The organism is Streptomyces tibetensis, from assembly GCF_040647715.1.
GTDB classification, from domain to species: Bacteria; Actinomycetota; Actinomycetes; order Streptomycetales; family Streptomycetaceae; genus Streptomyces; species Streptomyces tibetensis_A.
The window spans coordinates 170369-226750 of sequence record NZ_JBEZCR010000013.1 but is presented as its reverse complement, the minus strand read 5'-3'; the positions used below and the strand labels follow the sequence as shown (position 1 = coordinate 226750).

Below are 56382 nucleotides of genomic sequence, written 5' to 3'. Positions count from 1 at the left end.
AGGGACGGCTTCATGCAGCCTGACGATCAAGGAAAGGCTGGATTCCCTGGATGGGCTGCTGTACACATGAACTTCCGCATGCCTTGCTCCGCGCCGCCCCCAGTAGTGGATGTTTGCATCCTTACCGGCCAGAGCAGCCAGCTCCTCGGCCAACTCAATGGAAGGTACAGTTCGCCCACTTTCAGGTGTCCATGAAACGAACAGTTCCGCCAGTCCGAAAGTATCGAAAGTAAGGAATTCGCCGGACGTCAGGATGACCGTTCCCTGATCTCGGGACTGAGAACATGGGTCGACTTCGATTCGCTCAACATACGCCACCGTGGAATGATGACACGAACAGCTACATCCTGTGGAAGATTTTTCACACAGGTCGGCGGAGCGGCTTTGGGCTGGAGCTGCTTTGGGGCGAGTGATCATGGCCCCGTAAGCTTCCGGCGCGTCGGGCAGTCTGTGGACCTGCCCGTGAAAGCACGACGTTGGGGCCATGATCTTCGAGGCTCGCGCCAAAGTGGCTGCGTAAAGCCGTGGAGCCGACCGGCCTCAGCCACAGAGGGTTTCCCTGCCTCCGCCCGCATGCACGCAGCGCGCCGCCGGGCGCGGCCAGCCGGGGCGCAGACAGGAGGCAGGCCGCGCCGCAGAGGCGGCGAGCGCCCGCGCCATGCGCGGGCCTTGATGAATGTAGGGAAAGTCTTACCGCACTGCGATCAGTTCTGCATGATCACGCAGCTCGGCTCTCCGGCCTTTGGCCATGCTCCAAGTAGACCGGGGCAGACTCGGACTTGGCCTCGGCCGCCGCAAGGATGCGTCGGGCCAGTCGCGGGATGGTGCGCTCCGCGATCCGCTCCGAGGACAGAAAGTCGAAGCTCTTCAGCTCGTCGGCCTGCAGAACGATCGCCGCCAGGTGCTCCTGGCTCAGCTGGCCGCCGTCGAACAGGTACACCACCTTGTCGCCCTCGGCCTCGTTCGGGGCCCAGTCGACCGCGAGCAGACGCCGGATAGGCGGCCTGATCCCCAGCTCTTCCTGAACCTCTCGGACGGCCGCGTGCAGCGGAGATTCGCCGGTCTCGACGTACCCGCCGGGGATCTCCCAATAGTCCTTGTACGTAGGTTCCACCATGAGGACTCGCCCTGCGGCATCAAAGAAGAGCGCACCCGCTGCCATGCGCGGACGCGCCATCCTCGCTTCCTGTGCGTTCAGTGCCACGCAGCCGAGAGTACCCAGCTCAGATGACATGCAGCCTCTTGGCCAGGTCCGCCAGGCTGCGGCTCGGCCGGCCCTTTTGGTTCCGGACCCAGGTGAGCACGAATTCTCGCGCAAGGTAGTGGTTCCGCACCTTCTCAGGCGCCCAGCTATCCGCTTCAAGGATCTTCGCCATGGCGTCGTCCATACGGTTGTGGGCGCTGAGGGCTCGAGCCACTTCGAGGTTGTGACGTGTGCGGCGCTCGGTCGGCAGCGAGCTGGTGTCGATCTGCGGGCACAAATCCACCGCCACCTGCATGTCCCCCAGCACCACGACTCAGGCCTTCCTCGCCGAGGCTGACCAGGCAGCCCGGCGTCAGGGAGTCGATGCCAACCACGTGTGGACTGCTTTCGGCCCGACCAATGTGTCCATCCACCGCGTAGCCACCGCCGCAGACGACGGGTAAGTCAGCTTTCGCCAGGTGCCGGTGTCGATGCCTTCAGCTCGACTCATGCGGCGCGGCATACTCATGCATGTGAAGCCAAGGGCCCGACGGAACCAAGTGTTCCGGCCAGACACCCAGGGCACGCGCGAGCAATGACGTCCTTCTACACGGCATCGGCATCGGTACAGCTGGCGGAGAAGTGGCAAGGCCCCCCGTGGTTCAAGTGGGCCTTTCTCGGCGTGTGGGCGCTCTGCGGCGTGTTCGTCCTGTTCAAGCTGCGACAGAACGGCTGGAAGTTCCCCCGGCGGCGCTGAACCGAGCCGCCGCAGGGACGCCCTACTCGCCCGTGTGCTCCAGTCGGTCCTTGAGCAGTTGCTCGTTGCGCGGGAGTTCCTTGCGGACTTGGGGGCGCACGACGAGGGGGACCAGGACCTTGCCCATGCCGTGGCCCTCGAAGTCGATGTCGATCGTGACGTGTGAGCGGCGGCCCTCGTCGTAGGGCTCGACCTCGCCGTGCACCTGGGCCCGGACAGGGCCGTCGACACCGCGCATGCCCCAGCTGTGCGGCGGGTCGTACTCGGTGACCTCCATGGTCATCGGCATGACGCGACGGCCGACGTGCCGGGTCACCCGGACCTTGGTGCCGATACCGACGGGCCCCTCGTCCAGGCGCTCCGCGGAGACGGCGCTCAGCTGCCACTCCGGCATGCGCCCGGTGTCCATGACGTAGTCGTAGACCTCCTCGGGGCGGCGCTCGACGTCGACGCTCTCTCGGATGATGGCCATGATGACCCCCTTTGGGAGATACATCTGAATCGTCCCACTTCAGGCCCCCGGACGTCTCCCCGAGACGTCAGCGAGCCCCCGACCGGGAGGTCGGGGGCTCGCTGACGGAAGTAGCCTCAGCCGGACCCGACGAACAGCACGAGCAGCAGCCACACCACCGGAGCCGTGGGCAGCAGCGAGTCGAGCCGGTCCATGATGCCGCCGTGCCCCGGCAGCAGCGTGCCCATGTCCTTGATGCCGAGGTCCCGCTTGATCATGGACTCGCCGAGGTCGCCCAGTGTGGCGGTGACCGCGACCGCGAGGCCCAGCACCAGCCCTTGCCACCAGGCACCGTCGTCGATGAGGAACTGCATGCACAGGGCCCCCGCGACCATGGCGAAGGAGACCGCACCGAGCAGACCCTCCCGGGTCTTGCCGGGGCTGATGCGCGGGGCGAGCTTGTGCCGGCCGAACCGCCAGCCGACGGCGTACGCCCCGGTGTCGCTGACGACCGTCAGCAGCAGGAAGGTGAGCACCCGCTGCGGCCCGTCGTCCGCGGTCAGCATCATGGCGACGAACGTCGCCAGGAAGGGCACGTAGAACGCCGCGAAGACACCCGCGGTGACGTCCCTCAGATAGCCCTCGGGCGGTTCCGTCATGCGCCAGACCAGGACGGCCAGTGCGGTGAGCGCCATCGCCACCCACGCGCCCTCGGCACCCCGGACGTACCCGGCGACGACCATAGCGGCACCACCGAGCGCGAGCGGCACGAGCGGCGCCCGGATGCCCTTGCGCTCCTCCAGCCGCTTGGTCAGCTCCCACAGGCCCACCACCACGGCCACCGCGACGACACCGACGAACACGGCCTTGACGACGAACAGCGAGGCGACGATCACCACACCGAGCCCGACACCGACCCCTATCGCGGCACTCAGGTCGCGACCCGCGCTCTTCTTGGGCGGCTTGGGCGCCGACTGCGAGGCGTCGGACATGGGCTCCGGATTCGTGTCGTTTCGGACCGGGGTGCCGCTCAGCCGAGCAGTTCCCCGGTCGTCATCCTGGTTTCCGCCGAATTCGGGTACGTCGGGCACGATGGGCATGGGGCGAGTCTGAGGCGCTTCATACGCATCGTATGCGGGACCCGCCGGGGCGGCCCCTCGGACGTGCCCCTGGCCCGGGCCCTGGACGTGCCCGCGACCATGCCCTTGGTCGGTGGGCCCCCAGTACCCGGCCTGTGGCGGCGCCCCCCAGGAAGAGTCGTTCATCAGACCTCGAGCAGCTCCGCTTCCTTGTGCTTCAGGAGCTCGTCCACCTGCGCGACGTACTTCGCGGTGGTGTCGTCCAGCTCCTTCTCCGCACGGCGGCCCTCGTCCTCGCCGACCTCGCCGTCCTTGATCAGCTTGTCGATGGCTTCCTTGGCCTTGCGGCGCACGGAGCGGATCGAGATCTTCGCGTCCTCGCCCTTGCCCTTGGCGACCTTGATGTACTCGCGGCGGCGCTCCTCGGTGAGCTCGGGGAACACCACCCGGATGATGTTGCCGTCGTTGCTCGGGTTGACGCCCAGGTCGGAGTCGCGGATCGCCTGCTCGATGTTGCGCAGGGCCGTCTTGTCGAACGGGGTCACCACGGCCATGCGCGGCTCGGGCACCGAGAACGAGGCCAGCTGGTTGATCGGCGTCGGCGCGCCGTAGTACTCCGCCACGATCTTGTTGAACATCGCCGGGTGCGCACGGCCGGTGCGGATCGCGGCGAAGTCCTCCTTGGCGACCACGACGGCCTTCTCCATCTTCTCCTCGGCCTCGAGGAGGGTCTCTTCGATCACCACTTGCTCCTGCGTGTCTTGAGTAGGCCCGGCTGCGGTTCCATGTGGGCGGCGGCCGGCTGCGTCGCGTCTTCTTCCTGCACGGTTCCCGACCGGCGGGACATTGTCCATCCCCCGGCCCGGCTCCGTCCCGTCCGTCCCCCGGACGGGGTTGTACCCGGGGTGTCAGTCCCGGCTGCCGGGGTCCCCCACCAGCGTGCCGATCTTCTCACCCTTGACGGCACGTCCGATGTTGCCCTCCGCCAGCAGCTCGAAGACCACGATCGGGAGCTTGTTGTCGCGGCACAGGGTCACGGCCGTGGCGTCGGCGACCTTCAGATCGCGCGTGATGACCTCGCCGTAGCCGAGGTGATCGAACTTCACCGCGTCCGGGTTGGTCTTGGGGTCGGAGTCGTAGACCCCGTCCACGCCGTTCTTGCCCATCAGCAGCGCCTCGGCGTCGATCTCCAGGGCGCGCTGGGCGGCGGTGGTGTCGGTGGAGAAGTACGGCATGCCCATTCCGGCGCCGAAGATGACCACGCGGCCCTTCTCCAGGTGCCGTACGGCGCGCAGCGGGATGTACGGCTCGGCGACCTGGCCCATGGTGATGGCGGTCTGCACCCGGCAGTCGACGCCGACCTTCTCCAGGAAGTCCTGGAGGGCGAGGCAGTTCATGACCGTGCCGAGCATGCCCATGTAGTCGGAGCGGGCCCGGTCCATGCCGCGCTGCTGGAGTTCGGCACCGCGGAAGAAGTTGCCGCCGCCGATGACGACCGCGATCTGGGCGCCGTCGCGCACGACGGCCGCGATCTCGCGGGCGATCTTGTGCACCACGTCGGGGTCGACGCCCAGGCCGCCGCCACCGGAGAAGGCCTCTCCGGACAGCTTCAGCAGAAACCGGCCGCTCACTTTGCCGTCGTCGCTCTTCTGGGCCTTGGTGGTCATGGGGGATCCCGCCTCTTTCACGTGTTGCACATACCAAGAAGGCCATTGCCGGTGGGGCGTGTTTCGCATCCCATACGGCAATGGCCTCCTCGTCAGATCTGCTGTCGTCCGCCACTTATGTGACGGCGTACGCGGACGACTGCTGTCGACCCTATCGGGGCCGGGCGTCGAGCGCGGTACGGACTCAGATGCCGACCTTGATGCGCGTGAAGCGCTTCAGGGTGACACCGGCCTCGTCCAGGATCTTCTGGACGGACTTCTTGTTGTCGAGCGCGTACGGCTGGCCGAGCAGCGTGGCGTCCTTGAAGAAGCCGTTGAGGCGACCCTCGACGATCTTCGGCAGGGCGGCCTCGGGCTTGCCCTCGGCGCGGGTGGTCTCCTCGGCGACGCGGCGCTCGGACTCGACGACCTCGGCCGGCACGTCCTCCTTGGAGAGGTACTTCGGCGCGAACGCGGCGATGTGCTGGGCGACGCCCTTGGCGATCTCGGCGTTCGGCTTGTCCAGCTCGACGAGGACACCGATCTGCGGGGGCAGGTCGGGCATCGTGCGGTGCATGTACGCCGTCACGTAACCGTCGGCGAACTGCGCGAAGCGGTCCAGGACGATCTTCTCGCCCAGGTTGGCGTTGGCCTCGTCGACGAACGCCTGGACGGTCTTGCCGGCCTCGATCTCGGAGGCGAGCAGGGCGTCGAGGTCGGCCGGGGACGTCTTGGCGACGTGCTGCGCGATCTGGTTGGCGACGGCCTGGAACTTCTCGCCCTTGGCGACGAAGTCCGTCTCGCACTTCAGCTCGACGATGACGCCGGAGGAGTTGTCGTCGGCGATGATCGAGACCACGGCGCCGTTCTCGGCGGAGCGGCCCTCGCGCTTGGCGACGCCCTTCTGGCCCTTGATGCGGAGCGCCTCGACGGCCTTCTCGACGTTGCCCTCGGCCTCGTCCAGCGCCTTCTTGCAGTCCATCATGCCGGCGCCCGTGAGCTCACGGAGCTTCTTGACGTCGGCGGCGGTGTAGTTCGCCATGAGTCTGTGAATCTCTCTCGAAGTCTGGAAGATCGAAGATCTGCGGATGCGCTCCATGGAGCCGGAGCACGCTGTCCCTCCGCTGACCTACGGGTGAACGGCGGGAGCGGACTTCACCGCGCCGAGGGCGCTGGTGTACGCAGTACCGCTCCCGCCGTCACCACGGGACTGACGGGTCAGGCCTGCTCGGCCTCGGCCGGCTTGTCGCCCTCGGCCGGCTTCTCGGCCTCGGCGGCGGGGGCCTCAGCCGGAGTCGCCTCGGCGGCGGGGGCCTCGGCCGGAGTGGCCTCGGCGGCGGGGGCGGCCTCGTCGGCCTTCTTCTCGCCCTCGAGCAGGTCGCGCTCCCACTCGGCCAGCGGCTCGCCCGCGGCCTTCTCGCCCTTGCCCTCGGTGGCGACACCGCTGCGGGCGATGAGGCCCTCGGCGACGGCGTCGGCGATGACGCGGGTGAGCAGGGTGACGGAGCGGATCGCGTCGTCGTTGCCCGGGATCTTGTAGTCGACCTCGTCGGGGTCGCAGTTGGTGTCGAGGATCGCGACGACCGGGATGTTCAGCTTCCGGGCCTCACCAACGGCGATGTGCTCCTTCTTGGTGTCCACGATCCAGACGGCGCTGGGCACCTTCTGCATCTCGCGGATACCGCCGAGGGTCTTCTCCAGCTTGGCCTTCTCGCGCGAGAGCACGAGAAGCTCCTTCTTGGTCAGACCGGACGCGGCGACGTCCTCGAAGTCGATCTGCTCGAGCTCCTTGAGGCGCTGCAGACGCTTGTAGACGGTCGAGAAGTTGGTGAGCATGCCGCCCAGCCAGCGCTGGTTGACGTAGGGCATGCCGACGCGGGTGGCCTGCTCGGCGATGGCCTCCTGCGCCTGCTTCTTCGTGCCGACGAACATGACCGTGCCGCCGTGGGCGACGGTCTCCTTGACGAACTCGTAGGCGCGGTCGATGTACGACAGCGACTGGAGCAGGTCGATGATGTAGATGCCGTTGCGCTCCGTGAAGATGAAGCGCTTCATCTTCGGGTTCCAACGACGGGTCTGGTGACCGAAGTGGACGCCGCTCTCCAGCAGCTCCCGCATCGTGACGACGGCCATGGCCGTATCTCCTTGATTTTCTCGGTTGTGCCGCGGATGCCGGACGGCCTCCGCGCCTGACGCCCACTGCGCGCCGTTCCACGAGGGACCGAGGGGCGCTGACACGGGCCCGTTGTCGGGGTTCGTGTCGGGGCGTGCGAAGTCGACCCGATGGCTCGGGTCGCCACCAGAAGTGTACGGGACCCGCGGGGTGCCGGGTGACGCCGTTGTCCACAACCGGCGGGTGATCCCCAGCCGGGGCCGCGAGCAGTGATGGTCCGGGACGCTTTGCCCATGCGAGTGAACCGGTGTGTCCGCGTGTGTACGCGTCTGATCCTGCTGCTGCTCCTCACGGCGTGGGCCCTGCTGGCCCCGCCGCCGCGGCTGCTCGCGGCGGGCTCTGCCCTCAAGGACCCCGCCGTGCCGGCGGTCGGCCGCGCATGGCCGGTGGGCCTGCGTCCTGCGGTCCTGCGCGGGTGGGAACCCCCGGCGACGGTCTACGGCCGCGGCCACCGGGGCGTGGATTTGGCGGCGGCACCGGGAACGCCGGTGCGGGCGGTGGCGGCGGGCCGGGTCTCCTTCGCGGGCAGGGTGGCCGGAAAGGGAGTGGTCTCGGTGGAGCTGGCAGGCACCGGCGACCCGCCTCTGCGCACGACCTACGAACCGGTGACGGCGTCGGTGGAGGCGGGCGACGGGGTGGAACCGGGCGAGGTGATCGGCACGGTGGATGCGACCGGGTCGCATTGCACGGCTGCGTGTGTGCACTGGGGCTTACGGCGCGGGGAGATTTACCTGAACCCCCTGTCTCTCCTGCCGCCGTGGTTGCTCAGCCGGGGCCCGTCCAGGCTGCTGCCGGTGTACTGACCCGGCTGCGGGCAGTCGTGCCGCCGGGGCGACGGGGCTCCCACCTGCTCGGTCGGAGCGGACAGCTCGGGGAGGGTGTGCGCGCCGCACCCCGCTCCGTCAAGCAGCGGACCCCGCCCGCCCCGGTCGGGGACGTGGCTCAGCCCCGCACACCCCGCAGTGCCATGGACACCGCCGCATCCGCGATGGTCGCCGGCTCCTCCGCCGCCCCCAGTTCGATCCTGCGCACGGCCGCGTCCACGACGCCCTGCAGCAACATCGCTGCCAGCCGGGGCTGCTCATGCCCCAGCTCCCCCAGCGCCTCGACGATCATCGTGACCAGCCCGCCGTGCGCCGCCCGGATCTTCTCCCGCGCTCCCGCGTCGAGTTCGCTCGCGGAGATCGCGACCACGGCCCGGTGCCGCCGGTCCCCGACCAGCTCCAACTGCTGCCGCACATAGGCCTCGACCTTGGCCTCGGCCGTCTCCGCCCGCTCCATCGCGGCCGACACGTCCGCCGCCCAGACCGGGAAGTCGACCTCGCACAGTTCCTCGACCACGGCCGCCCGGGACCGGAAGTACTCGTAGACGGACGAGCGCGCGAGGCCCGTCCGCTCGGCGAGGGCCGGGAAGGTCAGCGCCTCCGTACCGCCCTCGGACAACAAGGAACGAGCCGCGTCCAGCAGGGCGGCTCGCTGCATCGACCGGTGCTCGGCCACGGAGGCCGCTCGAATCCTTGGCACGTCAACACTCTACGGACGCACCCCGCCACGCGGGAGTGGTTGACGCCGACCCGAGGACATCCGGCCAGGTCAGCGGCCGAAGCTCGCCAGTTTCGCTCTCAGCTGCAGCACCGACTTCGTATGGATCTGGCTGACCCGGCTCTCGGTCACACCCAGCACGTTCCCGATCTCGGCCAGGGTGAGGCCCTCGTAGTAGTACAGCGTGACCACGGTCTTCTCCCGGTCGGGCAGCGTGTTGATCGCCCGTGCCAGGAACCTCCTCAGCTCCCGGTCCTCGGCGACCTCGACGGGGTTGTCGGCGGCGGTGTCCTCGAGTGTGTCCATGACGCTGAGCCCGTCGCCGCCCTCACCGCCCCCGTGCAGCAGCTCCTCCAGGGCGACCACGTTGGCCAGCGACAACTGACTGAACACCGCGTGGAGTTCCTCGACGGCGATGCCCATCTCGCCCGCCACCTCGCTCTCCGTCGGCGTCCGCCGCAACCGCGCCTCCAGCGTGGCGTACGCCCGCTCCACGTTGCGCGCCTTCTGCCGCACCGAGCGGGGGATCCAGTCCAGCGCCCGCAACTCGTCGATCATCGCGCCGCGGATCCGGGTGATCGCGTAGGTCTCGAACTTGATCTCCCGGTCGATGTCGAACTTCTCGATCGCGTCGATCAGCCCGAACACCCCGGACGAGACGAAGTCCGCCTGCTCCACGTTGGACGGCAGGCCCACGCTGACCCGTCCGGCGACGTACTTCACCAGCGGCGAGTAGTGCAGGATCAGCTGCTCCCGCAGCCGCTCGTCCCCCGTCGCCTTGTACGACCGCCACAACTCGTCGAGCGTCGAGGGAGCGGGCGGCCGCACGCTGCCACCGTCACGGGCGGCTGGGGGGATCGCCGCCCGGTCGGACCCGGAGGTGTGCTGGGGCATTCGTCGCCTTGTGCCGTTCTGCTGCGAAGTGGTGCTGCCGGGGTGAGCTGTCTGTCTGATGTCGAGTTGCCTGTCCGTGTCGGGATCCTCGCGAGCGTAGCGTGACTGTGGCGTCGCGGTGTGCGAAGGGCGGAGGCCAGGGCGGGCGCAGATACGTTCCTCGGGACGCCCCGTCGGGGTGACGCGCTCGCTCCCTGTGATCACCACAAGGCCCCAACTGGGCGCATTTCCAAGGGATGTCGGGGTTCCCCCGGACGGCCGAACACAGGCCGTCAGCACAGCCCGCGAGCGTCGCGGACCGACATCACCGCCTGGCGTGTCAACTTCCAGCCGTCGCCGTGTCGTTCGACGTAACCGAGTGCTCGGAGTTCGTACAGTCTCGCGATCGCGTCGTCCGGTGCGGTCTGTGCGGAGCGCGCGATCTCGTCCGGCCCGGCCGTGCCGCGTCCCGGCAGCGCGTCGAGCACCTGCCGGGCGGCCGGCTCCAGCAGGTCCCGGGGCAGGACGGGGCCTCGCCGGTCGGGGGCCAGTTCCCCCATGCCACCGATCAGTTCCACGACGTCTGCGGCATCGGTGACCAGGACGGCCTCCCCGCGCAGCAGATCGTGCACCCCGGCGGACAGGGCGCTGGTGGCCGGGCCCGGCACGCCCATCGTGTGCCGGCCGAGGCGTTGCGCCGCCCGCGCGGTGACCAGGGAGCCGCTGCGGTAGGCCGCCTCCACGACCACGGTGCCGCGGGTGAGCGCGGCGATCACTCTGTTGCGCAGGATGAAGCGGCTCGGCGTGGGGTGGTCCCCGGGTGGCAGCTCGCCGATCACCAGTCCCTGTTCGGCGATCCTGCCGATCAGCTGAGTGTGGCCGCGGGGGTAGGGCCGGTCGACGCCGCAGGCGAGGACGGCGACGGTGGCGCCGCCGGCTCCTAGGGCTCCGCGATGGGCGGCTCCGTCGACTCCGTAGGCACCGCCCGACACCACGACCCAGCCCCGCTCGGCGAGCCCCGCGGCGAGGGTGGCGGCCATGTGGGCCCCGTACTCGGTGCAGGCCCGGGCGCCGACCACGGCGACCGACTTCAGCGCCCACATCCGCAGACCGGCCCGCCCGCGCACCCACAGCCCGAGGGGCCGGGCATCCCCGAGATCGTCGAGCTGCCCCGGCCACTCCGCGTCCCCGGGGGAAACGAACCGCACACCGGCGTCCCGGGCGGCCGCAAGATCCCTGCGCGGCCGAGCAGCCTCGGCCCTGGCCACCAGCCCCTCCCAACGCTTCCCACTCGCGCCCGGGAGGACGGTGCCGCCCCCTTTCAGCCGCCGCACCACTTCCCCGACCCCGAACTGCCGGACCCATCGCCCGCCGACTTCGTCACCGGGCTCGATGACCCGGGTGAGCAGGACCCGGCAGAGCAGGTCTTCGTCCGTCATGTGCGGAGTCCTTCCAGGATCGCTCCCCGGCGGACGCCCGTGCGCAGTTCCAACGCCCAGTTCACGTCGTTCGACGAGGGCTTGTCGCGCCCTCCCAGGTCGGCCAGGGTCCAGGCGACGCGGAGGACCCGGTCCAGCCCCCGTGCGGTGAGCAGACCGCGGTCCAGGTCCTGCTCGGCTTTGGCGAGGGCCCCGGACTGAACATGCCAACGGGTGCGGAGTTCGTGTCCGGGCACCTCGCTGTTGGTCCGCCAGGGCGTTCCCTCATAGCGGTGTGCCGCACGTTCGCGCGCCACCTTGACGCGTTCCGCCACGGTCGCCGACGTCTCGGCACCGGTGTGGAGCTGCAGCAGCTCTGCCCTGGAAACCGGTTCCACCGTCACCCGCAGATCGACACGGTCCATCAGAGGGCCGGACAGGCGAGCACGGTAGCGCTTGATGGTGGAGGGCCGGCACTCGCAGATGTCATCGCCCCTGCCGTGCCTCCCACAGGGGCACGGATTGGCCGCGAGGACCATGAGGAACCTTGCGGGCATCCGCAGCATGCCGGCGGCACGAGCGATCACGACATGGCCCGATTCCAATGGCTGGCGCAGGGCGTCCAGCACACTGCTGTGGAACTCCGCGGCCTCGTCGAGAAACAACACGCCGTGGTGAGCCAGAGAGACCGCGCCCGGCCTGGGCAGCCCGTTTCCACCGCCGACGAGCGAGGCCATGGTGGCCGAGTGGTGGGGAGCGCAGTACGACGGCCTGTCGACCAAGGGGTGTCCTGGCGGCAGCACTCCGGCCACGGAGTGAACGGCCGTGACCTCCAGGGACTCCTGTCGGCTCAGCTCGGGCAACAGCCCTGGCAGCCGCTCGGCCAGCATGGTCTTGCCTGCGCCCGGAGGCCCCTTGAAGAAGACGTGATGCCGGCCTGCCGCTGCCACTTCCAGGGCAGCCCTGGCCATGTGCTGTCCGGCCACGTCCGCCAGATCGGGCGGGTGATCACTGGTCACGGCGCCCAGCCCGGTGCCCGGCAGGGCCAGGCCCGCCAGGAAGGGGTCGGGACGGACCTCCCCGGGCACGGCCTCTTCCTCGGGTACCGGCTCGTCGGTCAGAACGGCGATCAACTGCCGAAGGCTCCGCACCCCCAGCACCGAAACACCTGGTACCAGCGAAGCCTCCGGCACCGCGCACTCCGGTACCACCACCTGCTCGTACCCCGCCTCGGCCGCCGCCAGCACCGCCGGCAGAACACCGCGCACCGGCCGCACCCGCCCGTCCAGCCCCAGTTCGCCGATCATCACGATGTCGGCCAGGACCCTCGGGTCGATGCGCTCCGCCGCGCCGAGGACCGCCGCCGCGACGGCCAGGTCGAAGCCGCTGCCGGACTTCGGTACCGAGGCCGGGCTCAGACCGACGGTGAGTTTCTTCTGGGGCCAGGCCGAGCCCGAGTTGACGACCGCTGCGCGCACCCGGTCCCGGCTCTCCGTGAGGCTCTTGTCGGGCAGCCCCACCAGCGTGAAGGCCGCGACGCCCGGTTCGAGGTCGGCCTGGACCTCGACGACCACTCCCTCGACGCCGACCAGGGCCACCGAACACGTTCGGGCGAATGCCACTCAGGCCACCCCCCGCACATGCTCGACCACGGCGGCTCCGCGGGCCGGGAGCAGCACGCCGACCACGTCGATGCGGACCCCGCCGGGCGGTGCGCCCCCGTGTGTCTGGATCCACCGCTCGGCCAGGCCCCGCAACCGCTCCGCCTTCTGCGGGGTCACGGCTGCCATCGGATGCTGGAAGGGACCCTCCCTGCGGGTCTTCACCTCGCAGACGACCAGGACGTCCCCGTCCCTGGCCACGATGTCGATCTCGCCGGTCCGGCCGGAGCGCCAGTTGCGCTCCAAGACCGTCAGACCGGCCTCGGTCAGCCGCCGTGCGGCCAGCGTCTCCCCGTACTTGCCCATGGCACTGCGTGCCAGATGTGCGGTCATGTCGGCACCACCTCCGGCGCCAACGATCACGCACCCGCCCCCATGAAGTGGATCTTGGTGGACGGCTCAGCGACTGTGGACAACTCCGTCACCCGCGCGAGGACCCTCAGCCGCTGGGCATCTCCAGGTCGCTCTTGTTCAGCTCCTCAATGTTCACGTCCTTGAACGTGAGGACCCGCACCTGCTTCACGAACCGCGCCGGCCGGTACATGTCCCAGACCCAGGCATCCGCCATGGAGACCTCGAAGAACACCTCACCCTGGACCGAGTGCACCTGCATCTCGTAGTCGTTGGTCAGGTAGAAGCGTCGCTCGGTCTCGATCACGTATTTGAACAGACCGACGACATCGCGGTACTCCCGGTAGAGCTTCAGCTCCATCTCGGTCTCGTACTTCTCGAGGTCCTCGGCGCTCATGGCATGTTCCCCTTCAGCCGTGCGATCCCCCCATTGTGCGCCAGTCCGGTGAGCCCCTAGACGATTTCCGGGTCAAGGATCACTGGCCTGGCCGGGGGACCTTCGTCGAGCAGCGTGCGCAGCAGCCCGGCGAGTCTGGTCGGATACACCGTCTCATGTGCCCGGCTCAATTCCGGACACGTCCACCAGCGCGCTCCGGCGACGCTGCGCCGCTCCAGCTCGGTCAGCCCGGTGGCGGCCACCGTCGTGCGGTCCGTACGCGCCAGGTAGTACCACTCGTCCTGGTCCCAGCGGCGGCCCGCGAACGGGAAGGAGCACTTGCGCCGCCACAGCACCGGGCCGAGTTCGACCTCGGTGATGCCCGTCTCCTCGGCGAGTTCCCGCAGCGCGGCCTGTTCACGGGTCTCCTCGCCCTCCACACCGCCGCCGGGGGTGAACCACCAGTCGTCGCCCGGGTCGTCCGGCTCGTGCCCGTGCAGCAGCAGGATGCGGTCCTGCGGATCGAGCAGCACGACCCGGGCGACCCTGCGCAGCCCGCCCTCGTAGGTGTCCTGGCCCGTTCCCATGGCCTCAGCGGACACCTGCGGGCTCCGCGGCGCTCTCCCGCCGTGCCCGGGCGGCACCCGCGCGCTTGGCGATGGGCCCGTAGGCGCCTCCGCCCAGGACGAGCACGGCGCCGGCGATCACGAGCGAGGTGATCGTCCGCAGCGGCCCGGGCGAGGAGAGGGCGCCGAGCGGTTCGAAGCCGGTGGGGCGCTGCAGCATGCCCTTCATGGGCCACACGACGGTGTCGACGCGGGCGTCCACCGCGGAGCGTGCCACCGTGCCACTGGCGGCGTCGGTCAGGTGGGCCGTGGAGTCCACGGAATTGCCCCGCTCGTCGCCGAGCAGGAAGAGCCGGCCCTCGGGGACGGTCACGGTCGGGAAGTTGCTCATCTCGGCCGGTGTGCCCTTGGGCAGGTACGTTTCGTCGATCTCCTTGCCGTTCACCTTCAGCCTGCCGTCCTGGCAGCAGGAGACCGTGTCGCCGCCGACGGCGACCACGCGCTTGACCATCGGCGCGTTGGCCCAGGTCGCGTCCTTGAAGACGACGACGTCACCGCGGCGGACCTCACCGCCGTCGACTCGCTGCGCCAGGATCCGGTCGCCCGCGTCGATCGTCGGGGTCATCGAACTGGTGGGCACGGTGTAGGGCCGGTAGACCACCGCTCCCCAGGCGAATCCGCCGAGAAACAGCACGAGGCCCAGTGCGACGGCCAGCCCGGACAACCGCTGTCCGGTCCGGCTGCCCACCGGGCCCGTGCCCGAGCCGCCGCTGCGCGGGGCCGTGTGCGTCACGCTCTCGCCACCCATGGGTCCGCACCCTACCCGGCGGTACCGGCCGGGGTCAGCCCATGGTCGGGATCACTGCTTCCGGCGACGCCAGAGCACCACCGGCACCACGCCGAGGAGCGCGATCCCCTGCGGCGCGACCGTCAGGCCCGCGGCCGCCGGCTGGGCGTTCAGCCCGGGCTGGTCGAAGGTGTCCGGGACCGGCAGGGTGGCCCAGCGGTTGATGGGCCAGGCGACGACGACGGCGCGTCCGACGACGTCCTTCACCGGGACCATGCCGTGGTGCTTGTCGGACTGGTTGTAGCGGGAGTCCCTCGAGTTCTGCCGGTGGTCGCCCATGACCCAGATGTAGCCCTTGGGGACCTTGACCTTGAACTGGCCGCCCTGGTCGTCGACGCTGCACGGAGTGTTGCCCGCGTAGACGTAGTCCTGCTCGTTCAGCGCCTTGCCGTTGACCATGAGCGGGCCGGTGTTCTTGCACTCGATGGTGTCGCCGCCGACTCCGATGACGCGCTTGATGAGGTCCTTCTCCTCCGCGGACGGCATGAGGCCGATCCAGCTGAGGAAGGTCTGCAGCGCGTTCGGGTCCGTGGTCGGCTCGCCCGCCAGCCAGTTGTCCGGGTCGTGGAAGACGACGACCTCGCCACGCTCGGGCTCGGAGCCGAACCAGGGCGTGAGCTTGTCCACCAGGACGCGGTCACCCTGCTGGAGGGTGTTCTGCATCGAGTCGGAGGGGATGGAGAACGCCTGCACCAGGAAGGTCTTGATCAGCAGCGCCAGAACCAGCGCGATACCGATCAGGATGGGCAGCTCCTTCCAGAAGGAGCGCGGCTTCTTCGGTGTCCCGGCCGTACCGCCCGGTCCCTGGCCCTCGCCTGACCTCTGCTCGCCCGTCACCCTGCCGTCCTCGGCTGCCCCGGAGTCATTCCCGGAGGTCACGGCGCTGTCCGCGGCCGGGACGGTGGATTCCGCAGGGCGCCCGCGGTGCTCCTCGCCGTCGTGTCCGGACCGTGCGCCAACCGCCACATCCCCCACGCCAACTCCTCACTCTGTGCCGCCGCCTGCCCCATACGCGGCGCAGGCCCACCACTCCCATAACGAGCGGGAGTTCCGCAGGGGTCGGGAGCTGGATCGTTCCGTTCGGATCGTAGGAGGCAACCCTATGCGACAGTTCGGGAGCAGCGGTCGACCCGGTGGCCGAGTCGGACACGGTGGCGTAGGTATTCGGCTCCTCCAGCATGTTCCAGTGGCCGAAGGGCCAGGCGATGACCATGGCGCGGCCCACCACCTCGTCCAGGGAGACCGTGCCCCCGTAGTCGGTGTCCTGGTGGGCGCGGGAGTCCGCGGAGTTGTTCCGGTGGTCGCCCATCACCCACAGCCGTCCCTGAGGGACCGTGATGTCGAACGGGGTGTCGGAGGGGGCGGCGCCGGGGTACAGGTAGTCCTCGTTCAGCGGGACACCGTTGACGGTCACCCGCCCTTGTGTGTCGCAGCACTTGACGCGGTCGCCGCCGACGCCGACGACCCGCTTGATGAGGTCCTTCTCGTTCTCGGACGGCAGCAGGCCGATGAAGGTGAGCCCTTCCTTCACCTGCTTGACGACGACGGGGTCGGACTTCTGCGAGGCGGGCTGCTCGTCCTGGAGCCAGCCGCCGGGGTCCTTGAAGACGACGACGTCCCCGCGCTGCGGCTGCGAGCCGAACCACGGGGTGAGCTTGTCGACCAGGACGCGGTCACCGATCTGGATCGTCTGCTCCATGGAACCGGACGGGATGACGAAGGCCTGGACGAGGAACGTCTTCAGCACGAGCGCTATCAGGACCGCCACGCCGACGAGGAGTGGTATCTCCTTCACGGCTCCGCGCCTGCGGCGCCGCTTGACCTTCCGCTGGAGCTTACGGCGCTCGGCCCGCGTACGGCCGCTGCCGGACGGGCCAGCGGCGCGCCGGGCGCCGGTGGGCAGCAGGTTCTCCGCGGGGCCCGCAGGGACGCCGCGCGGTTTGCCGCGGTTACCCATGGGCGCCCGCCCCACCGGCGTCGGGCACGCGCGCGTAGGCGTCCGGCCGGTGCAGCCGGGTGGCGTGACCGAACGGCCAGACGATCCAGTCGGCGCGGCCGATCACGTCGTCGACGGGGATCATGCCGCCGCCCGGCGAGCCGAGGTGGTCGCGGGAGTCACTGGAGTCGCTGCGGTGGTCGCCGAGGACGAACAGGGTGCCATGGGGCACGACGACGTCGAAGGGCACCGCGGACGGGCTGTCGCCGGGATGCAGGAAGCCCGACTCGTCGACCGGCCGGCCGTTCACCTGGAGCCTCCCCTCCCTGTCGCAGCAGACCACGCGGTCTCCCCCCACACCGACAACGCGCTTGACGTAGTCCGCGTGCCCGAAGTACCCGGTCCCGTCGAACACGACGATGTCTCCCCGCTGCGGCACGGCACCGAAACGGTACGCCAACTTATTTACGAGAACCCTGTCCCCGATCCTCAATCCCGGCTCCATCGATCCGCTGGGGATCTGGAACGGCCGCGCCACGAACGCGCTGAGCAACAGCAGGAACACCAGGCAGACCAGCAGGATGAGGGTGATCCGGCCGCCCGGGACCCAGGAGCCGACACGCGCCGCCAACGCGAAACGCGACCGGTCCTCCGGCCCTGCGGATTCCGAGGTCGTCTCGGAGCCGGAAGGGCGGGAGGAGCGGTCGCGCTCCGTGGGCTGTGCTTCGGTGTCCATCGGGGCCAGATGCTATCCGGCCCCGACGCGAACCCCGGAGAGCGCTCAGTTCTCGCGCTTCTCCTTGATCTTCGCGGCCTTGCCGCGCAGCTCGCGCAGGTAGTACAGCTTGGCGCGGCGGACGTCACCCTTGGTGACGAGCTCGATCTTCTCCACGATCGGGGTGTGCACCGGGAACGTGCGCTCGACGCCGACGGAGAAGGAGACCTTGCGGACCGTGAAGGTCTCGCGCACGCCGGCGCCCTGGCGGCGGATCACGACGCCCTTGAACTGCTGCACACGGGAGCGGTTGCCCTCGATGACGCGGACGTGGACGTTGACGGTGTCGCCCGGGCGGAAGGCGGGGACATCGCTGCGCAGCGACGCGGAGTCGACGGTGTCGAGCAGGTGAGACATTTCGTCTGCTTTCCTCGCTGATGCCACAGGTCATCAACGGAAACTAGGTTTCGGGATCAGGTGTGTGCGGGTCGGGGCGGACGTCGTCTCCCCCTGTGGCAGGGGCGCACGCCGGACGGACGCACAACAGCTGGCTATTCTTCCACGTCGTCGGTCCTGCGCCAAAATCGGCCGTAGGGCTCTGCCGACGGGTCGGGTGTCCAGCCCAGGATGGAGAGCATCTCGCGGTCCTTCTTGTCGAAGGCCTTGGGGTCGCAGCGCTCGATGAGGTCGGGCCGGTGGGCGGTGGTGCGCTTGAGGGCCTCGTCGCGGCGCCAGCGGGCGATCTTGCCGTGGTGGCCGCTGAGCAGCACGTCGGGGATGTCCCGGCCGCGCCACTCGGGGGGCTTGGTGTAGACGGGCCCTTCGAGCAGGTTCGCCATGGCGCCGGGCGCGAAGGAGTCGTCCCGGTGGGACTCGGCATTGCCCAGGACGCCGGGCAGCAGCCGCGCCACGGCTTCCGTGACGACGAGGACGGCCGCCTCGCCGCCGGCCAGGACGTAGTCCCCGATGGACACCTCGTACACCGGCATCCGTGTCGCGTACTCGTCGATCACACGGCGGTCGATGCCCTCGTAGCGGGCCGGGGTGAAGATCAGCCAGGGGCGCTCGGAGAGGTGGACGGCGAGTTCCTGGGTGAAGGGCCGGCCGCTGGGCGTCGGCACGATGAGGGCGGGCTCCCCGGAGCCCGTCTCGTAGCCGTCGGCCAGGACGGAGTCCAGTGCGTCTCCCCAGGGCTCGGTCTTCATGACCATGCCGGGGCCGCCGCCGTAGGGGGTGTCGTCGACCGTGTTGTGACGGTCGTAGGTCCAGGACCGCAGGTCGTGGACGTGCACGTTCAGCTGTCCACGCGCGCGTGCCTTGCCGACGAGGGAGACGTTCAGCGGTTCCAGGTACTCGGGGAAGATCGTGACGACGTCGAGGCGCATTACGACTCTTCCCGGCCGGAGACGTCGTCCCGGCCGGACGCGACCTCGGCGCGGTCGTCGATCAGGCCCGGCGGGGGGGTGATGACGGCCTTCTGCTCCTCGAGGTCGATCTCGGCGACGATCTCCTCGACGAAGGGGATCATCACCTCGCTGCCGTCGGGCCGCTCCACGATGAACAGGTCCTGGGTGGGCAGGTGCGAGATCTCCGTGATGCGGCCGACCTCCGTGCCGTCCGCGGTGACCACGTCGAGATCGATGAGCTGATGGTCGTAGTACTCGTCCTCGCCCTCGGGCAGTTCCTCCGGGTCGATCTCGGCGATCAGGAGGGTGTTGCGCAGGGCCTCGGCGGCGGTGCGGTCGCTGACGCCCTCGAAGCGCAGCAGAAGACGGCCGCTGTGGACGCGGCCCGTCTCGATGGTGAGCGGTCCCGCGGAGGCGGGATCGGTGGTGAGTACGGCACCGGGGCCGAGCCTCAGCTCCGGCTCGTCGGTCCGCACCTCGACGGTGACCTCACCCTTGATGCCATGGGCACGGCCGATCCGTGCGACTACCAGCTGCACGTGTCCATTCTCCTGTCATACGACTGCGGGCCGGGGACGGCCCAGTGGCCCTCCCCGGCCCGAGCCGGTGCTGCTGCGAAAGCGTCAGCGGACGTGGTCCACGTCGACGAGGTCGACGCGGACGCCCCGGCCGCCGATGGCGCCCACGACGGTACGCAGGGCGCGCGCGGTGCGGCCGTTGCGACCGATCACCTTGCCGAGGTCGTCCGGGTGGACCCGGACCTCGAGCACGCGACCGCGACGCAGGTTGCGCGAGGCGACCTGCACATCGTCAGGGTTGTCGACGATGCCCTTCACGAGGTGCTCGAGAGCCTCCTCGAGCATGCTCAGGCCTCGGTCGAAGCGGACTCGGCGGCCTCGTCCTTCTTCTCGGCCTTCTTCTTCTGGGTGATCGCCTCACCCTTGCCCTCGTCGTCGCCGCCGATGGCCTCGAACGACGGGCGCGCGGCCTTCTCGGGCTGCGTCAGCAGCGGAGCCGGGGCGGGCTCGCCCTTGAACTTCTGCCAGTCGCCGGTCTTCTTGAGGATGGCCATCACGGGCTCGGTCGGCTGGGCGCCGACACCGAGCCAGTACGCCACACGCTCGGCGTCGACCTCGATCACCGACGGGTTGTACGTCGGGTGGTACTTGCCGATCTCCTCGATGGCCCGGCCGTCACGGCGGGTACGGGAGTCGGCGACGACGATGCGGTAGTGAGGCGAACGGATCTTGCCCAGACGCTTCAGCTTGATCTTGACTGCCACGGGAGTGGGTTCTCCTGGATTTGACGTGGTTGGGCACGGCGAGAAATGCCGCGTGGGGTTGCGGTACCCGAGTGCCCGATGGACGCGTCAGCCGGAGGCGAGAGGGTTCCTGTGCGGCTGTCGAGTACAGCTAGCCATTGTGCCACACGCGGCGGGTCGCTCCGGGCCGGGGGCCTGATCCGCCGTGCGGGCACGCCGATGGCGCACCCGGCGTGAGAGGTGAGGCACGTCGGGTGCGCCATCGGCCCGAGCCCTGCGCCGAAGACCGGCAGCCACGAGATGCCGGTGCGGGGCGTCAGCTCGCAACCGCTCCGACGATGTCCGGGATCCGGAACGGCTTGCCGCAGCCGCCGCAGACGATCGGGGCCTGGGCCAGGACGGACGGGACGACCCGGACGTTACGGCCGCAGTCACAGACCGCCTTGACGCGGACACCGCCGCCCGAGGATCCGTGCCGGGCGGCCGGACCCCGGAAGGTGCGGGACGTGTCGGAGGAGGTCGCCGCGGTGTGGGCCTTCAGAGCGCGCTGGAGACGCTCCACCGTCGGGCGGTAGCGGCGCTTCGCCTCGGGGGTGAGCGTGACCAGGGAGAAGCCGCTGCTGGGATGCGGCTCCTCGGGATGGTCCAGGCCCAGCTCCTCGGCGATCGCGAGGAATCTGCGGTTGTGGTAGCGGCCGGCCCGGGAGGTGTCGCGGACTCCGCGCGCGGCGGCGATGCCATGGACTGCCTCATGGAGCAGTCGCTCGAAGGAGAGCTCGTGACCGCACGCGGACGACGACTCCCCGATCAGGGACTCTGGCGCGGCAAGGTCGGGCAGCTCGGGGTGGTACCGCTGAATGTCGGCCCACGCCTGTGCCAGCTCTGCGGCGAGAACAGGTGGTGTCTGTGTCGTGCTCACGTAATGACAACGAGCCGGGGTGCCCCAGTGTTCCGATTCCGGGCCATCCCAAATAATTTGCACGTACCCGTCAGTTGCCTCTGATGCGTCCCGACGAGGGCGGGTGCGCAGATCTGTGGAGAAGCCTCACAGCTCACCACAAGGTGGTGCGTAGTCTCGCGTACGCCCGCCCGTCTCCCGCCACCACCCTCAACCGAGGCCCTTCGGGCCACCTTCTTGCCCGGCGCGTACGCTCAATCCGCACGCCGGGGTAGCAGAGGGCCACGGGTACGCAAGAGGCGTTTCGGCCGCCTTGGGCCTCGCTCAGTAAGCGCGTGCCACGACCGCGACGTTACCCGGAGCGTCGTCGGCGTCCGGCACCGACCCGTCCTCGGCGACCAGACACCGTACGGTCACCGCGTGATCGGCCAGTTCGGCCTCGCCCTGCGCGCCGAGCACCGCCCACGGGATGCGCACCCAGCCGCCGGACGTGGCGGCCTCGACGGCCTCGGCCAGGGTCGAGACCTCGGCCGTCCGGGACTCGCGGCGCTCGCGGGACTGCCGGAGCAGCAGTGCCTGGTCCTCCTCGAGGACCTTCGGGAGCAGTGCGGCGAGGTCGTCCAGCGGCACCGGCTCCTTGCCCCCGGGGATGCGGCGGGCCAGCATCGCGGTGCCGTTCTCCAGGTCGCGCGGGCCGATCTCGATCCGGACCGGCACGCCCTTGAGCTCCCAGTCGACCGCGCGACGGCCGAAGGGGGTGTCGGTGCGGTCGTCCACGTGGACGCGGACACCGACCGCCTCGAGCCGGTCGCCGAGCTCGTGGACCTTGGCCAGAACCGTCTCGTCGCCCTTGATCGCGAGCACGACGGCCTGGATCTGCGCCAGCCGGGGCGGGACGCGCAGGCCGTGGTCGTCGCCGTGCATCATCACCAGGGCACCGATCATGCGGGTGGTGGAGCCCCAGGAGGTCTGCCAGACCAGCTCCTGCCGGCCGTCCTTGGACAGGTACCGGGTGTTGAAGGCCTTCGCGAAGTTCTGGCCCAGTTCGTGGCTCGTGGCCATCTGCAGGGCCTTGCCGTCGCCCATCATGCCTTCGAGGGTGAGGGTGTTGATCGCGCCGGCGAACCGCTCCCTGACGGTCTTGCGGCCGGGGACGACGTCCATCGCGAGGACGTTCAGCATGAAGTCCTCGTAGACCGCCCGGTGGATGTGCGCGGCGAAATCGCGCGCCTCCTCGTGGGTGGCGTGCGCGGTGTGTCCTTCCTGCCAGAGGAACTCGGAGGTCCGCAGGAACAGGCGGGGGCGCAGTTCCCAGCGCACGACGTTCGCCCATTGGTTGATGAGCAGCGGCAGGTCGCGGTAGCTCTGCACCCACTTCGAGAAGTACTCGTTGATGATCATCTCGGAAGTGGGCCGGACCACGGCGGGCTCTTCGAGCTCCTTGCCGCCGCCGTGGGTGACGACGGCCAGCTCGGGCGCGAAGCCCTCGACGTGGTCGGCCTCCCGGGCGAGGTAGGACTCGGGGATCAGCAGGGGGAAGTACGCGTTCTGGGTGCCCGTCTCCTTGATGCGGGCGTCCATCTCCGCCTGCATCCGCTCCCACAGCCCGTATCCGTACGGTCGGATGACCATGGTGCCGCGCACCGGCCCGTTGTCGGCGAGCTCCGCCTTGGTGATCAAGTCCTGGTACCAGCGCGGGAAATCGTCCGCCCGGGGGGTGAGAACAGGTGCCTTCGCCATGGCGGGATGCTACGGGCCCGGATTGCCGGAATGTGAAATCTCGCCATAGGCACATGACAACTCACAGACCCTGCCGCATTCCACTGGACGGCGGGTCGAGGGGGGAGTTTCCTGGCATACGGGGGTAGTGCGAGCGCACTGTCACGGGGGCCATGGAATCGGGCAAGAGGCAACTCTCGGCGGATTGGGGCGCTTACTTATGACACCTACGCTCGTGCGGCAGCACCTGCCTCACGCGGGGGCAGCACCCCGCGTGGACCTGCGTGCACGCGCGCGTGACTGGTCCGAGATCCAGGAGCGGATGCTCGTACCGCTCTACGAGGCCGTCTACGAGCGACTGGACGTGGGTCCCGCGACGCGGCTGCTCGGCCTCGGCTGTGGTTCCGGGCTCTCCCTGCTGATGGCCGCCGCCCGGGGAGCGGCGGTCACCGGTGTCGACGCTTCCCCCGAAAGAATGGCCCTGGCACGGGAGCGGCTGCTCCCCGGGGCGTCGGACACGCGTGCGCGTCCGCACGCCCGGCTCGTCGACGGCTCGCCCCGGGACACCGCGGAGCCGGGCGCTCCCGGCTACAGCCTGGTGACCGCCTTCGAGCCGATCGGGTGCCTGGCGGGTGACTCCGAGGGGCTGGCCGGAGCGCTCACGGAGGCGACACCGCTCGCGCGGCGCGGTGCGGCCGTGGTGCTGGCGGGCTGGGGCCCGCCGGAGCGCTGCGCCACGGCGTCCGTGATGCGGGTGGCGACGAAGCTGGCCGAGCCGCTGCGCACCTCGGGCAGCTGGCGCCCCGCCCGCCGCGACGACCTGGAGGACGTCGCCCACCGGGCCGGGCTCCGGCCCGACGGGTCGGGGCGGGTGGCGTGCCCCTTCGGCTACGCCGACGTGGACAGCGCGGTACGCGGCCTGAAATCGACGGGTCTGTTCGACGCGGCGATGACGGCGACGGACCAGGTGCAGGTCGACAAGGAGCTGACCGAGGCCCTGCATCCGCACCAGCGCCAGGACGGGACGGTGTGGATGCCGAACGTGTTCCGGTACCTGATCGCCCGGACACCCTGACGCACAGCGCTCCCGATGCAGGTGTGAATGGTGTGAAGGAAACACCAAGGGAAGCTTTTGGTTCCACCAAGTGGATCATGAACGCTTAAAGTGATCCACCGCTCGGGGGACCTATACATCTGCATACAGGAGCTGCTGTGCCGCACCACCAGACCACGCTGCGCCTCGTCGCGCCCGTCGCCGTCCTCGCCCTGACGCTCACCGCCTGCGGGGGCGGCGACGACACCGCCGACGCGAAGAGCACCGGCACCGCCCAGGCCAAGGCCTCGCCGTCGCCGGAGCCGACCTCCGGCGGCGAGATGGAGGCCGGCGAAGGCGCCACGGGCAAGGTCGCCGAGGACCCGGGCGAGGTCACCTACGAGGTGCTGGCGCAGAAGGTCGAGGTGGGCACCGAGGCCGAGGCGGCGAAGGCCGTCTCCGAGCCGGACAAGGTCAAGGGCAAGGCGCTGGCCGTCGCGTACGTGAAGTACACGCACAAGAGCGGGCCTGCCCTCACCGAAGGCTCCGACGTGCACGACGGCACGACGGTCTTCGCCGACGGACAGCGCGGCTCGGTCCTCATCGGCGCGTCCGAGGACGCCGCCGGCTGCGAGGACCCGTACGACGTCGAGAGCTGGAAGCAGGGCGAGAGCCATGTCTTCTGCGAGACGTACGTGGTGCCCGCGGACGCCAAGAGCGTCGAGGTGCACTGGTCCGAGGAGGACGGCGAGCCCTACGTCTGGAAGTTCCCGAACGGCTGACCGCCGAGCCGCCGGCACACCGCTGAGGGCGCCCTCCTCCGGACAAGGGGGGCGCCCTCAGCGCGGTTCCGAAGGGTGTCAGCCCATGAACTTCTTGAACTCGTCGGGCAGTTCGAAGTCCTTGCCGCCCTGCTGCGGCAGCCCGAAGGCGCTGCCGCCCTCGGCCGCTGCGGCCCGGCGGGCGGCCTCCTCCTGCTCCTGCTGCTTGCGCTTCATCGGGTTGCCGGAGCGCTGCTTGCCCTTGGCCTGCTTCTGCTTCTTCTTGGTGCGGCCGGGGCCACCGCCCATGCCGGGCATCCCCGGCATCCCGGGCATGCCGCCGCCCTGGGCCATGCGGGACATCATCTTGCGGGCCTCGAAGAACCGCTCGACGAGGTTCTTGACCGCGCTGACCTCGACGCCGGAGCCCTTGGCGATACGGGCGCGGCGCGAGCCGTTGATGATGGTCGGCTCCTGGCGCTCGGCCGGGGTCATCGACTTGATGATGGCGGCCGTGCGGTCGACGTCCCGCTCGTCGAGGTTGTTGATCTGGTCCTTCATCTGGCCCATGCCCGGCAGCATGCCGAGCAGCTTGGAGATGGAGCCCATCTTGCGGACCTGCTCCATCTGGGCCAGGAAGTCGTCCAGGGTGAAGTCCTGGCCCTTCTTGGACGCCAGCTTGGAGGCCATCTTCTCGGCCTCTTCCTGGCTGAACGTCTTCTCCGCCTGCTCGATCAGGGTGAGCAGGTCACCCATGTCGAGAATGCGGGAGGCCATCCGGTCAGGGTGGAACGCGTCGAAGTCGTCGAGCTTCTCGCCGTTGGAGGCGAACATGATCGGCTTGCCGGTGATCTGCCGGATCGACAGGGCGGCACCACCGCGGGCGTCACCGTCGAGCTTGGAGAGCACCACGCCGTCGAAGCCGACGCCGTCGCGGAAGGCCTCGGCGGTGTTGACCGCGTCCTGGCCGATCATCGCGTCGACGACGAACAGGATCTCGTCCGGGGAGACCGCGTCGCGGATGTCCGCGGCCTGCTGCATCATCTCCTGGTCGATACCGAGACGGCCGGCGGTGTCCACGATCACGATGTCGTGGACCTTGGACTTGGCGTGCTCGATGGAGTCCTTGGCGACCTTGACCGGGTCACCGACGCCGTTGCCCGGCTCCGGCGCGTAGACGCTGACGCCCGCGCGGTCGGCGACGACGCTCAGCTGGTTCACGGCGTTGGGGCGCTGGAGGTCACAGGCGACCAGCAGCGGCGAGTGGCCCTGCTCCTTCAGCCAGCGGCCGAGCTTGCCCGCGAGGGTGGTCTTACCGGCACCCTGCAGACCCGCCAGCATGATCACGGTGGGCGGCTGCTTGGCGAAGCGCAGGCGCCGGGTCTCGCCGCCGAGGATGGTGACCAGTTCCTCGTTGACGATCTTGAGGACCTGCTGGGCGGGGTTCAGCGCCTTGCTGACCTCGGCGCCGAGGGCGCGCTCCTTGACGTTCTTGATGAACGTCCGGACGACGGGAAGCGCCACGTCCGCCTCGAGCAGCGCGATCCGGATCTCGCGCGCCGTGGCGTCGATGTCCGCCTCGGAGAGCCGTCCCTTGCCGCGCAGGTTCTTGAAGGTCGCTGAGAGGCGATCGGAAAGAGTATCGAACACGGCGCTCGCGGTCCTCGGGGTCGGTGGCTACAGGGAATCGCCCTCCAGGGTATCCCGGCGTGACAAGTCGCCGGGTCGGCCTCACCCCCGCAGTGTCTCCTCCAGCTTCCGCGCCACCGCCGCCGCCTCGTCGCCGGGCAGCGGCGCGCCTTCCGGGCCGGTCACGTAGAAGGCGTCGACGGCGTTGGCGCCGAGGGTCGAGGCATGGGCGCTGCGCACCCGCACGTTCGCGTCCTCCAGGGCCCGGCCGATGCGGAACAGCAGGCCCGGGGCGTCCTGGGAGCGGACCTCGATGACCGTGGCCAGCCGGGAGGCGGCCGGGTGGACCGACACCCGGGCCGCGGGGGCGATCACGCCCCTGCGGCGCGGATAGGCCGCGTCCCGTTCGGCGAGGCGGCCGGCGATGTCCAGGGAGCCGTCCAGGGCCCGGACCAGGTCCGAGCGCAGCCGGGCGGCCTGCGGCAGCGAGCCGTACTCGGCCGCGACGCGCCAGTCCAGCAGCAGGACGGACCCCTCCACACCGTCCGGCAGGTGCAGGGAGCGCAGCTCGGCGGTGCGTACGGTCAGCCGGTGCATGGCCAGGACACCGGCCACCGCGGGCAGCACTCCGGGCTGGTCGGGTACGGCGATCAGCAGCTCCACGCCGAGCGGCTCGGGGTCGCCGGACGGCTCCTGACCGGCGGGCGGCTCGGTCTGGGCCCGCAGTGAGAGCACCGGGCTGCCCGTGGCGGCCGCCTCCAGGGCGAGCCGCTCCTGCTCGGCGGTCGGCGCGGCCTCCTCGGGGTCGTCCGGGGCGTCGCCTGCGAGCACCGCCGAGACCCGTTTGACCAGGTCGGCGACGAGTGAGCCGCGCCAGGACGACCAGGCCGCCGGGCCGGTGGCGAGGGCGTCGGCCTCGGTGAGCGCGTGCAGCAGCTCCAGCGTGCCCTCGGAGCCGACGGCCTCGGCGACCGAGCGCACGGTGGCCGGGTCCTCCAGGTCGCGCCGGGTCGCGGTGTCGATGAGCGTGAGGTGGTGCCGTACGAGGGTGGCGACGACGGTCACGTCGTGGCGGTCGAAGCCGATGCGGGTGGCCACGTCCCTGGCGATGATCTCGCCCGCCACGGAGTGGTCGCCCGGCCAGCCCTTGCCGATGTCGTGCAGCAGCGCGGCGACCAGCAGCAGGTCGGGGCGGCTGACCCGGCGGGTGAACTCGGAGGCGCGTACCGCGGTCTCGATGAGGTGCCGGTCGACGGTCCACAGGTGCACGGCGTTGCGCTGCGGGCGGCAGCGGACCCGCTCCCAGTCGGGCAGCAGCCGGGTGATCAGCCCCTCGGCCTCCAGCGCCTCCCAGACGTCGATGGTGGGGCGGCCGGAGCCGAGCAGGGTGACGAGCTGTTCGCGGGCCTCGGCGGGCCAGGGCGTGGGCAGCGGGCGCACGGTGGCCGCCAGGCGCCGTACGGCGTGCAGCGAGAGCGGCAGGCCGGCCTGCGCGGCGGCGGCCGCGGCGCGCAGCGGCAGCACGGGGTCGCGTTCGGGGCGCGCGGCGCGGGCGAGCACCACCTCTCCGTCCTGCTCCACCACTCCCTCGGCCAGCGGAGAGCGCTCGGCGGTCGGTTTCCCGCTGCCGAGAGCTCGCCCGCCGCCCAGCATGGCGCGCAGCCGGGGCCGCACGGCGCGCGACCGCAGGACGCGCCCCACCTCGCGCCACGTGACATCGCTGGCGTACGAGATGAGCCGGGCCGCCTCGTACACCTGTCGCAGCAGGGTGTCCGCGTCGAGCAGGCCCAGCTCGGCGGCCACCTGGTCCTGCTCCTGGAGGGCGAGCCGGTCGGTGGCGCGCCCGGTGGCCAGGTGCAGGGCGTCCCGGACGTCGAGGAGCCGGCGCCGGGCGTCGGCCAGGCCCTCGCGTGGGGCGTCGGCGAGCCATGAGGCGGCGACGGCGCGCAGCGCGGTGGCGTCGCGCAGCCCGCCGCGAGCCTCCTTCAGGTCGGGTTCCAGCAGGTACTGCAGTTCACCCTGGCGCTCGGCGCGTTCGGCGCACAGTTCCTGGAGTTCGGGGAGGCGCTTGGGCGCCTGGTTGCGCCAGTCGGCCAGGACCGCCGTACGCAGCGAGGAGGTGAGACCGAGGTCGCCGGCGATGTGCCGGGCGTCCAGCAGTCCGAGCTGCACCTTGAGGTCCTCACCGGCGGTCTTGCGGGCCTCGGCCGGTGTGCGGACGGAGTGGTCGAGGTCCAGCCCCAGGTCCCAGACGGGGTACCAGAGCCGGTCGGCGAGGGCGGCGACGGCCTTGGTGTCGCTGCCGTCGTGCAGCAGGAGCAGGTCGAGGTCGCTGCGCGGGGACAGCTCGCCGCGTCCGTAACCGCCCACGGCGACGAGAGAGGCCCCGCGCAGACCCTCGGCGCCCGCCGCGAACAGCCCGGTGAGCCAGTCGTCCGTGAGTTCGGCCAGGGCCGCACGGCGCGGCGGCCCGGACCGCGCCTCCTCGGTGAGGAGACGCAGCCGGGCCGCCGCGTAGCCGCTGGGTCCCGAGTCCTCTGCTTCCTTCTGCACGTCCGTACCCGTCACCCAGCGACTCCTGTTCCGTTGCCTGCCTCGAGGGTCTTCAGAGCGCGTCGGGACCGCGCTCGCCGGTCCGGACCCGTACGGCCGTGTCGACCGGGATCGACCAGACCTTGCCGTCACCGATCTTGCCGGTGCGGGCCGCCTTGACCACGACGTCGATCAGCTGCTCGGCGTCGTCGTCCTCGACCAGGACCTCGATGCGGATCTTGGGGACCAGGTCGACGGTGTACTCGGCGCCCCGGTAGACCTCGGTGTGGCCCCGCTGACGACCGTAGCCGCTGGCCTCGGTGACCGTCAGGCCGTGTACGCCGAAGGCCTGGAGGGCCTCCTTGATCTCGTCGAGCCGGTGCGGCTTCACGACGGCGGTGATGAGCTTCATGCGTCCACCTTCTTGCTCGCGGCTGCGGCGACGGGGGCCGTGACGGCCGTCTTGGCGGCGCCGCCACCGGCGCCGCTGAAGTCGTATGCGGTCTCGGCGTGCTCGGCCTGGTCGATACCGGCCACCTCGTCGTCCTCGGTGACCCGCATGCCCATGGTCTTGTCCAGGATGAAGGCCAGGATCGCGGAGACGATCAGGGAGTAGGCGAGGACCGCGAAGACGCCGGCGCACTGCTTCCAGAACTGGGTGAGGCCGCCGCCGTAGAAGAGGCCCTCCGCGGTGGACTGGCCCTTGCCGCTGGCGAAGAAGCCGATCAGCAGGGAGCCGAGCACACCGCCGACCAGGTGGACGCCGACGACGTCGAGGGAGTCGTCGTAGCCGAACCGGTACTTCAGGCCGACGGCCATGGCGCACAGCACACCGGCGATGGCGCCGACGGCGATCGCGCCGAGCGGGGTGACCGCGCCACCGGACGGGGTGATGGCGACCAGGCCGGCGACCGCGCCGGAGGCGGCGCCCAGCGTGGTGAACGCGCCGTGGCGGATCTTCTCGTAGATGAGCCAGGCCAGCATGGCGGCGGCGGTGGCGATCTGCGTGTTGACGAACATCAGCGCGCCGACGCCGTCGTCGTTGCCGAGCCAGGAGCCGGCGTTGAATCCGAACCAGCCGAACCACAGCAGACCGGCGCCGAGCATGACCAGCGGCAGGCTGTGCGGGCGCATCGGGTCCCTCTTGAAGCCGACGCGCTTGCCGATGACGAGGATCACGCCGAGCGCCGCGGCACCGGCGTTGATGTGGACCGCCGTACCACCGGCGAAGTCGATGACGCCCAGCTCGAAGGCCCAGCCGCCGGCGCCCCAGACCCAGTGCGCGACCGGGAAGTAGACGACCGTGGCCCACAGGGTGATGAACAGCGCCCAGGCGCTGAACTTCACCCGGTCCGCGAGGGCACCGCTGATCAGGGCGGGGGTGATGATCGCGAACATCAGCTGGAAGACCATGAACACGAACACCGGGATGGTGTAGCCGGGCCACAGCTCCGTCAGGCCGATCTTGTCGAGGCCGAGCCAGTCCGAGTTCCAGCCGATGAGGCTGCCGGAGTCGGTGCCGAACGCCATGGAGAAGCCGTACAGCACCCACAGGATGGTGACGATCCCGAGGCTGATGAAGCTCATCATCAGCATGTTCAGGGTGCTCTTGACGCGGACCATGCCTCCGTAGAAGAAGGCCAGACCCGGCGTCATGAGCATCACCAGGGCGGAACAGATGAGCATGAACCCTGTGTTCGCGGCAGACAGCTTGGGCGCTTCTGCGGCAAGGGTGATGGCTGGTGCCATCGGCGTCTCCTCGTCATTGGTACGGCCCCGTGCGGGCGAAGCCTCGAGCGGAATGAGGGGTGGGCCGGTTATGCGCCACGAGATTGACGCAGCGCGGTTTCCGTCGAAGCCCCTCGTTGTTTCGCGACCGTGACGAAGGCACCTTCTGTGTTACGCGTCGATGAACTGCCCGCCGGCGGGCAAGCCGATCGTTATCGTGGCGCAACCTTCGGCTTTCAGGCAGCCGTGGGCGCACGGACCGGCCGCGGTCGGCCTTCCGATGACCTGGCATGGGGGAGCCGAGTCGGGCAGTTCGGGAGGGCCGGCCGCGGCCGGGGTTCGGGAGGCCGGGCGGCTTCTCAGACGGCCTCGGCGGTCTCGGGCAGCTCCGCCGCGAGCCGTTCGGTGAGGTCGACGACCTCGCCGAGGTCGCCGAATTCACGGGCGGCGGTGTCGACCGTCTTGCGGATCCGGGTGTTGACGCGCTCGGAGCGAACCTTCTTGGCGACCTGCATGGCCTCGGTGGCGAAGACCGTGCTCCGCTCGGGCTCGCGCTGGAGGAGGTGCACCGTGGCCATGCCGATCAGGTTCAGTGCGTACGACCGCTGGTGCTCGCCGTCCTCGGCGAAGAGCTTCACGGCCCGGTTCATCAGCGGCTCGGCCAGTGAGGCGTACGTGGGGCTGCGGCCCGCGACGTAGGCCAGGTCACGGTAGGAGTGGGAGTTCTCGCCGTGCAGCTCGGCCTCGGAGAAGAAGCGGATCCAGTCGGGGTCGGGCTCGTCCCACTCGTCGGCCTCGGAGAAGGTGTCCTCGGCCATCCGCACCGCCCGCTTGCACTTGCCGGGCTGCCCCATGTTGGCGTAGGCGCGAGCCTCCATCGCATACAGCATCGACTGGGTGCGCGGACTGGCGCAGTCGCGGCTGCCGTACTGCGCGAGGTGGATCAGCTCCAGCGCGTCGTCGGGCCGGCCGAGGTGGATCATCTGGCGGCTCATGCTGGACAGCACGTACGAGCCGAGCGGCCGGTCACCGGCCTCCTTGGCGGCGTGCAGCGCGAGGACGAAGTACTTCTGCGCGGTCGGCTGGAGCCCGATGTCGTAGGACATCCAGCCGGCCAGCTCGGCGAGTTCGGCGGCGACCTTGAACAGGCGGCGGGTGGTGGACTCCGGCTGGGGCTCCTGGAGGAGGTCCGTCACCTCGTGCAGCTGGCCGACGACCGCCTTGCGGCGCAGGCCTCCGCCGCACTGGGCGTCCCACTGCCGGAACATCACCGTCGTGGACTCCAGGAGGTCCAGCTCCGGCTTGGAGAGCCGGCCGCGGGCACGCCCGGAGCCGCCCGTATGACCGGGCTCGTCGCGTGGGGCCGGGGGCGAGGGGACGAGCCAGCGCTGCATGGGCTCGATGAGGGCCGGGCCCGCGGAGAGGGCCAGCGAGCTCCCGAGGAAGCCGCGCCGCGCCAGCATGAGGTCGCTGCGCGAGAACTCGCTGAGCAGGGCCACGGTCTGCGGGCCCGTCCAGGGCAGGTCGACGCCGGTCGCGGAGGGCGACTGGCGGGCGGTGCGCAGGCCCAGGTCCTCGACGGAGACGACGACGCCGAAGCGCTCGGAGAACAGCTCGGACAGGATCCTGGGGATCGGCTCGCGGGGGTTCTCGCCGTCGAGCCAGCGGCGCACCCGCGAGGTGTCCGTGGAGATGTGGTTGGCGCCCAACTGGCGTGCCCTGCGGTTGACCTGGCGGGCGAGCTCGCCCTTGGACCAGCCGCTGCGCACGAACCAGGAGGTGAGCAGCTCGTTGGGGCGCTTGTCAGCGTGCGTCGCGCTCGCAGCGTTCGTCCCGCTTCCGCCGTTGCCGCTCACTGGAACGCCCCCATCCCTGAGACCACTTGTCGCCGAGTGCGCCAAGCCCTATCAGCATGCCGGTTCGTACGGCCGTCCGTCCGCCCCTTGTCACCCTTCGAACGGAATGACGACTTGCCTCCGGCATACCCACGAGCGCATGTGCCCCCAGGGCTCGTGCACACAGAGTAATTCTACGATCACCCGTCCAGCCACGGCTCACACGGAAACGCCACCATTCGCCACCCCTTCGAATGAACTCACGTACGTCTGGGCGCGATTCACTTGACACAGCGCAACCAGGAGTGGGTGCAGCGATGCACTCGGGGGCGCGCGCCGCCGGACGCGCCACCTCGGGCACACCCGGGCGCCGAGTAGGCGCCTGGTCGCCGGGCAGGCGGAAACAGAGAGTCACGCACCGCGTCCGCTGCGTAACCGCCGGGCGCCGGACCCGTTGGAGGGGGCATGGGGTTCACGATCGGCATCAACCGCGGCATGCGCGACATCCGGTCCGGCTCACGCCGCCGCCGCGCGTCGGACGGCACGGCCGTGGCCGAGTACACCGGGCTGTGGGGCTGGGACGTGGTGCCGGGCGCCCGGGCCTCGGCGGGTGCCTGCTCCTGCGGTCGCGGCGACTGTCCCGCCCCGGGCGCGCACCCGCTCGATTTCGCGCCGGTGCTCGCGGCCGGCGCGACGCTGGACGCCGTGACCGGGACGTGGGGCGAGTTCCCCGGGGCCTCGGTGATGCTCCCGGTCGGCCGGGCGTTCGACGTCATCGAGGTGGCCGAGCCCGCCGGCTGCCGCGCGCTGGCCCGGCTGGAGCGCATGGGCCTGCCCGTCGGCCCGGTCGCCGCGACTCCGGACGGCCGGGCGCACTTCTTCGTCGCCCCCGGCGCCGCCGCCGATCTCCCCGGCCTGCTGTACCGCATGGGCTGGGACGACCCGGACTCCCTCGATCTGCGCGGCCTCGGCCCGGGTGCGTACATCACGGCGCCGCCCTCCGACCGCGGCGGCCTGGGCCCGGTGCGCTGGCTGCGCTCCCCCGCCCTGGACTCGGCGTGCCGGCCACCGGAGGCCCGTCTGGTGCTGGGCACGCTGGCCTACGTGGCACACCGGTCGCGGGCCTAGCCACGGCGCGGCCCGGCCACGACACGGGCTGCACACGGCTCATGGACACACACTGCTCATGGACACACACGGCGAAGCGCCCGGCCCCGACCGGATCCCGGGGGCGGGCGCTTCGCCGTGCACACACGCATGTTCGTAGGTGAATCCTCGGTGGGTGCCGAGCTCACTCTCCGATAAGGGCGTCAACGAACGCCTCCGGCTCGAACGGCGCCAGGTCGTCCGCGCCCTCGCCGAGCCCGACGAGCTTGACCGGGACACCCAGCTCACGCTGGACCGCGACCACGATGCCACCCTTGGCCGTGCCGTCGAGTTTGGTGAGCACGATGCCGGTGATGTCGACGACCTCGGAGAAGACCCGGGCCTGCACCAGGCCGTTCTGGCCGGTGGTGGCGTCCAGGACGAGCAGCACCTCGTCGACCGGGGCCTGCTTCTCCACGACCCGCTTGACCTTGCCGAGCTCGTCCATGAGGCCGGTCTTGGTGTGCAGGCGGCCGGCGGTGTCGATGAGCACGACGTTCGCACCCATCTCCTTGCCCTCCTTGACAGCGTCGAAGGCCACGGAGGCCGGGTCGCCGCCCTCCGGTCCGCGCACGGTGTGGGCACCGACGCGCTCGCCCCAGGTCTGCAGCTGATCGGCGGCGGCGGCACGGAAGGTGTCGGCGGCGCCGAGCACGACGCTCTGGCCGTCGGCCACCAGGACGCGGGCGAGCTTGCCGGTGGTGGTGGTCTTGCCGGTGCCGTTGACGCCGACGACCATCACGATGCCCGGCTTGCGGTCCTCCGGCTCGGTCCTGACCGCGCGGTCCAGGTCGCGGCCGACCAGCGTGACCAGTTCCTCGCGGAGCAGGGTGCGCAGTTCCTCGGGGGTGCGGGTGCCCAGCACCTTCACGCGCTCACGCAACCGCTCGACCAGTTCCTGGGTGGGCTGCACGCCGACGTCCGCGGTGAGCAGCGTGTCCTCGATCTCCTCCCAGGTGTCCTCGTCGAGGTGCTCGCGCGACAGCAGGGTGAGCAGCCCCTTGCCGAGGGCGTTCTGCGAGCGGGAGAGCCTGGTCCGCAGCCGGACCAGGCGGCCGGCGGTGGGTTCCGGGATCTCGATCTCGGGAGCTTCGGCGGGCGGCTCCTCGACTACGACCGGAGCCGAGCCGTCCGGGAGATCCACCTCCTCTATCGTTCGCCGCGGTTCCTCCCGCGGCGTCTCGGCCTCGTCGCCGACGTGCGGCTCGGCCGGTGGGGCGGTGATGTCGGGCGCTGCGGGCGGGGGCGGGGGCAGCTGCTTCTTGCGCCGGCTGCCGACGATGAGCCCGCCGAGCGCGCCGAGCACGACCACGGCGATGACTACAGCAAGGATGACGATGTCCATAACGGGTCCAGTATCAGTCATGGGCCCCCGGAGCACCCCGCTCGCACCGCCCCGCCGGGCCGGGCGCCGCCGGATCTCCACACCCCTGGATGTCTGACGCCTCGTCAGCTAACGTCCCCCGGACACCCGCCCGGTGGAGGGAGACGCCCCATGCCCGTCACGGTCGCACGCTTCAACCTCGTCGCCCCCGGGGCGACGCCCGCTGAGCTCGGTGCCCGCTACCGGGCGGCCCTGGAGATGGCCGCGTACGCCGACGACCGTGGCGTCACCACGGTGCAGACGGAGGAGCACCACGGAGCGGAGAACAACTGGCTGCCGTCACCGTTCGCCTTCGCGGGGGCCGTCTTCGGTGCGACCCGGCGTGTCGCGGTCACCGTCTCGGCGGTCATCGGCCCGCTCCACGACCCGCTGCGGCTGGCCGAGGAGATCGCCGTGCTGGATCTGCTGAGCGGTGGACGGCTGGTGACGGTCGCCGGGATCGGGTACCGGCCGGAGGAGTACGAGCAGTTCGGGGTGGACTTCGCCCGGCGCGGCAGACTCCAGGACGAGCTGCTGGAGACGCTCTTGGCGGCCTGGACGGGCGAGCCCTTCTCCTACCGCGGCCGCACGGTCCGCGTCACCCCGCGTCCCTTCACCGAACCCCACCCGCTGCTCCTGGTCGGCGGCTCGTCCCGGGCAGCGGCCCGCCGCGCCGCCCGGCTCGGACTGCCCTTCTTCCCCAGCGCCCACCTGCCGGAGCTGGAGACGTACTACAAGGAGCTGCTCGTCGAGTACGGCACCGAGGGCTGGGTGATGATGCCCGCAGCCGAGACGCCCCTGCTGCACGTGGCGGAGGACCCGGACCGGGCCTGGGCGCAGTACGGGCGGCACTTCCTGCACGAGGCGCGGACGTACGCCTCCTGGCAGCCGGGCGGGATGCGCTCGGCGGTGAAGTCGGCCGCGGCGACGGTCGAGGAGCTGCGCGCGGAGGGCGTGTACCGGATCCTCACCCCGCAGGCGTGCGTGGCACTGGGGCTGGACTCCTACGTGCTGCATCCGCTGGCGGGCGGGATGCCGGTGGAGGAGGGGTGGCGGAGCCTGCAGCTGTTCTGCGAGCGGGTGCTGCCGGGCCTGGACCGCTGACGCTGCCGGAGATGCAGGTCCGGTGCACGACAGACCGCCGCCCCGGCTCGGGCAGTGGCCGAACCGGGGCGGCGGCGGGTTACGGGGAGAGGGGCAGCGGGGATTTGGCCCTTCTCCCCGAGTCGTGGGGCGGGTCTAGCCCATCTCCTCCAGGGCCTTGCCCTTCGTCTCCTTGACGAACTTCAGGACGAACGGGATCGAGAGCGCGGCGAACGCGGTGTAGATCACGTAGGTCGCGGAGAGGTTCCAGTCGGCCAGCGACGGGAAGCTCGCGGTGATGGCCCAGTTGGCGATCCACTGCGCGGCGGCGGCCACACCCAGGGCGGCGGCGCGCAGCCGGTTCGGGAACATCTCGCCGAGCATGACCCAGACGACCACACCCCAGGACAGGGCGAAGAAGAGGACGAAGACGTGCGCGGCGATCAGGGCGATCCAGCCCTGCGCGGCCGGCAGCTTGCCGTCGACGAGGTGGTAGGAGAACGCCCAGGCCTCCAGCGCCAGGCCGACGACCATGCCGACCGAGCCGATGATCGCGAGCGGCCGGCGGCCGATACGGTCGACGAAGATCATCGCGATGACGGTGCCGAGGATGTTGATGATCGACGTGGTGAAGGAGTAGAAGAACGAGTCGGCGGGGTCGACGCCGACGGACTGCCACAGCGTCGCGGAGTAGTAGAACGCGACGTTGATGCCGACGAACTGCTGGAAGACGGACAGGCCGATGCCGATCCAGACGATCGGCTTGAAGAAGAAGCCGCCGCCGAGCAGGTCCTTGAAGCTCGACTTGTGCTCGCTCTTCATGGCGCCCTCGATCTCGGCGACACGGGCGTTCAGGTCGACGTCCTTGCCCTCGACCTCGGCGAGGATCTCGCGGGCGCGCTCGTGCTTGCCGACGGAGATGAGGAAGCGCGGGGACTCGGGGATGGCGAAGGAGAGCAGGCCGTAGAGGACGGCCGGGACGACCATGACGCCGAGCATGACCTGCCAGGCCTCCAGGCCCATCAGCTTGCCGCGTTGGTCACCGTCGGCGGCGTTCAGGAGGCCCCAGTTGACCAGCTGCGACACGGCAATGCCGATGACGATCGCGGCCTGCTGGAAGGAGCCGAGCCGGCCGCGGTAGGCGGGCGGGGCGACCTCGGCGATGTAGGCCGGGCCGATCACGGAGGCCATGCCGATGGCGAAGCCGCCGACGACCCGCCAGAAGGCGAGGTCCCACAGCGCGAAGGGCACCGCGGAGCCGACGGCGCTGACGGTGAAGAGGGCCGCCGCGATCTGCATGCACCGGATGCGGCCGATGCGGTCGGCTATGCGGCCGGCGGTCGCGGCGCCGATGGCGCAGCCTATGAGAGCGATGGCGATGACCTGGGCCAGGGCCGCGGAGCCTACGTCGTAGCGGTCACGGATGGCCTCGACGGCGCCGTTGATCACGGAGCTGTCGTAGCCGAAGAGGAAACCGCCCATCGCGGCCGCCGCCGCGATGAAGATGACGTGCCCGAGATGATCGGGGTGAGCCGTCCTGGCTCCGGACTTGGGTGCCTGCGCTGTGCTGGTCACGTGTACTCCTCGGGCCACCGGCAACGCTGCCGGAGGGGATCAGCCCTTCGAGGTGCCACCTGAAGGTACCTGAAGGTAAAAGGAACGTTGCCGAGACTATGCCTTCAAGTTTCGAAGTCAATAGGTCAGTGACTCGAATCTGAGGCAGGAGTGTGGGGGCAATGTGTTCAAGTATTGAAGCCATGAAGAGCCGCAGGTGAGGCTGGTGTACCACGCACGCATCTAGCGGAGGCGCTGGCTGATGACCTTCGACACACCGTCGCCCTGCATGGAGACGCCGTAGAGCGCGTCGGCGACCTCCATCGTGCGCTTCTGGTGGGTGATCACGATCAGCTGCGAGGCCTCCTGCAGCTCCTGCATGATCCGGATGAGCCGCTGGAGGTTGGTGTCGTCGAGGGCGGCCTCGACCTCGTCCATGACGTAGAACGGACTGGGCCGTGCCTTGAAGATCGACACCAGCATCGCCACCGCGGTCAGCGACCGCTCCCCGCCCGAGAGCAGCGACAGCCGCTTGACCTTCTTGCCCGGCGGACGCGCCTCGACGTCCACGCCCGTGGTGAGCATGTTGTCGGGGTCGGTCAGGATCAGCCGCCCCTCGCCACCGGGGAACAGCCGGCTGAAGACGCCCTCGAACTCCCGGGCCGTGTCCCGGTAGGCCTCCGTGAAGACCTGCTCGACGCGCTCGTCGACCTCCTTCACCACCTGCAGGAGATCGGCCCGTGTCTTCTTCAGGTCCTCGAGCTGCTCGCTGAGGAACTGGTGGCGTTCCTCCAGTGCCGCGAACTCCTCCAGGGCGAGCGGGTTCACCTTGCCGAGCTGCTGGTAGGCACGCTCGGCGGCCTTCAGTCGCTTCTCCTGCTCGGCCCGGTGATACGGCTTCGGCCGGTTGCGGGGGTGCTCCGGGTCCTCCGGCAGCTCCTCGCCCTCGGCGGGGGGCGAGGGCGGCACGAGTTGGTGCGGCCCGTACTCCGCCACCAGCCCGGCCGGTTCGACACCCAGCTCCTCCAGCGCCTTGGTCTCCAGCTGCTCGATGCGCAGCCGCTTCTCGGCGCCGAGTACCTCGCCACGGTGGACCGAATCCGTCAACTTGTCGAGCTCGCCCTTGAGATCACGCCCCTCGGTGCGGGCGCGGGCCAGTTCCTGCTCGCGGTGTGCCTTCGCGGCCTCGGCGACGGTGCGCTCCTCGTCGGCGCGGGCCAGGGAGACCTCGACGTGCGCGAGCAGCTGCCGGGCACCGGCGCCGACGGCCTCGGCGACGGCCGCCTCGTGCCGCAGCCGGGCCCGCCGCTGCTCGGCACGGGCGCGTGCCTCGCGTTCGGCGCGGGCGGCGCGGTCCAGGGAGTCGGCCCGCCCGGCCAGTCCCTTGACCCGTTCCTCGTGCGTGCGGGCCTGGAGCCGGGCCTCCATCTCGGTCTGGCGCGCGTTGGCACCGTCGGCGGCGAGCCGGTCCCGTACGGAGGTGTCGGGCTCCTCGTCGATCGGCATCTCCTCGGCGACGGCGAGCCGCTCGGCGAGTTCCTCGACCTCTTCGAGTGCCTTGTCGAGGGCTTCCTGTGCGCGGGCCGCGGCGGCGGTGGACCGCTCGGCCTCCCCTGCCGCGCCCCGTGCCTGCCCCGCGAGGCGGCCGAGCTGCTGGGCGACGGCGGACTTCTCCCGGTCGGCCGCCCGGCGCCGCTCCCCCAGCTCCTCGACCAGTGCGGCGGCTTCCTTGCGCCGCTCGACCGCCGCGTGCTGCGTCTCGGTCAGCGCCTCGCAGCGGACGGCGAGCTCTTCCAGCTCGGCGGCGGCCTCGTCGACGGAGGCCTGGACCTCGAGGAGGCTGGGGGCGCCGGCGGAGCCGCCGTGGGCGAAGTGGGCGCCCAAGAGGTCGCCTTCGGCGGTGACCGCGGTGAGGTGGGGGTGGCCGTATACGAGGTCTTCGGCGTCTTCGAGGGTGCCGACGACGACGATGCCGTGGAGCAGGCGGCGGACGGCCGGCATGAGGTCGGAGGGGCCGCGGACCAGGTCGACGGCCAGGGTGTGACCTGCGGCTGCGGGTGCGTCGGGGCTGGTCGCGCAGTTCCCCGCGCCCCTGGGGGCGTCATCTCCTGCCAGGAGCAAAGTGGCCCGGCCCCCGTCCTGTTTGCGCAGCAGCCGGATCGCGTCGGCCGCCGAGGCCGGGGACGTGACCGCGATGGCGTCCGCCGCCGCTCCGAACGCGGCGGCGATGGCGGCCTCGTGGCCGGGGGTCACCGTCAGGAGTTCCGCCGCGGGGCCCAGCAGGCCGGCGAGCCGGTCCTTCGCCGCGAGCAGTATCCCGGTGCCGTCCTTGCGGCGCAGCCCCAGAGCCAGGGCCTCGTGGCGGGCCTGGGTCGCGGCGCGTTTGCGCTCCGCCGCCGTGGCCTCCTCGCGGGCCGCCGTGAGGGCGGCCTCGGCCTCGGTCAGCTGCTGCTTCGCCGTCTCGTGCTGCTCGGAGAGTTCCGCGTCGCCGGCGTCGAGGCCGTCGACCTCGGCCTTGAGAGCCTCGTACTCGCCCTGGGCGGCGAGGGCACGTTCCTGCGCCTCGTCGCGGGCGGCGGCCAGGCGTTCGATCTCGGCCTGGGCGGAGGCCGCGCGAGAGCGGGCGGCGTTGACCTGGCCGTTGAGGCGGGCCAGGCCCTCACGCCGGTCGGCGATGGCGCGGGCGGCGTCCTTCAGGCGCCGTTCCTCCTCGGTGAGCGCGCGCTCCAGCTCGGCGCGGTGGGCGACCGTGTCCTCCAGGGCGCGTTCGGCCGCCTCCAGGGCCGCCTCCAGCTCGGCCTCCTGCTCACGGATGCGGGCGGCCTCGCGCTCCATGTCCTCCGGGTCGCGGCCGCGGCGCTCCTCGGGGGGCGCCGAGGTGGCGCTCTTCACCCGGGCGTCGGCCAGCGAGATCGTGCCGCGCACGCGCTCGGCGAGCTGGGAGAGCTCGTACCAGGTCTGCTGGGCGCGCTGGAGTCGCGGCGTGAGCCGACGGACCTCGTCCTCCAGGAGGGCCTCGCGCTGGAGCGCCTTGCGCAGCTCCTGCTCGGCGGACTCCTTGCGCTCCTTCAGTGCCGCCTCGTCGGCGACCTCGGCCTTGAGGGCCTCCCGGAGCCGCACGAGGTCGTCGGCCAGCAGGCGCAGGCGGGCGTCGCGCAGGTCGGCCTGGATGACGGCGGCCCTGCGGGCGACGGCGGCCTGGCGGCCGAGGGGCTTGAGCTGGCGCCGGAGCTCGTCGGTGAGGTCCTGCACGCGCGCGAGGTTGGCCTGCATCGCGTCCAGCTTGCGCAGCGCCTTCTCCTTGCGCTTGCGGTGCTTGAGGACGCCTGCGGCCTCCTCGATGAAGGCGCGCCGGCCCATGGGGTCAGCGTGCAGCACGGAGTCGAGCTGGCCCTGCCCGACGATCACGTGCATCTCGCGGCCGATGCCGGAGTCGGAGAGGAGGTCCTGGATGTCGAGGAGGCGGCAGGTGTCGCCGTTGATCTGGTACTCGCTGCCGCCGTTGCGGAACATGATCCGCGTGATGGTGACCTCGGCGTACTCGATGGGCAGGGCCCCGTCGGAGTTGTCGATGGTCAGGGACACCTCGGCGCGGCCCAGCGGGGGGCGGCCGGTGGTGCCGGCGAAGATGACGTCCTCCATCTTGCCGCCGCGCAGCGACTTGGCGCCCTGCTCGCCCATGACCCAGCTGAGTGCGTCGACGACGTTGGACTTGCCCGAGCCGTTCGGTCCGACCACGCACGTGATCCCCGGCTCGAACCGGAGGGTGGTCGCCGAGGCGAACGACTTGAACCCGCGGAGGGTCAGGGCCTTGAGGTGCACGCCGCCGGACTCTACCGCCCGGGTGTGTCTCACTCCATGAACCCGCGGTTTCGCCGCTGAACGCGCAGGGCACATCAGACGTTAAAGACGGTGAAAGGATGCGGGGGCAAGAAAGAAGGGACGCCGACAGGGCGTCCCTTGCACTTCTGACAACCAGGCGGTTGTGACGGGTGGCCCAACCACTGCCGTGCTGTTGTGGAGCGGTGCAGTGATCAGGTGAGCGCAGGCTCCGCCTGGTGTGCGTCAACGCTCTCCATGATCCTGTCGTGAGAAGCGGCAGCCGTCAGCGCCTCGTTCTCCGCCTGGATTCGTCCGAGCTCGGATTCCAGGTCCTGGACGCGCTGCTGGAGCCGTCGCATCTCGGCGAGGAGTCGCGGGTCGGAGCCGCCGACGTAACCGAGAAGCGCCTTTGCCATGATGGATGGTCCTCCACAATGCGTGACCGACCGCTGCGGTGTGGGTCGTGAGGGATTCGCACCCGCGGTTGTGGCACGGCCTGGAGTTGTACTGCCGTTCAGCCATGCCAAACAGCTAAGGTGCGCGGGGCTTTCAGCGTCTCACCAAAAAGTTTGACGGTCAACACGATCACACCCCGTATTGGGGGGCGGCCCGGGCACGCGCGACCTGGATCGGCCGTACTGCGGCTTCTGCGGGGCCCTCGGGGCGTGGCGATCATCCTTGCGTGCGGAGCGTGCCAAGGCAAGCGGTTCCGGCAATCACCAGCGAGTTTCCTCTTCGGGCGGCCGTCGGCACACCGCCCGGGGCCGCATCGGGAGCCGCCCGCCCGGCGTGATCAGCGGATGGCGAAGCCGTCGTAGCCGCCGCGCGGTGTGTCCCAGATCTCGGTGACGCCGTCCACGCGGCCGGGCGTGTCGTCACCCTGGAGCCACTCCAGCAGGCCCTCGCAGCCCTCGCGTCCGCCCTCGGCGACCACCTGGACGCGGCCGTCGCCCAAATTGAGAGCAAAGCCACTCAGGCCGCCGATCTCCAATGCCTTGGCCCGCGTGAACCAGCGGAAACCCACACCTTGGACGCGTCCACGCACCCAGGCGACCAGTCGCACATCCTCGCTCATGACTGCAACCTAACCGCCCGAACTCTCTCCGGGCACTTCCTCCACTTGCGCCATGCGGTACCGTCCCCCCTCAACGAATCTCATATGAAACTCACACGATCGAGTGAGTTTGGTGTTGATCTCGAGGACGAGTCGACCGCCAGGACGAGGAAGGCCAGGACATGGGACGCCACCGACGCTCCGACGCCGGCCGCGCCGCCACGGGCCGCGCCACGGGGCTCACCCACGCCGACGGCTTCGCGGAGGGCCACGACCCGCTGTACCCCGCCGCGGACGACGCCCCGACGATGGGCATCGCGCCCTATCTGAACCCGGAGGCGTACGCCGACACCTACGCGAAGAGCGAGGCGTACCTGTTCGCCGCCGAAGGGTCCGCCACGGGTGACCGCTACGGCGACACGGCCGTCTTCGCGAGTGACGGATTCGCGAGCGACGGGTTCACGCCCGACGGCGGCGTTCGGCGCGCCGGTTCGCACCGCCGCCGCAAGAAGGCCACCCGGCCGGTGCGCACCGGGCTGCTCGGGGTCTCCGCCGCCGTCGCGCTCGGCACGGTCGCGGTCGCCACGGGCGCGGTGCCCGGCCTCGACAACTACAAGCTCGGCGGGGGCGGCGGGGCCGACAAGGTCCAGGCCGGGGACACGCCGACGAACACCCCGATCGAGCAGGGCGGCACCGCCGGCAGCGCCGACAGCCGGGACGAGACGCCCACCAGCCGGGGCGCCGAGCGTCCGGGCACCCCCTCGCCGTCCGCCTCGAAGACCTCGGCCGCGCCGACGAAGACGCCGGAGAAGCCCGAGAAGACGCAGGAGAAGGCTCCGGAGAAGAAGAAGCCGGCGGCCACCCCGAGCGAGAAGCCTGAGGCCTCGCCCTCCCGTACGGCGACGAAGGCTCCGAGGACGCCCAGCGCCTCCGCCGCCCTGTCCGGAGAGTCGGCCGCCGCGGCCCAGGTGCTCAGCCTCGTGAACGAGGAGCGGGCCAAGGTGGGCTGCAGCCCGGTCGCCGCGAACAGCGCTCTCACGGACCTGGCTCAGAGCTACAGCGAGGACATGGCCGCGCGCGGCTTCTTCGACCACACCGACCCGGACGGCCGCACCCCCTGGGACCGGGCCGAGAAGGCCGGGATATCCAACCTCGGCGGCGAGAACATCGCCCGCGGCCAGGCTGACGCCGCGGCCGTGATGGACGCCTGGATGAACAGCCCCGGCCACCGCGCCAACATACTGAACTGCGACTTCAAGACGCTGGGCGTAGGGGTCGAGCTCGGCTCCGGCGGCCCCTGGTGGACGCAGGACTTCGGCTACTGAGGCGTCCGGCGGCGCTCAGGCGGCGGCCAGGCCCTTGAGGAACACCCTGGCCGTCTCCGCCACGCGGCGGCCCAGTTGTTCGGCCGTGGCGATGTCGGCCTTGTGGACGGCGTCCGGACCCTCGTCGGCGTTGGTCTGAGCAGCCGCGCCGGTGAAGACGCCCAGGCGGTTCAGGTCGTGCTCGGAGCCGGTGCTGCTGTTCCAGCCCGGGAGCAGACCGAGGTTCACCCCGTGCATGCCGCGCTGCGCGGCGAGGATCTGGAAGTACTGCAGGGTGTGCAGCTTGTCGCCGCCCGAAGGAATGCACTAACTTTTGGTTAGTGCAACCTGTCGGTTAGCGCTGCGCTGGCGTACGCTGGTTTTATGACCACCACCGAGGGGCTCACGGAGGGCCTCGAAGACCTCCCGTTCAACGTGTTCGCCAAGGCCTGCCCGTCGCGCGGCACGCTGGAGCACGTCACGGGCCGCTGGGGCGGGCTCGCGCTCGGCGCCCTGTACGAGGGGTCGCTGCGCTTCAACGAGCTGCGCCGCCGCGTCGACGGGGTGAGCGAGAAGATGCTGTCCCAGACGCTGCATGCCCTGGAGCGCGACGGACTGGTCCACCGCGAGGCCCAGCCGACCAACCCGCCCCGGGTGGACTACGAACTGACGCCGCTCGGGCGGGACGTCGCCGAGCGGCTGCTCGCCCTGATCCACGTCGTGGAGGGCAGCATGGAGCAGGTGCTGGCCGCGCGCGAGCGGTACGACTCCGCTAGGGCGTGATCCGGGGCGGCCGCTGGCACTTCGGGCAGTAGTAGCTCGACCGGTTCATCCAGGGCCGCCGCCGCATGGGAGTGCCGCAGCGCCGGCAGGGCAGGCCCTCGCGCCCGTACGCGTCGAGCGACCGGTCGAAGTAGCCCGACTCGCCGTTGACGTTGACGTACAGGCTGTCGAAGCTGGTGCCGCCCACCGCGAGGGCCGCGTTCATCACGTCCCTCACATGCCCCAGCAGCATCAGTGTGCGCGGGCGGGTGAAGGTCGCGGTCGGGCGTTCGTAGTGGATGCGGGCGCGCCACAGGGCCTCGTCCGCGTAGATGTTGCCGACCCCGCTGATCAGGGACTGATCGAGCAGGGCCCGCTTGATCGTGGACCGCTTGCGGCGCAGCGCCCGGTGGAAGGCCTCGTCGTCGAAGAGCTCGTCGAGCGGGTCGCGGGCGATGTGCGCGATGACGTCCGGCAGGCCGTCGGGGGCGTTGTCGTGCAGCGAGAGGCCGCCGAAGGTGCGCTGGTCGACGAAGCGGAGTTCGGTGTCCAGGGCGTCGGTGAAGCGGACGCGGATGCGCAGGTGCTTCTCGTCCGGGGCGGTGTGCGGCTGGACCAGGAGCTGGCCGCTCATGCCGAGGTGGGCCAGGATCGACTGGTCGGTGTCCTCCAGCGGCAGCCACAGGTACTTGCCGCGTCGGCTGGGAACGCCGATGCGGTGACCCTTCAGACGGTGCGCGAAGTCGTCGGCGCCCGCGAAGTGGCGGCGTACCGCGCGCGGGTGCAGCACCTCGGCCTCGGCGACGGTCCGGTGGGCGACCCACCGCTCGAGACCGCGCCGTACGACCTCGACCTCGGGCAACTCGGGCATGGGCTCCCCCGTCACGGACCTGTGGATGACGCGAGCGCCCGCCCCGGGCAGGGGCGGGCGCTCGGGTGCGCTGTGCTTGCCGCCCGGTGAGGGCGGCGGCGGTCAGCCGCCGACGCTGCCGTCGGTGACCGTCTGGGCGGCATGAGCAGCTGCCGTCTGTGTCGCCTCGGCGTCCTTCGCCGCCTTGGCGCGCTCGTCCGCCGCGGCCCGGATGGACCGCCATGCGGACTCGGCGGCCTGCTGCTCCGCCTCCTTCTTGCTGCGGCCGGTGCCGGTGCCGTACGAGACGCCTCCGACGCGGGCGGCAGCAGTGAAGGTCTTCTCGTGGTCGGGGCCCGTCTCCGTGACCAGGTACTCGGGGACACCGAGCCCCTCGGTCGCGGTGAGCTCCTGGAGACTGGTCTTCCAGTCCAGGCCGGCTCCGAGGTTCGAGGACTTCTCGATCAGGGGGTCGAACAGGCGGTGCACGAGCTCCGCCGCCGAGTCCAGTCCCTGGTCCAGGTAGACCGCGCCGATCACCGCTTCGAGGGTGTCGGCGAGGATGGACGCCTTGTCCCGCCCGCCCGTGCCCTCTTCACCCCGGCCGAGCCGGATGAAGGAGCCCAGGTCGAGCCCGCGGCCCACTTCGGCGAGCGCACGCGAGTTGACCACCGCGGCCCGCAGCTTGGCCAGCTGGCCTTCTGGGAGGTCGGGGTGGGTGCGGTACAGCGTGTCCGTGACCACGAGGCCGAGGACGGAGTCCCCGAGGAACTCCAGGCGCTCGTTGGTCGGCAGACCGCCGTTCTCGTATGCGTACGACCGGTGGGTCAGTGCGCGCACCAGAAGGGCGGACTCGAGCTTGTACCCGAGCCGCCCTTCCAGAAGCGTGTGGGACGAGGCCTGGTTGTCCGCCGGAGCACTCCCGCTCGCACGGGAAGACTTGTTCTTAGGCGTGGACACAGTGCCTCTCACCAGCCGCTCAGACCTCGAGGACCTGGCGCTTGTTGTAGGTGCCGCACGACGGGCACGCGATGTGCTGCTGCTTGGGCTCGTGGCAGCGCTCGCACGCAACCAGGGTGGGGACCGCAGCCTTCCACTGCGACCGGCGGTGGCGCGTGTTGCTGCGCGACATCTTCCGCTTCGGAACAGCCACGGCTACTTCTCCTGCTTCTCGTCGACGCCCGCTTCCGCGTCAGCGCCGCTCATCTCGTCCTTCTCGCCGTCCTTCATGGTGCCGGCGAGTCCCTGCAATGCCGCCCAACGGATGTCGACGGCGTCGTGGTGGTGGTCCGGGTCGTCCGCCAGCCGTGCGCCACACTCGGCACACAGCCCGGGGCAGTCTTCCCGGCACACCGGCTGCATCGGCAGTGCGAGCACCACCGCATCACGCAGCACGGGCTCGAGGTCGAACAAGCCGTCCTCGAGGAAGAGCCTGTCCTCGTCGTCCTCGGCGTCGTCGCCCGGTTCCGCGATCACGCGGCCCCGGTCGTCGGCGTCAGGGTACGAGAACATCTCCTGGAACTCCGCTTCGAGCTCCTGCTCGAGCGGCTCCAGACACCTTACGCACTCCCCTTCGGCCGCGGCACGGGCGGTGCCTGTGACGAGCACCCCTTCCATGACCGACTCCAGGCGGAGTTCGAGCTCCACCGGGGCGCCTTCCGGCACTCCGATGACTCCCTTGATACCGAAGTCCTTGGGAGCGTCGACCGTGCGGGTCAGGCGCTGCAGCGCACCAGGCCGCCGGCCCAGCTCGTGTGTGTCGAACACGAGGGGGTTGCGGTGGTCGAGGCGGGCGTTCAGGGCCATTCCAACTTTCGGTCTGCTGAGCTCTGGGGGCGCTGCCCTTCGTTGTTCCGGGCAGCGTTGATCGCGGACGTACACGCGACCGAAGAGCCAGGATACTGGACCTTTCGCTCTCGGCCCAATCCGGGGCTCAGCCCTGACCGCGGCCCTGCTCGTACGCCCGCAGCTGCTCGGCGCTGATCATGCCGGTGTCGAAGAGGCTGGTCTCGTCGAGGGCGTATCCCTGATGGGCGTGGTGGTCCTGCTGCGGCTGCTGGTGGACCTGGTTCGGGTCGTAGGCGGCCTGCTGGGGGTCGTAGCCCTGGAAGGCGGCGTCTCCGGCCGGGGCGTAGCCGGAGACGGTGGCATAGGGATCGGCGTGCTGGTAGCCGTAGGGGTCCTGCTGGCCGGCGTAGGCCTGCTGCGGGTAGCCGCCGTACGGATCGGGCTGCTGGGCCGGATCGCCTTCTGCTGGGGCGTAGCCGGGGGCCTGGGCGTACGCCGGTTGCGGCTGTCCGTAGTCCGGCTGCTGGGCGGGCTGTCCGGCCGGGGGCTTCTGGTCGGCGAGGGCGGCCAGGTCGGCCAGGTAGTCGGCGTCGCTGGAGTGCTGGATGGTGCTCGCGTCGTCGGCGAGGGAGCCGAGGTCGTCGGTGGCGATCCGGCCGTGCAGCTTCTGCCGGCCGCGGCCGACGGCCTCCAGGGTCTTGGCGAGGACCGCCTCGAAGGCGCCGAGCTTGACGTCGACGTACTCGTCGGCGCTGCGGCGCTGGGTCTCCGGGTCGTGGCTGCGCTCGGGGGCGTCCTCGTCCTCGTAGCCCTGCCCGTCGGTGCCGGGGCCGGTGCCCAGGAGCTTCTCGCGGCCGCGGCCGACGGAGCCCAGGGTCTTGGTGAGCACGACCTCGAAGTTGGCGAGCTTGGAGTCGACGTACTCGTCGGCCTCGGCGCGGATCTCCTCGGCCTCCTGGCGGGCCTCGGCGAGGATCCGGTCGGCCTCGGCCTGGGAGCGGCGGGCGACCTCGGTGCCCGAGATCAGCGACCCGCGCTCGGCGTGCGCGCTCTCGATGATCTGCTGGGCCTCGTGGCGGGCCTGCTCGACCATCTGCTCGCGGCCGCCGATCAGCTCCTGGGCCTGGGCGAGGGAGTCGGGCAGGGCCGCGCGCACCTCTTCCAGCATCGCGAGCAGGTCGGCGCGGTTGACCACGCACGAGGCCGACATGGGCATGGACCGGGCGCCGGAGACCGCGGAGACGATCTCGTCGAGCTTCTTCTGCACGTCCACCGTGTGCTCGCCACTCTCTACAGATGCGTTGGAGACGGACGGGACGACTGTACGGCCATGGGGTCGCCCCGGAACACCGGGTGACGGGCCGTCAGCGCGTCAGTCCCGGCGCAGGCGCCGGGTGAGCGCCTCCAGGACCAGCGGCGGCACCAGGTGGGAGACGTCGCCGCCCCAGGTGGCGACCTCCTTGACCAGCGACGACGACATGAAGCTGTAGGTGGGGTTGGTGGGCACGAAGAGTGTCTCCACGCCCGAGAGGCCGTTGTTCATCTGGGCCATCTGCAGCTCGTAGTCGAAGTCGCTGACCGCGCGCAGGCCCTTGACGATGGCGGGGATGTCCCGCATCTTGCAGAAGTCGACGAGGAGGCCGTGGAAGGCCTCGACCCGGACGTTGCCGTACTCGGCGGTGACCTGGCGGATCAGGTCGATCCGCTCGTCGATCTCGAAGAGACTCTTCTTGGACTTGTTGATCATCACCGCGACATAGACCTCGTCGTACAGGCGGGAGGCGCGGGAAATGATGTCCAGGTGTCCGTTGTGGATGGGGTCGAACGACCCGGGACAGACGGCGCGGCGCACTTGTGATCCCTCGCTCTCCGGTCCGGTCATCGTGCGTCTTCGCACGTAGAGGCGGCGCGACCGTACCAAAACGTTCCCTCGCCGTAGCGACGGGCCCGGAGGGGTTCGAAACCCTCGGGCCAACGGAATTCACCGCCTCTGGTGCTGCGCTCCACGGTGACGAGGGCTTCTCCGGCGAGCCAGCCTTCGGTGCGGAGTGTGAGGAGGATCTCCCGAAGATCGTCGTCCGTGACGGCGTACGGCGGGTCGAGGAACACGAGGTCGTACGGGTCGCCCGGGGGTGCCGTGCGGATGATCTGTTCCGCTTTGCCCGCTCTGACCTCCGCGCCGGGGAGTCCGAGGTTCTTCACGTTCTCGCGGACCGTGCGAACGGCCTTGGCGTCGGCCTCGACGAGGAGGGTGTGGCCGGCGCCTCGGGAGAGGGCTTCCAGGCCGACGGCTCCCGATCCGGCGTAGAGGTCGAGGACGCGTTCGCCTTGCAGGGGGCCGCCGAGGAGGGATTGCCAGGTGGAGAAGAGGCCTTCGCGCGCGCGGTCGGAGGTGGGGCGGGTGCCTGTCCCTGGCGGGACGGCCAGGCGACGTCCGCCGGCTGTGCCGGCGATCACGCGGGTCATCTGTGGTCCTTGGTCGTGGGCGGCTTCGGGTATCAGTGTGGCTGGTCGCGCCCGCGCGGCGGTAGCCGCATATGGATTACAGACCCGCGCCCCCAAGAGAGTCGCTCGTCCTCACCCCTTCTCCAAGTACTGCTCCCTCTCCTCGTCCAAGAGGGCGTCCAGTGCCGTCTGCAGGGCGGGGAGGCCGGTCAGCTCCGGATCCGCGGCCACCACCGCCGCCGCCTCCTCCCTGGCCTCCGCGATGATCTCCTCGTCCTCGATGACGGCGAGGACCTTCAGGGAGGTCCGGGCTCCGGACTGGGCCTGGCCCAGGACGTCGCCCTCGCGGCGCTGTTCCAGGTCGATGCGGGACAGCTCGAAGCCGTCGAGGGTGGAGGCGACGGCTCCCAGACGCTGGCGGGCCGGGCTCGCCTCGGGCATCTCGGTGACCAGGAGGCAGAGGCCCGGGGCCGAGCCGCGGCCCACGCGGCCGCGCAGCTGGTGGAGCTGGGAGACGCCGAAGCGGTCGGCGTCCATGATCACCATGGCGGTGGCGTTGGGGACGTTGACGCCGACCTCGATGACCGTCGTGGCGACCAGGACATGGGTCTCGCCGGCGGCGAAGCGGCGCATGACGGCGTCCTTGTCGTCGGGGTGCATGCGGCCGTGCAGGACCTCGACGCGCAGGCCCTGCAGAGGGCCCTTGACCAGCTGGTCCGCCACATCGAGGACGGCCAGGGGCGGGCGCTTCTCGGCCTCGTCCTCCGGGGACTTCTTCCTGGCGGACTTCTTCGGGTCGTCCTCCTCGTCGCCGATGCGGGGGCAGACCACGTAGGCCTGGTGGCCGTTCTCCACCTCCTCGCGGACCCTTTCCCACGCGCGCGACAGGAAGTGGGGCTTGTCGGCGGCCGGGACCACATGGCTGGCGATCGGCGAGCGGCCGGCCGGCAGCTGGTCGAGGACGGAGGTCTCCAGGTCGCCGAAGACCGTCATGGCGACGGTGCGCGGGATGGGCGTGGCGGTCATGACCAGCAGATGCGGGGGTTGTTTGCCCTTGCCGCGCAGGGCGTCGCGCTGCTCGACGCCGAAACGGTGCTGTTCGTCGACCACGACCAGGCCCAGGTCGTGGAACTGCACCTTGTCCTCGATCAGCGCGTGCGTGCCGATGACGATGCCGGCCTCGCCGGTGGTGAGGTCGAGCAGGGCGTGCCGCCGGGCGGCCGTCCCCATGGAGCCGGTGAGCAGCACGACCTTGGTGGCCTGCTCGGCCCCGCCCAGCATGCCGCCCTCGGCCAGCTCGCCCATCATCTCGACGATGGACCGGTGGTGCTGCTGCGCGAGCACTTCGGTGGGCGCGAGCATGGCGGCCTGACCACCGGCGTCGACCACGGCGAGCATGGCGCGCAGCGCGACCATTGTTTTCCCGGAGCCCACTTCCCCCTGCAACAGCCGGTGCATCGGATGGTCGGTGGCCAGGTCGTCGAAGATCTCGCGGGAGACGCGCTGCTGGCCGTCGGTGAGGGTGAAGGGCAGGCGGGCGTCGAAGGCGGTGAGGAGGCCGTCGGGGGCCGGTTTGCGGGGGACGGCGGGGAGTTGGGCGTCGGCGTGCCGGCGGCGGGCCAGGGCGACCTGGAGGACGAAGGCCTCGTCCCACTTGAGGCGTGAGCGGGCGTCCTCGATGTCCGCCTTGGTGTGCGGGCGGTGGATCTTGAGGAGGGCTTCGGGGAGCGGGACCAGGCCGCGGCCCTGGCGCAGGGAGTCCGGGAGCGGGTCGACGGCCTCCTGGGCGGTGGGCAGGACCGTCTGGATCGCCTTGCCGATCTTCCAGGACTCGAGCTTGGCGGTGGCGGGGTAGATCGGGATCAGGGCGCCCGCCCAGGCCTCGACGGACTCCGCCGGATCGTCGTCGGTGCCGCGGAGCAACTCGTAGGCCGGGTGGGCGAGTTGGAGTCGGCGGTTGAAGACGGAGACCTTGCCCGCGAACATCGCGCGGGTGCCCGGCAGGAGTTCCTTGTGGGGCTTGTGGACGCCCGCGCCGAAGAAGACCAGTTGGAGCCGGCCGCTGCCGTCCGTGATCGTGACCTCCAGGCGCTGGCCCTTGCCGCGCGGGGCCTTGGCGGAGGCGAAGGTGTGCAGGCGGGCGTCGGCGACCTGCGCGACCACCGTGACGTGCTCGTCCATGGGGAGGTCGGCGAGGTGGGTGAGCTGGCCGCGCTCCTCGTATCTGCGCGGGTAGTGGTGCAGGAGGTCGCCGACGGTGAGCAGGCCGAGGTGCTCGGCCATCACCTTCGCGGTGGCGGGGCCGAGCACCGACTTCAGCGGTTGTCGCAGGGGTTCTTCCAGTGCGGGCACGAGATCCATTGCACACCACGCCACTGACAATGGCTTCCAGGCCCGCGGCCGGATCGCCGTAAAGATCCCGGAAACCCCTGGTCAGGCGGCTCGCCAGGGCCTTAGGATGACGCGCTCCCGGCCCTCTTCGCGGTCACCGCCCCACCGGGACCGCCCGACCCCGCGCCGTCGCGAGTCCCCCACCGGCGCCGTGATGATGGACTCCCAGACCTCACAGCCCTCCCCGGCACCCCATTCGCCCCCGTCACCTCATACGTTCCAGGTCGACCTGCGTGGTCTGGTGGACCTGCTCTCCCACCACCTCTACTCCAGCCCCAGGGTGTATCTGCGCGAGCTGCTGCAGAACGCCGTGGACGCCGTCACGGCCCGACTGGTGGACGAGCCGGACGCCCCTGCCCGGATCCGGCTGCACGCCGAGGGCGGTGCCCTGCGCGTCGAGGACACCGGCGTGGGGCTCACCGAGGCGGACGTGCACAGCCTGCTGGCCACCATCGGGCGCAGCTCCAAGCGGGCCGAGGGGCTCGCAGAGGCGCGGTCCGACTTCCTCGGGCAGTTCGGCATCGGGCTGCTGGCCTGTTTCGTCGTCGCCGAACGCATCCGGGTCGTCAGCCGCAGCGCCCGTACTCCCGGGGCGCCGCCGGTGGAGTGGACGGCGTCCGACGACGGTTCGTACACCGTGCGGACGCTGCCCGACGCCGAGCGGCCCGAACCGGGCACGACCGTGCACCTGGTGGCCCGGGCCGGTGCCGCGGAGTGGCTCGCGCCCGACCGGGTCGATGCGCTGGCCCGGGACTTCGGGTCGCTGCTGCCGTACGACGTCCGGGTCGGCGACGAGGCGGTCACCGACCTTCCGGCGCCCTGGGACCGTCCGTACCCGGGCCCGGCCGCCCGTCGCGTCGCCCTCGCCCGGCACTGCCACGACCTGTTCGGCTTCACCCCGCTGGACACGATCGACCTGGCCGTGCCGCTGGCCGGCATCCGCGGGGTGGCGTACGTGCTGCCGTCGGCGGTGAGCCCGGCCCAGCGCGCGGGTCACCGGGTGCACCTCAAGGGCATGCTGCTGACCGAGCGGGCCGAACAGCTGCTGCCCGACTGGGCGTTCTTCGTGCGCTGCGTCCTCGACACGGACAGTCTGCGGCCGACGGCCTCCCGCGAGTCGCTGTATGAGGACGAGACGCTGGCCGGTGTGCGGGAGGCGCTGGGCGAGCGGATCCGTGCCTGGCTGACGGGTCTGGCGGCCGGTGATCCGGACCGGCTGGCCGCGTTCTTGTCGGTGCACCACCTGGGCGTGAAGTCGCTGGCCCGGCACGACCGGGAGATGCTGCGCACGATGCTGCCGTGGCTGCCGTTCGAGACGACCGACGGGCGGCTTTCCCTGGAGGAGTTCGCCCAGCGGCACCCGGTGGTGCACTTCACGCGGACCGTCGAGGAGTACCGGCAGGTCGCGCCGATCGCGTCCGCGCAGGGCATCGGCGTGATCAACGGCGGTTACACGTACGACGGCGAGCTGGTGGAGGCGCTGCCGTCGGTGCGGCCGGGGACCGTGGTCGCCGAGCTGGACGCGGAGACGGTCACCGCGCATCTGGACGCCGTCGACCCGGCCGAGGAGCTGGCCCTGTCGGGCTTCCTGGCGGCGGCCCGGGCCCGGCTCGACCCGCTGGGCTGTGACGTGGTCCTGCGGGCCTTCCACCCGCTGTCCGTGCCCGCGTTGCACCTCGACGACCGGGACGCCCGGCACGAGCAGGCCCGGGCGGACGCCGAGGCGCAGGCCGACGACCTGTGGGCGGGGATCCTCGGCTCCCTGCGCGGCAGCGCACCCCGCGCGCGGCTGGTGCTCAACCACCTCAACCCGCTGGTGCGGCGGATCGGCGCGCTGCCCGACCCGGAGCTGGTCGGCACCGCCACCGAGTCGCTGTACGGGCAGGCGCTGCTGATGGCGCAGCGGCCGTTGAGGCCGGCCGATTCGGCACTGCTCAACCGCGCGTTCATCGGCCTCCTGGAGTGGGCCACGCACAGCGAGGACGGTCAGGCATGAGCGAGATCTTGGACTTCGACGCCCTGCGCGAGGCCATGGCGGAGAACTCCGAGCAGCCGGAGGGGCCGGCCCGCAACGCCCGCGCGGAGGAGTTGCTGGCGGCGGCCGAGAAGCTGGGCATCCCGCTCGCCGTGATCGAGGCGCTCGGCCACCAGCTGAAGGTCTACAACTACAGCTCCGAGAAGGGGAAGATGTTCGTCCCCTTCGCGCGGCTGCTGCGCATGTGGGACGAACGGCCCGAGGACTTCGACGCGTACGAGACCCACTCGCTGCACTGGGTCTTCAAATGGGTCTCGGCCGGCATGCTGGACCAGCCGCACATCCCGCTGGCGTCGATCGAGAAGTGGCTCGGCGAGATGGAGCGCCGCTACCGGCTCGCCGGGCACTCCGAACGGGCCGTGCGCAGCGCCGAGCACAGTGTGGCCGCGCATGTCGGTGACGTGGCGCGGGCCGAGCGGGCGTACGCCGCGTGGCTGGCCGCCGACCGGGACACCATGGCGGACTGCCACGCCTGCGAGTTGCACGGGCAGGGCTGGTGGCAGGCGGAACTGGGGCGGGACGCCGAGGCGCTTCGGCTGTGGCGGCCGGTGCTGGAGGGCGAGTACGCCTGCGCCCACGAGCCCCACACGGTCTTCGCGTCCTCCCTGGTGCCGCTGCTGCGGCTGGGCCGCCCGGACGAGGCCCGGGCCAACCACCTGCGGGGGTTCCGCCTCGTCCGGGCGATGGAGAGCATGCGCGGTGCGTACGCCGAGCACGTGGAGTTCTGCGCGCTGACCGGCAACGAGGCCCGGGGCCTGGAGCTGCTCGCGGAGCGGCCGGCGTACTTCACCGACGACGGGCATCCGCAGAGCAAACTGGACTTCCTGAGCGTGGTGGCCCTGCTCATGGACCGGCTGACCGGGCTCGGGCTGGGAGAGCGGCAGGTGCCGGGGCCGGCCGGGAGGGAGTGGACCGCCCGCGAACTCGCCGCGCACGCGCGCGGGGAGGCCCTCGCCCTGGCGGCACGCTTCGACGAGCGCAACGGCACGGCGCACGTGAGCGACCGGGCACGCGCGCGTATGGCGCGGCAACCACTCGCGGAACGGCTGCCGCTGGGCGTGCGGTCGGTACGCCCGGCTCCCCCGCCCGCTCCCCCTGCCGCGCCGGTCCGCGCCGCCGGGCAGCCGGATCTGCCCGCCCTGCTGGCCGAGGCTCGGCGGCTGTCGGACGGCCTGCGGCCGAACGCCGTGGAGGCGTGGGTGGCGGCCGCCGCGGCAGCCGGGGACGCCGAGCTGGACCCGCGCGACCGTGCCGAGATGGCCGACCACGAGGCGATGTCCCTCGGCCCCGAGGGCACCGGGCTCTTCGAGCGGGCGGCAGCCCTCTACGCCGAGGCGGGCGACCCGGGCGAGGCCCTCGCCGCACGCGCGCGTGGGGCCTACGTCCGTGCGCTCGCGGGTGACGTGGACGGCGCCGTCCCGGCAGTGGCGGGCCTGTACGACGAGGTCCTCGCGCTGTACGCCGCCGGGGGCACGGGGATGCGGCAGACGGCGTCCGTCGTGATGAGCCGGGCCCGGATCCTGACGCGCAGGGCGCACCAGGCCGAGGGCGAGGGGGCCGCTCTCGCCGAGGCCGAGGCAGCCGTCCGTGAGGTCCTCGCGCTCGTCGACGGCCGGACCGGCGAGGACGTACGGCTGGCCGCGCGGGTCGCCGAGGCGCAGGCGATGTTCGGGGAGCTGGCGGGGCTCGCCGGGGACCTGCCCAGGGCCGCGGAGCTGTTCGCGCGGGGCGCGGCGGCGTTCGTCGCGGCGGGGCTGCCGTGGTACGCGGTGGAGTACGAGGCCCGCCTGGCGTCCCTGGCCCACCACCTCGGTGACGCGGCAGAGACCGAGCGGGCGCTGCGGGCGGCCCTGGAGCACGGCGGAGCGCACCTGGAAGCGCCGGGCCGGGCCCAGCTGCACCTTCAGCTCGCCGAGGTCCTCGGTGGCCGGGACGATTTTGTGGACGCGGCCCGGCACGCCCTTGAGGCCGCCCACTGGGCCGACGGGGCGGGTGAGTCGGCGACGCTGGGTGCCTGGGCGCGGCAGCAGCTCGGCGGGTTCCTGCTGCGGCAGGGACGGTGGGCCGAGGCCGCGGAGGTGCTGGAGTCGGCGCTGCCCGACCTCACCGCCGAGACGCACGGTGACGGGGCGGTCGTGCAGACGCAGTGGTGGCTCGGCGACTGCCTGAGCGAGCTCGGTGAGCACCGGGCGGCGGCCGAACGGCGTCTGCAGGCGGCCGAGATCGCCCGGCACTGGCCCGAGCAGCACGACCACGCGACCCTCGCCCACCTGGCCGGGGAGTCCCTCGGGCAGGCCGGACTGCCCGACGAGGCGGACCGGGCCTACGCCCGCGCGGGCGACCTGTGGCGCACGCTGGGCAACTCCCCCGGCCTGATCCGCTCCCTGCGTGCCCGTGCCTGGCTGGCGT

General features: G+C 70.8%; 55 protein-coding genes and 1 pseudogene (2 of these 56 only partly in view). 10 read left to right on the top strand and 46 right to left on the bottom strand.

All coding sequences use genetic code 11. From position 1 onward, the window contains the following. From AB0B29_RS31155 to AB0B29_RS31145, 3 genes are all read right to left on the bottom strand, one after another. On the bottom strand, positions 1–318 hold the start of the coding sequence (locus tag AB0B29_RS31155) for an AlbA family DNA-binding domain-containing protein (protein ID WP_362244947.1). Its footprint begins 750 nt before the window's first position; 318 of the gene's 1068 nt are visible here — the first part of the coding sequence; it begins with the start codon at positions 316–318; the stop codon falls past the left edge of the window. A gap of 400 nt (positions 319–718) precedes the next feature. Beyond that, positions 719–1204, bottom strand: coding sequence for an NUDIX hydrolase (locus tag AB0B29_RS31150; RefSeq protein ID WP_362244945.1), 486 nt, complete (start codon positions 1202–1204; stop codon positions 719–721). Between the two features lie 19 nt (positions 1205–1223). After that, positions 1224–1514: a hypothetical protein gene (locus tag AB0B29_RS31145; protein WP_362244943.1), complete on the bottom strand. Its 291-nt coding sequence runs from the start codon at positions 1512–1514 to the stop codon at positions 1224–1226. 264 nt (positions 1515–1778) lie between these two features. Here AB0B29_RS31145 and AB0B29_RS31140 point away from each other — a divergent pair, with 264 nt between their 5' ends. Beyond that, positions 1779–1940 carry a hypothetical protein gene (locus AB0B29_RS31140; RefSeq protein ID WP_362244942.1) on the top strand — a complete coding sequence of 54 codons (162 nt, stop codon included), beginning with the start codon at positions 1779–1781 and terminating at the stop codon, positions 1938–1940. 22 nt (positions 1941–1962) lie between these two features. Here AB0B29_RS31140 and AB0B29_RS31135 read toward each other — a convergent pair whose 3' ends face one another. The 6 genes from AB0B29_RS31135 to rpsB all read right to left on the bottom strand — a co-directional run bounded on the left by AB0B29_RS31135 (position 1963) and on the right by rpsB (position 7249). Continuing rightward, on the bottom strand, positions 1963–2412 hold the full coding sequence (locus tag AB0B29_RS31135) for an SRPBCC family protein (protein WP_362244940.1): 450 nt from the start codon (positions 2410–2412) through the stop codon (positions 1963–1965). A gap of 116 nt (positions 2413–2528) precedes the next feature. Then, entirely contained in the window at positions 2529–3656 is a 1128-nt protein-coding gene (locus AB0B29_RS31130) for a phosphatidate cytidylyltransferase (RefSeq protein ID WP_362244938.1), read from the bottom strand. Next, positions 3656–4213, bottom strand: coding sequence for a ribosome recycling factor (frr, locus tag AB0B29_RS31125; protein ID WP_053668722.1), 558 nt, complete (start codon positions 4211–4213; stop codon positions 3656–3658). Before frr ends, AB0B29_RS31130 begins: the two co-directional genes overlap by 1 nt. Positions 4214–4378: 165 nt before the next feature. Continuing rightward, on the bottom strand, positions 4379–5137 hold the full coding sequence (pyrH, locus tag AB0B29_RS31120) for a UMP kinase (protein WP_234847494.1): 759 nt from the start codon (positions 5135–5137) through the stop codon (positions 4379–4381). Between the two features lie 184 nt (positions 5138–5321). Next, a complete protein-coding gene (gene tsf / locus AB0B29_RS31115) occupies positions 5322–6158 on the bottom strand; it encodes a translation elongation factor Ts (RefSeq protein WP_053668724.1) in 837 nt (278 codons plus the stop codon). 176 nt (positions 6159–6334) lie between these two features. After that, positions 6335–7249, bottom strand: a complete 915-nt coding sequence (gene rpsB, locus AB0B29_RS31110; RefSeq protein WP_362244935.1) for a 30S ribosomal protein S2 — start codon at positions 7247–7249, stop codon at positions 6335–6337. 273 nt (positions 7250–7522) lie between these two features. On the opposite strand from rpsB, the gene AB0B29_RS31105 reads away from it, so the two are divergent. Further along, positions 7523–8092 carry a M23 family metallopeptidase gene (locus AB0B29_RS31105; RefSeq protein WP_362244933.1) on the top strand — a complete coding sequence of 190 codons (570 nt, stop codon included), beginning with the start codon at positions 7523–7525 and terminating at the stop codon, positions 8090–8092. Between the two features lie 139 nt (positions 8093–8231). Here AB0B29_RS31105 and AB0B29_RS31100 read toward each other — a convergent pair whose 3' ends face one another. The 18 genes from AB0B29_RS31100 to proS form a co-directional block, all read right to left on the bottom strand. Next, positions 8232–8789, bottom strand: a complete 558-nt coding sequence (locus AB0B29_RS31100) for a TetR/AcrR family transcriptional regulator (protein WP_362244957.1) — start codon at positions 8787–8789, stop codon at positions 8232–8234. Positions 8790–8882: 93 nt separating this feature from the next. Continuing rightward, entirely contained in the window at positions 8883–9725 is an 843-nt protein-coding gene (gene whiG, locus AB0B29_RS31095; RefSeq protein WP_362244931.1) for an RNA polymerase sigma factor WhiG, read from the bottom strand. Between the two features lie 272 nt (positions 9726–9997). Then, on the bottom strand, positions 9998–11143 hold the full coding sequence (dprA, locus tag AB0B29_RS31090) for a DNA-processing protein DprA (protein WP_362244929.1): 1146 nt from the start codon (positions 11141–11143) through the stop codon (positions 9998–10000). Then, positions 11140–12744 (bottom strand): YifB family Mg chelatase-like AAA ATPase, encoded by a 1605-nt coding sequence (locus AB0B29_RS31085; protein WP_362244927.1) that lies wholly within the window; start codon positions 12742–12744, stop codon positions 11140–11142. Before AB0B29_RS31085 ends, dprA begins: the two co-directional genes overlap by 4 nt. Next, the gene (locus tag AB0B29_RS31080) at positions 12745–13146 is read right to left on the bottom strand and encodes a YraN family protein (RefSeq protein WP_362244925.1); all 402 of its coding nucleotides are present in this window, start codon (positions 13144–13146) and stop codon (positions 12745–12747) included. Between the two features lie 76 nt (positions 13147–13222). Continuing rightward, positions 13223–13531: a DUF2469 domain-containing protein gene (locus AB0B29_RS31075; RefSeq protein WP_161368193.1), complete on the bottom strand. Its 309-nt coding sequence runs from the start codon at positions 13529–13531 to the stop codon at positions 13223–13225. Between the two features lie 56 nt (positions 13532–13587). Further along, positions 13588–14097 carry an NUDIX hydrolase gene (locus tag AB0B29_RS31070; protein ID WP_362244923.1) on the bottom strand — a complete coding sequence of 170 codons (510 nt, stop codon included), beginning with the start codon at positions 14095–14097 and terminating at the stop codon, positions 13588–13590. A gap of 4 nt (positions 14098–14101) precedes the next feature. Then, a complete protein-coding gene (gene lepB, locus AB0B29_RS31065) occupies positions 14102–14884 on the bottom strand; it encodes a signal peptidase I (protein ID WP_362244921.1) in 783 nt (260 codons plus the stop codon). Between the two features lie 51 nt (positions 14885–14935). Then, entirely contained in the window at positions 14936–15898 is a 963-nt protein-coding gene (gene lepB / locus AB0B29_RS31060) for a signal peptidase I (RefSeq protein WP_362244920.1), read from the bottom strand. Further along, positions 15786–16880, bottom strand: coding sequence for a signal peptidase I (gene lepB, locus AB0B29_RS31055; RefSeq protein ID WP_362244918.1), 1095 nt, complete (start codon positions 16878–16880; stop codon positions 15786–15788). The genes lepB (AB0B29_RS31060) and lepB (AB0B29_RS31055) overlap by 113 nt, the downstream gene beginning before the upstream one ends. Next, a complete protein-coding gene (gene lepB, locus AB0B29_RS31050; RefSeq protein WP_362244916.1) occupies positions 16873–17595 on the bottom strand; it encodes a signal peptidase I in 723 nt (240 codons plus the stop codon). Before lepB (AB0B29_RS31050) ends, lepB (AB0B29_RS31055) begins: the two co-directional genes overlap by 8 nt. Before the next feature lie 45 nt (positions 17596–17640). After that, positions 17641–17991: a 50S ribosomal protein L19 gene (gene rplS, locus AB0B29_RS31045; protein ID WP_010044485.1), complete on the bottom strand. Its 351-nt coding sequence runs from the start codon at positions 17989–17991 to the stop codon at positions 17641–17643. Positions 17992–18125: 134 nt separating this feature from the next. After that, on the bottom strand, positions 18126–18959 hold the full coding sequence (gene trmD, locus AB0B29_RS31040) for a tRNA (guanosine(37)-N1)-methyltransferase TrmD (protein ID WP_362244914.1): 834 nt from the start codon (positions 18957–18959) through the stop codon (positions 18126–18128). Next, positions 18959–19519 carry a ribosome maturation factor RimM gene (gene rimM / locus AB0B29_RS31035; RefSeq protein WP_362244912.1) on the bottom strand — a complete coding sequence of 187 codons (561 nt, stop codon included), beginning with the start codon at positions 19517–19519 and terminating at the stop codon, positions 18959–18961. Before rimM ends, trmD begins: the two co-directional genes overlap by 1 nt. An 84-nt stretch (positions 19520–19603) precedes the next feature. Next, entirely contained in the window at positions 19604–19843 is a 240-nt protein-coding gene (locus tag AB0B29_RS31030; RefSeq protein ID WP_003973401.1) for an RNA-binding protein, read from the bottom strand. A 2-nt stretch (positions 19844–19845) separates the two neighbouring features. Further along, positions 19846–20262 carry a 30S ribosomal protein S16 gene (rpsP, locus tag AB0B29_RS31025; protein WP_030852064.1) on the bottom strand — a complete coding sequence of 139 codons (417 nt, stop codon included), beginning with the start codon at positions 20260–20262 and terminating at the stop codon, positions 19846–19848. Positions 20263–20557: 295 nt separating this feature from the next. Beyond that, the gene (locus AB0B29_RS31020) at positions 20558–21160 is read right to left on the bottom strand and encodes a hypothetical protein (protein ID WP_362244910.1); all 603 of its coding nucleotides are present in this window, start codon (positions 21158–21160) and stop codon (positions 20558–20560) included. A gap of 303 nt (positions 21161–21463) precedes the next feature. Then, on the bottom strand, positions 21464–22879 hold the full coding sequence (gene proS / locus AB0B29_RS31015; RefSeq protein WP_362244908.1) for a proline--tRNA ligase: 1416 nt from the start codon (positions 22877–22879) through the stop codon (positions 21464–21466). A gap of 199 nt (positions 22880–23078) precedes the next feature. Here proS and AB0B29_RS31010 point away from each other — a divergent pair, with 199 nt between their 5' ends. Continuing rightward, on the top strand, positions 23079–23933 hold the full coding sequence (locus AB0B29_RS31010) for a methyltransferase domain-containing protein (RefSeq protein ID WP_362244906.1): 855 nt from the start codon (positions 23079–23081) through the stop codon (positions 23931–23933). Positions 23934–24070: 137 nt separating this feature from the next. Then, the gene (locus AB0B29_RS31005) at positions 24071–24673 is read left to right on the top strand and encodes a hypothetical protein (RefSeq protein ID WP_362244904.1); all 603 of its coding nucleotides are present in this window, start codon (positions 24071–24073) and stop codon (positions 24671–24673) included. A gap of 78 nt (positions 24674–24751) precedes the next feature. Here the strand turns inward: AB0B29_RS31005 and ffh are convergent, their stop codons facing one another. The 5 genes from ffh to nsdA all read right to left on the bottom strand — a co-directional run bounded on the left by ffh (position 24752) and on the right by nsdA (position 32397). Next, positions 24752–26302: a signal recognition particle protein gene (gene ffh, locus AB0B29_RS31000; RefSeq protein WP_362244902.1), complete on the bottom strand. Its 1551-nt coding sequence runs from the start codon at positions 26300–26302 to the stop codon at positions 24752–24754. A gap of 81 nt (positions 26303–26383) precedes the next feature. Beyond that, complete coding sequence (locus AB0B29_RS30995) at positions 26384–28849, bottom strand: [protein-PII] uridylyltransferase (RefSeq protein ID WP_362244900.1); 2466 nt, start codon at positions 28847–28849, stop codon at positions 26384–26386. 37 nt (positions 28850–28886) lie between these two features. After that, on the bottom strand, positions 28887–29225 hold the full coding sequence (locus AB0B29_RS30990; protein ID WP_003993253.1) for a P-II family nitrogen regulator: 339 nt from the start codon (positions 29223–29225) through the stop codon (positions 28887–28889). After that, a complete protein-coding gene (locus tag AB0B29_RS30985; RefSeq protein ID WP_362244899.1) occupies positions 29222–30562 on the bottom strand; it encodes an ammonium transporter in 1341 nt (446 codons plus the stop codon). Before AB0B29_RS30985 ends, AB0B29_RS30990 begins: the two co-directional genes overlap by 4 nt. Positions 30563–30900: 338 nt before the next feature. Continuing rightward, positions 30901–32397: a transcriptional repressor NsdA gene (gene nsdA, locus AB0B29_RS30980; RefSeq protein WP_362244897.1), complete on the bottom strand. Its 1497-nt coding sequence runs from the start codon at positions 32395–32397 to the stop codon at positions 30901–30903. 444 nt (positions 32398–32841) lie between these two features. On the opposite strand from nsdA, the gene AB0B29_RS30975 reads away from it, so the two are divergent. Continuing rightward, on the top strand, positions 32842–33504 hold the full coding sequence (locus tag AB0B29_RS30975) for a bifunctional DNA primase/polymerase (protein ID WP_362244895.1): 663 nt from the start codon (positions 32842–32844) through the stop codon (positions 33502–33504). A 163-nt stretch (positions 33505–33667) separates the two neighbouring features. On the opposite strand, the gene ftsY is transcribed toward AB0B29_RS30975, so the two are convergent. Beyond that, the gene (gene ftsY / locus AB0B29_RS30970) at positions 33668–34867 is read right to left on the bottom strand and encodes a signal recognition particle-docking protein FtsY (RefSeq protein WP_362244893.1); all 1200 of its coding nucleotides are present in this window, start codon (positions 34865–34867) and stop codon (positions 33668–33670) included. A gap of 150 nt (positions 34868–35017) precedes the next feature. Here ftsY and AB0B29_RS30965 point away from each other — a divergent pair, with 150 nt between their 5' ends. Continuing rightward, complete coding sequence (locus tag AB0B29_RS30965) at positions 35018–35989, top strand: LLM class flavin-dependent oxidoreductase (RefSeq protein ID WP_362244891.1); 972 nt, start codon at positions 35018–35020, stop codon at positions 35987–35989. A 135-nt stretch (positions 35990–36124) separates the two neighbouring features. Here the strand turns inward: AB0B29_RS30965 and AB0B29_RS30960 are convergent, their stop codons facing one another. From AB0B29_RS30960 to AB0B29_RS30945, 4 genes are all read right to left on the bottom strand, one after another. Next, the gene (locus tag AB0B29_RS30960; RefSeq protein ID WP_362244889.1) at positions 36125–37543 is read right to left on the bottom strand and encodes a sugar porter family MFS transporter; all 1419 of its coding nucleotides are present in this window, start codon (positions 37541–37543) and stop codon (positions 36125–36127) included. Between the two features lie 222 nt (positions 37544–37765). After that, on the bottom strand, positions 37766–41344 hold the full coding sequence (smc, locus tag AB0B29_RS30955) for a chromosome segregation protein SMC (protein ID WP_362244887.1): 3579 nt from the start codon (positions 41342–41344) through the stop codon (positions 37766–37768). A gap of 212 nt (positions 41345–41556) precedes the next feature. After that, complete coding sequence (locus tag AB0B29_RS30950) at positions 41557–41760, bottom strand: hypothetical protein (protein WP_030852030.1); 204 nt, start codon at positions 41758–41760, stop codon at positions 41557–41559. A 377-nt stretch (positions 41761–42137) separates the two neighbouring features. Beyond that, positions 42138–42419: an acylphosphatase gene (locus AB0B29_RS30945; RefSeq protein WP_031108009.1), complete on the bottom strand. Its 282-nt coding sequence runs from the start codon at positions 42417–42419 to the stop codon at positions 42138–42140. Positions 42420–42580: 161 nt separating this feature from the next. Here AB0B29_RS30945 and AB0B29_RS30940 point away from each other — a divergent pair, with 161 nt between their 5' ends. Continuing rightward, positions 42581–43723 (top strand): CAP domain-containing protein, encoded by a 1143-nt coding sequence (locus AB0B29_RS30940; protein ID WP_362244885.1) that lies wholly within the window; start codon positions 42581–42583, stop codon positions 43721–43723. A 15-nt stretch (positions 43724–43738) separates the two neighbouring features. On the opposite strand, the pseudogene AB0B29_RS30935 reads toward AB0B29_RS30940, so the two are convergent. Continuing rightward, positions 43739–44014: pseudogene (locus AB0B29_RS30935) on the bottom strand (NADPH-dependent FMN reductase); the annotation flags it as partial. 72 nt (positions 44015–44086) lie between these two features. Between AB0B29_RS30935 and AB0B29_RS30930 the strand changes: the two are divergent. Next, positions 44087–44485: a winged helix-turn-helix transcriptional regulator gene (locus tag AB0B29_RS30930; RefSeq protein ID WP_362244884.1), complete on the top strand. Its 399-nt coding sequence runs from the start codon at positions 44087–44089 to the stop codon at positions 44483–44485. On the opposite strand, the gene mutM is transcribed toward AB0B29_RS30930, so the two are convergent. From mutM to recG, 8 genes are all read right to left on the bottom strand, one after another. Next, the gene (mutM, locus tag AB0B29_RS30925) at positions 44475–45335 is read right to left on the bottom strand and encodes a bifunctional DNA-formamidopyrimidine glycosylase/DNA-(apurinic or apyrimidinic site) lyase (protein ID WP_362244882.1); all 861 of its coding nucleotides are present in this window, start codon (positions 45333–45335) and stop codon (positions 44475–44477) included. The genes AB0B29_RS30930 and mutM overlap by 11 nt on opposite strands. 102 nt (positions 45336–45437) lie before the next feature. Continuing rightward, entirely contained in the window at positions 45438–46286 is an 849-nt protein-coding gene (gene rnc / locus AB0B29_RS30920; protein ID WP_362244880.1) for a ribonuclease III, read from the bottom strand. Between the two features lie 7 nt (positions 46287–46293). After that, the gene (rpmF, locus tag AB0B29_RS30915; RefSeq protein ID WP_003951102.1) at positions 46294–46467 is read right to left on the bottom strand and encodes a 50S ribosomal protein L32; all 174 of its coding nucleotides are present in this window, start codon (positions 46465–46467) and stop codon (positions 46294–46296) included. 2 nt (positions 46468–46469) lie between these two features. Further along, positions 46470–47120, bottom strand: a complete 651-nt coding sequence (locus tag AB0B29_RS30910; protein ID WP_361118849.1) for a YceD family protein — start codon at positions 47118–47120, stop codon at positions 46470–46472. A 127-nt stretch (positions 47121–47247) separates the two neighbouring features. Next, on the bottom strand, positions 47248–48375 hold the full coding sequence (locus AB0B29_RS30905; RefSeq protein WP_362244878.1) for an ATP synthase F0 subunit B: 1128 nt from the start codon (positions 48373–48375) through the stop codon (positions 47248–47250). Between the two features lie 99 nt (positions 48376–48474). Continuing rightward, positions 48475–48954 carry a pantetheine-phosphate adenylyltransferase gene (coaD, locus tag AB0B29_RS30900; RefSeq protein WP_362244955.1) on the bottom strand — a complete coding sequence of 160 codons (480 nt, stop codon included), beginning with the start codon at positions 48952–48954 and terminating at the stop codon, positions 48475–48477. A 26-nt stretch (positions 48955–48980) separates the two neighbouring features. Continuing rightward, a complete protein-coding gene (rsmD, locus tag AB0B29_RS30895) occupies positions 48981–49568 on the bottom strand; it encodes a 16S rRNA (guanine(966)-N(2))-methyltransferase RsmD (RefSeq protein WP_362244876.1) in 588 nt (195 codons plus the stop codon). Between the two features lie 111 nt (positions 49569–49679). Continuing rightward, positions 49680–51908: an ATP-dependent DNA helicase RecG gene (gene recG, locus AB0B29_RS30890; RefSeq protein WP_362244874.1), complete on the bottom strand. Its 2229-nt coding sequence runs from the start codon at positions 51906–51908 to the stop codon at positions 49680–49682. Positions 51909–52095: 187 nt separating this feature from the next. On the opposite strand from recG, the gene AB0B29_RS30885 reads away from it, so the two are divergent. Both AB0B29_RS30885 and AB0B29_RS30880 read left to right on the top strand, forming a co-directional pair. Then, the gene (locus AB0B29_RS30885) at positions 52096–53934 is read left to right on the top strand and encodes an HSP90 family protein (RefSeq protein WP_362244953.1); all 1839 of its coding nucleotides are present in this window, start codon (positions 52096–52098) and stop codon (positions 53932–53934) included. Further along, positions 53931–56382, top strand: partial view of a tetratricopeptide repeat protein gene (locus AB0B29_RS30880; RefSeq protein ID WP_362244872.1) — the 5' portion only. It continues 545 nt past the right edge of the window; only the first 2452 of its 2997 coding nucleotides appear in the window; the start codon lies at positions 53931–53933; its stop codon lies beyond the right edge, outside the window. The genes AB0B29_RS30885 and AB0B29_RS30880 overlap by 4 nt, the downstream gene beginning before the upstream one ends.

What these genes read in the sequence shown, in the direction of transcription:
- AB0B29_RS30990 (WP_003993253.1), bottom strand. Translation starts at nt 29,225, where the DNA reads ATGAAGCTCATCACCGCCGTCGTGAAGCCGCACCGGCTCGACGAGATC.
- AB0B29_RS30940 (WP_362244885.1), top strand. Translation starts at nt 42,581, where the DNA reads ATGGGACGCCACCGACGCTCCGACGCCGGCCGCGCCGCCACGGGCCGC.
- ftsY (WP_362244893.1), bottom strand. Translation starts at nt 34,867, where the DNA reads ATGGACATCGTCATCCTTGCTGTAGTCATCGCCGTGGTCGTGCTCGGC.
- pyrH (WP_234847494.1), bottom strand. Translation starts at nt 5,137, where the DNA reads ATGACCACCAAGGCCCAGAAGAGCGACGACGGCAAAGTGAGCGGCCGG.
- lepB (WP_362244921.1), bottom strand. Translation starts at nt 14,884, where the DNA reads ATGGGTGGCGAGAGCGTGACGCACACGGCCCCGCGCAGCGGCGGCTCG.
- AB0B29_RS30885 (WP_362244953.1), top strand. Translation starts at nt 52,096, where the DNA reads ATGGACTCCCAGACCTCACAGCCCTCCCCGGCACCCCATTCGCCCCCG.
- AB0B29_RS31105 (WP_362244933.1), top strand. Translation starts at nt 7,523, where the DNA reads ATGCGAGTGAACCGGTGTGTCCGCGTGTGTACGCGTCTGATCCTGCTG.
- mutM (WP_362244882.1), bottom strand. Translation starts at nt 45,335, where the DNA reads ATGCCCGAGTTGCCCGAGGTCGAGGTCGTACGGCGCGGTCTCGAGCGG.
- AB0B29_RS31010 (WP_362244906.1), top strand. Translation starts at nt 23,079, where the DNA reads ATGACACCTACGCTCGTGCGGCAGCACCTGCCTCACGCGGGGGCAGCA.
- dprA (WP_362244929.1), bottom strand. Translation starts at nt 11,143, where the DNA reads ATGACGGACGAAGACCTGCTCTGCCGGGTCCTGCTCACCCGGGTCATC.
- AB0B29_RS30985 (WP_362244899.1), bottom strand. Translation starts at nt 30,562, where the DNA reads ATGGCACCAGCCATCACCCTTGCCGCAGAAGCGCCCAAGCTGTCTGCC.
- lepB (WP_362244918.1), bottom strand. Translation starts at nt 16,880, where the DNA reads ATGGGTAACCGCGGCAAACCGCGCGGCGTCCCTGCGGGCCCCGCGGAG.
- tsf (WP_053668724.1), bottom strand. Translation starts at nt 6,158, where the DNA reads ATGGCGAACTACACCGCCGCCGACGTCAAGAAGCTCCGTGAGCTCACG.
- whiG (WP_362244931.1), bottom strand. Translation starts at nt 9,725, where the DNA reads ATGCCCCAGCACACCTCCGGGTCCGACCGGGCGGCGATCCCCCCAGCC.
- trmD (WP_362244914.1), bottom strand. Translation starts at nt 18,959, where the DNA reads ATGCGCCTCGACGTCGTCACGATCTTCCCCGAGTACCTGGAACCGCTG.
- AB0B29_RS30910 (WP_361118849.1), bottom strand. Translation starts at nt 47,120, where the DNA reads ATGGCCCTGAACGCCCGCCTCGACCACCGCAACCCCCTCGTGTTCGAC.
- AB0B29_RS30965 (WP_362244891.1), top strand. Translation starts at nt 35,018, where the DNA reads ATGCCCGTCACGGTCGCACGCTTCAACCTCGTCGCCCCCGGGGCGACG.
- lepB (WP_362244916.1), bottom strand. Translation starts at nt 17,595, where the DNA reads ATGGACACCGAAGCACAGCCCACGGAGCGCGACCGCTCCTCCCGCCCT.
- AB0B29_RS31130 (WP_362244938.1), bottom strand. Translation starts at nt 3,656, where the DNA reads ATGAACGACTCTTCCTGGGGGGCGCCGCCACAGGCCGGGTACTGGGGG.
- rsmD (WP_362244876.1), bottom strand. Translation starts at nt 49,568, where the DNA reads ATGACCCGCGTGATCGCCGGCACAGCCGGCGGACGTCGCCTGGCCGTC.
- AB0B29_RS31140 (WP_362244942.1), top strand. Translation starts at nt 1,779, where the DNA reads ATGACGTCCTTCTACACGGCATCGGCATCGGTACAGCTGGCGGAGAAG.
- proS (WP_362244908.1), bottom strand. Translation starts at nt 22,879, where the DNA reads ATGGCGAAGGCACCTGTTCTCACCCCCCGGGCGGACGATTTCCCGCGC.
- rplS (WP_010044485.1), bottom strand. Translation starts at nt 17,991, where the DNA reads ATGTCTCACCTGCTCGACACCGTCGACTCCGCGTCGCTGCGCAGCGAT.
- AB0B29_RS30950 (WP_030852030.1), bottom strand. Translation starts at nt 41,760, where the DNA reads ATGGCAAAGGCGCTTCTCGGTTACGTCGGCGGCTCCGACCCGCGACTC.
- recG (WP_362244874.1), bottom strand. Translation starts at nt 51,908, where the DNA reads ATGGATCTCGTGCCCGCACTGGAAGAACCCCTGCGACAACCGCTGAAG.
- AB0B29_RS31070 (WP_362244923.1), bottom strand. Translation starts at nt 14,097, where the DNA reads ATGGGAACGGGCCAGGACACCTACGAGGGCGGGCTGCGCAGGGTCGCC.
- AB0B29_RS31135 (WP_362244940.1), bottom strand. Translation starts at nt 2,412, where the DNA reads ATGGCCATCATCCGAGAGAGCGTCGACGTCGAGCGCCGCCCCGAGGAG.
- AB0B29_RS30975 (WP_362244895.1), top strand. Translation starts at nt 32,842, where the DNA reads ATGGGGTTCACGATCGGCATCAACCGCGGCATGCGCGACATCCGGTCC.
- AB0B29_RS31030 (WP_003973401.1), bottom strand. Translation starts at nt 19,843, where the DNA reads ATGCTCGAGGAGGCTCTCGAGCACCTCGTGAAGGGCATCGTCGACAAC.
- AB0B29_RS30945 (WP_031108009.1), bottom strand. Translation starts at nt 42,419, where the DNA reads ATGAGCGAGGATGTGCGACTGGTCGCCTGGGTGCGTGGACGCGTCCAA.
- AB0B29_RS31075 (WP_161368193.1), bottom strand. Translation starts at nt 13,531, where the DNA reads ATGAGCGCCGAGGACCTCGAGAAGTACGAGACCGAGATGGAGCTGAAG.
- AB0B29_RS30930 (WP_362244884.1), top strand. Translation starts at nt 44,087, where the DNA reads ATGACCACCACCGAGGGGCTCACGGAGGGCCTCGAAGACCTCCCGTTC.
- rpsB (WP_362244935.1), bottom strand. Translation starts at nt 7,249, where the DNA reads ATGGCCGTCGTCACGATGCGGGAGCTGCTGGAGAGCGGCGTCCACTTC.